Source organism: Otariodibacter sp., assembly GCF_029256985.1.
GTDB lineage: Bacteria > Pseudomonadota > Gammaproteobacteria > Enterobacterales > Pasteurellaceae > Otariodibacter.
Genome location: NZ_JARIDQ010000086.1, coordinates 1 through 41,553, shown reverse-complemented (window position 1 = coordinate 41,553; position 41,553 = coordinate 1). Strand labels below are relative to the sequence as shown.

The 41,553-nt window shown below is 34.1% G+C and carries 41 protein-coding genes, 2 tRNA genes and 2 pseudogenes; 23 read left to right on the top strand and 22 right to left on the bottom strand.

The annotated features are described in order from the left end of the window. The 8 genes and pseudogenes from dapD to Q1J40_RS09170 all read left to right on the top strand — a co-directional run. A pseudogene (dapD, locus tag Q1J40_RS08685) lies at positions 1-99 on the top strand (2,3,4,5-tetrahydropyridine-2,6-dicarboxylate N-succinyltransferase); the annotation flags it as partial. Positions 100-399: 300 nt separating this feature from the next. After that, positions 400-768 carry an HAD family hydrolase gene (locus Q1J40_RS08680; RefSeq protein WP_301099765.1) on the top strand — a complete coding sequence of 123 codons (369 nt, stop codon included), beginning with the start codon at positions 400-402 and terminating at the stop codon, positions 766-768. A 97-nt stretch (positions 769-865) separates the two neighbouring features. Beyond that, positions 866-2,179, top strand: coding sequence for a polyamine export protein PaeA (paeA, locus tag Q1J40_RS08675; protein WP_301099764.1), 1,314 nt, complete (start codon positions 866-868; stop codon positions 2,177-2,179). After that, entirely contained in the window at positions 2,179-2,523 is a 345-nt protein-coding gene (gene arsC, locus Q1J40_RS08670) for an arsenate reductase (glutaredoxin) (RefSeq protein ID WP_301099763.1), read from the top strand. Before paeA ends, arsC begins: the two co-directional genes overlap by 1 nt. An 8-nt stretch (positions 2,524-2,531) precedes the next feature. Further along, a complete protein-coding gene (gene aroQ / locus Q1J40_RS08665; RefSeq protein ID WP_301099762.1) occupies positions 2,532-2,975 on the top strand; it encodes a type II 3-dehydroquinate dehydratase in 444 nt (147 codons plus the stop codon). A 154-nt stretch (positions 2,976-3,129) separates the two neighbouring features. After that, the gene (gene accB, locus Q1J40_RS08660; RefSeq protein WP_301099761.1) at positions 3,130-3,603 is read left to right on the top strand and encodes an acetyl-CoA carboxylase biotin carboxyl carrier protein; all 474 of its coding nucleotides are present in this window, start codon (positions 3,130-3,132) and stop codon (positions 3,601-3,603) included. A 75-nt stretch (positions 3,604-3,678) separates the two neighbouring features. Then, positions 3,679-5,022, top strand: coding sequence for an acetyl-CoA carboxylase biotin carboxylase subunit (gene accC / locus Q1J40_RS08655; protein WP_301099759.1), 1,344 nt, complete (start codon positions 3,679-3,681; stop codon positions 5,020-5,022). Positions 5,023-5,473: 451 nt separating this feature from the next. Continuing rightward, positions 5,474-5,575, top strand: a complete 102-nt coding sequence (locus tag Q1J40_RS09170; RefSeq protein WP_363321866.1) for an IS3 family transposase — start codon at positions 5,474-5,476, stop codon at positions 5,573-5,575. A gap of 57 nt (positions 5,576-5,632) precedes the next feature. Here the strand turns inward: Q1J40_RS09170 and pfkA are convergent, their stop codons facing one another. The 3 genes from pfkA to Q1J40_RS08640 form a co-directional block, all read right to left on the bottom strand. Continuing rightward, the gene (gene pfkA, locus Q1J40_RS08650; protein ID WP_301099758.1) at positions 5,633-6,598 is read right to left on the bottom strand and encodes a 6-phosphofructokinase; all 966 of its coding nucleotides are present in this window, start codon (positions 6,596-6,598) and stop codon (positions 5,633-5,635) included. A gap of 121 nt (positions 6,599-6,719) precedes the next feature. Next, positions 6,720-7,916, bottom strand: coding sequence for an aminotransferase class V-fold PLP-dependent enzyme (locus tag Q1J40_RS08645; protein WP_301099757.1), 1,197 nt, complete (start codon positions 7,914-7,916; stop codon positions 6,720-6,722). Then, positions 7,913-8,608: a thermonuclease family protein gene (locus tag Q1J40_RS08640; RefSeq protein ID WP_301099756.1), complete on the bottom strand. Its 696-nt coding sequence runs from the start codon at positions 8,606-8,608 to the stop codon at positions 7,913-7,915. The genes Q1J40_RS08645 and Q1J40_RS08640 overlap by 4 nt, the downstream gene beginning before the upstream one ends. A 147-nt stretch (positions 8,609-8,755) precedes the next feature. Between Q1J40_RS08640 and Q1J40_RS08635 the strand changes: the two genes are divergently transcribed. The 7 genes and pseudogenes from Q1J40_RS08635 (at position 8,756) to Q1J40_RS08605 (ending at position 14,607) form a co-directional block, all read left to right on the top strand. After that, on the top strand, positions 8,756-10,015 hold the full coding sequence (locus tag Q1J40_RS08635) for an NRAMP family divalent metal transporter (protein ID WP_301099755.1): 1,260 nt from the start codon (positions 8,756-8,758) through the stop codon (positions 10,013-10,015). Between the two features lie 854 nt (positions 10,016-10,869). Continuing rightward, a complete protein-coding gene (locus tag Q1J40_RS08630; protein WP_502306667.1) occupies positions 10,870-12,126 on the top strand; it encodes an NRAMP family divalent metal transporter in 1,257 nt (418 codons plus the stop codon). 201 nt (positions 12,127-12,327) lie between these two features. Next, the gene (gene rpsF / locus Q1J40_RS08625; protein ID WP_301099753.1) at positions 12,328-12,705 is read left to right on the top strand and encodes a 30S ribosomal protein S6; all 378 of its coding nucleotides are present in this window, start codon (positions 12,328-12,330) and stop codon (positions 12,703-12,705) included. Beyond that, a pseudogene (gene priB, locus Q1J40_RS08620) lies at positions 12,680-13,055 on the top strand (primosomal replication protein N). The gene rpsF and the pseudogene priB overlap by 26 nt, the downstream one beginning before the upstream one ends. After that, positions 13,030-13,257, top strand: coding sequence for a 30S ribosomal protein S18 (gene rpsR / locus Q1J40_RS08615; RefSeq protein WP_005598105.1), 228 nt, complete (start codon positions 13,030-13,032; stop codon positions 13,255-13,257). The pseudogene priB and the gene rpsR overlap by 26 nt, the downstream one beginning before the upstream one ends. An 18-nt stretch (positions 13,258-13,275) precedes the next feature. Then, on the top strand, positions 13,276-13,725 hold the full coding sequence (gene rplI, locus Q1J40_RS08610; protein WP_301099737.1) for a 50S ribosomal protein L9: 450 nt from the start codon (positions 13,276-13,278) through the stop codon (positions 13,723-13,725). Positions 13,726-13,896: 171 nt separating this feature from the next. After that, entirely contained in the window at positions 13,897-14,607 is a 711-nt protein-coding gene (locus Q1J40_RS08605) for a pirin family protein (RefSeq protein ID WP_301099736.1), read from the top strand. A gap of 352 nt (positions 14,608-14,959) precedes the next feature. On the opposite strand, the gene plsB is transcribed toward Q1J40_RS08605, so the two are convergent. After that, positions 14,960-17,398 (bottom strand): glycerol-3-phosphate 1-O-acyltransferase PlsB, encoded by a 2,439-nt coding sequence (plsB, locus tag Q1J40_RS08600; protein WP_301099735.1) that lies wholly within the window; start codon positions 17,396-17,398, stop codon positions 14,960-14,962. A 151-nt stretch (positions 17,399-17,549) separates the two neighbouring features. On the opposite strand from plsB, the gene lexA reads away from it, so the two are divergent. The 3 genes from lexA (at position 17,550) to recQ (ending at position 20,381) form a co-directional block, all read left to right on the top strand. After that, a complete protein-coding gene (lexA, locus tag Q1J40_RS08595; RefSeq protein WP_301099734.1) occupies positions 17,550-18,176 on the top strand; it encodes a transcriptional repressor LexA in 627 nt (208 codons plus the stop codon). 70 nt (positions 18,177-18,246) lie between these two features. After that, on the top strand, positions 18,247-18,558 hold the full coding sequence (cyaY, locus tag Q1J40_RS08590; RefSeq protein ID WP_301099733.1) for an iron donor protein CyaY: 312 nt from the start codon (positions 18,247-18,249) through the stop codon (positions 18,556-18,558). After that, positions 18,558-20,381: an ATP-dependent DNA helicase RecQ gene (gene recQ, locus Q1J40_RS08585; protein ID WP_301099732.1), complete on the top strand. Its 1,824-nt coding sequence runs from the start codon at positions 18,558-18,560 to the stop codon at positions 20,379-20,381. Before cyaY ends, recQ begins: the two co-directional genes overlap by 1 nt. A 265-nt stretch (positions 20,382-20,646) precedes the next feature. On the opposite strand, the gene Q1J40_RS08580 is transcribed toward recQ, so the two are convergent. Together Q1J40_RS08580 and eno are read right to left on the bottom strand one after the other, a co-directional pair. Continuing rightward, positions 20,647-23,088 (bottom strand): class I adenylate cyclase, encoded by a 2,442-nt coding sequence (locus Q1J40_RS08580; protein ID WP_301099730.1) that lies wholly within the window; start codon positions 23,086-23,088, stop codon positions 20,647-20,649. A gap of 121 nt (positions 23,089-23,209) precedes the next feature. Beyond that, positions 23,210-24,511, bottom strand: a complete 1,302-nt coding sequence (gene eno / locus Q1J40_RS08575) for a phosphopyruvate hydratase (RefSeq protein ID WP_301099728.1) — start codon at positions 24,509-24,511, stop codon at positions 23,210-23,212. A gap of 188 nt (positions 24,512-24,699) precedes the next feature. Between eno and lolD the strand changes: the two genes are divergently transcribed. Both lolD and lolE read left to right on the top strand, forming a co-directional pair. Continuing rightward, a complete protein-coding gene (lolD, locus tag Q1J40_RS08570) occupies positions 24,700-25,386 on the top strand; it encodes a lipoprotein-releasing ABC transporter ATP-binding protein LolD (protein ID WP_301099726.1) in 687 nt (228 codons plus the stop codon). After that, positions 25,386-26,636 (top strand): lipoprotein-releasing ABC transporter permease subunit LolE, encoded by a 1,251-nt coding sequence (gene lolE, locus Q1J40_RS08565; protein ID WP_301099724.1) that lies wholly within the window; start codon positions 25,386-25,388, stop codon positions 26,634-26,636. Before lolD ends, lolE begins: the two co-directional genes overlap by 1 nt. A gap of 127 nt (positions 26,637-26,763) precedes the next feature. Here the strand turns inward: lolE and Q1J40_RS08560 are convergent, their stop codons facing one another. The 8 genes from Q1J40_RS08560 to serB form a co-directional block, all read right to left on the bottom strand. Next, on the bottom strand, positions 26,764-27,741 hold the full coding sequence (locus Q1J40_RS08560; protein ID WP_301099722.1) for an ArsA family ATPase: 978 nt from the start codon (positions 27,739-27,741) through the stop codon (positions 26,764-26,766). Between the two features lie 11 nt (positions 27,742-27,752). Continuing rightward, entirely contained in the window at positions 27,753-28,019 is a 267-nt protein-coding gene (locus tag Q1J40_RS08555) for a cory-CC-star protein (protein WP_301099721.1), read from the bottom strand. 53 nt (positions 28,020-28,072) lie between these two features. Next, positions 28,073-29,758 carry a carbon starvation CstA family protein gene (locus Q1J40_RS08550; protein WP_301099720.1) on the bottom strand — a complete coding sequence of 562 codons (1,686 nt, stop codon included), beginning with the start codon at positions 29,756-29,758 and terminating at the stop codon, positions 28,073-28,075. Positions 29,759-30,542: 784 nt separating this feature from the next. Then, complete coding sequence (locus Q1J40_RS08545; protein WP_301099719.1) at positions 30,543-31,841, bottom strand: NAD(P)/FAD-dependent oxidoreductase; 1,299 nt, start codon at positions 31,839-31,841, stop codon at positions 30,543-30,545. A gap of 65 nt (positions 31,842-31,906) precedes the next feature. Further along, positions 31,907-31,983, bottom strand: a tRNA-Arg gene (locus Q1J40_RS08540). 15 nt (positions 31,984-31,998) lie between these two features. Then, positions 31,999-32,091 (bottom strand) — tRNA-Ser (locus Q1J40_RS08535). Positions 32,092-32,264: 173 nt separating this feature from the next. Then, the gene (locus Q1J40_RS08530; RefSeq protein WP_301099718.1) at positions 32,265-32,756 is read right to left on the bottom strand and encodes a YajQ family cyclic di-GMP-binding protein; all 492 of its coding nucleotides are present in this window, start codon (positions 32,754-32,756) and stop codon (positions 32,265-32,267) included. Further along, complete coding sequence (gene serB / locus Q1J40_RS08525) at positions 32,743-33,630, bottom strand: phosphoserine phosphatase SerB (protein ID WP_301099717.1); 888 nt, start codon at positions 33,628-33,630, stop codon at positions 32,743-32,745. Before serB ends, Q1J40_RS08530 begins: the two co-directional genes overlap by 14 nt. A gap of 130 nt (positions 33,631-33,760) precedes the next feature. Here serB and Q1J40_RS08520 point away from each other — a divergent pair, with 130 nt between their 5' ends. Next, complete coding sequence (locus tag Q1J40_RS08520) at positions 33,761-34,411, top strand: YtjB family periplasmic protein (protein WP_301099716.1); 651 nt, start codon at positions 33,761-33,763, stop codon at positions 34,409-34,411. A gap of 109 nt (positions 34,412-34,520) precedes the next feature. After that, on the top strand, positions 34,521-34,739 hold the full coding sequence (infA, locus tag Q1J40_RS08515; protein WP_025217878.1) for a translation initiation factor IF-1: 219 nt from the start codon (positions 34,521-34,523) through the stop codon (positions 34,737-34,739). A gap of 44 nt (positions 34,740-34,783) precedes the next feature. Here infA and Q1J40_RS08510 read toward each other — a convergent pair whose 3' ends face one another. The 4 genes from Q1J40_RS08510 to clpP form a co-directional block, all read right to left on the bottom strand. Next, entirely contained in the window at positions 34,784-34,948 is a 165-nt protein-coding gene (locus Q1J40_RS08510) for a Trm112 family protein (protein ID WP_301099713.1), read from the bottom strand. Beyond that, complete coding sequence (gene lpxK / locus Q1J40_RS08505) at positions 34,941-35,930, bottom strand: tetraacyldisaccharide 4'-kinase (RefSeq protein WP_301099766.1); 990 nt, start codon at positions 35,928-35,930, stop codon at positions 34,941-34,943. Before lpxK ends, Q1J40_RS08510 begins: the two co-directional genes overlap by 8 nt. A 64-nt stretch (positions 35,931-35,994) precedes the next feature. Then, on the bottom strand, positions 35,995-37,245 hold the full coding sequence (gene clpX / locus Q1J40_RS08500; RefSeq protein WP_301099711.1) for an ATP-dependent protease ATP-binding subunit ClpX: 1,251 nt from the start codon (positions 37,243-37,245) through the stop codon (positions 35,995-35,997). Then, on the bottom strand, positions 37,245-37,835 hold the full coding sequence (clpP, locus tag Q1J40_RS08495) for an ATP-dependent Clp endopeptidase proteolytic subunit ClpP (protein ID WP_301099709.1): 591 nt from the start codon (positions 37,833-37,835) through the stop codon (positions 37,245-37,247). Before clpP ends, clpX begins: the two co-directional genes overlap by 1 nt. Before the next feature lie 127 nt (positions 37,836-37,962). Here clpP and Q1J40_RS08490 point away from each other — a divergent pair, with 127 nt between their 5' ends. Further along, positions 37,963-38,346: a SufE family protein gene (locus Q1J40_RS08490; RefSeq protein ID WP_301099707.1), complete on the top strand. Its 384-nt coding sequence runs from the start codon at positions 37,963-37,965 to the stop codon at positions 38,344-38,346. Here Q1J40_RS08490 and pilW read toward each other — a convergent pair. From pilW to Q1J40_RS08470, 4 genes are all read right to left on the bottom strand, one after another. Further along, positions 38,339-38,917 (bottom strand): type IV pilus biogenesis/stability protein PilW, encoded by a 579-nt coding sequence (gene pilW / locus Q1J40_RS08485; RefSeq protein ID WP_301099705.1) that lies wholly within the window; start codon positions 38,915-38,917, stop codon positions 38,339-38,341. The two genes, Q1J40_RS08490 and pilW, sit on opposite strands and share 8 nt — an antisense overlap. A gap of 76 nt (positions 38,918-38,993) precedes the next feature. Further along, a complete protein-coding gene (gene rlmN, locus Q1J40_RS08480; RefSeq protein WP_301099704.1) occupies positions 38,994-40,154 on the bottom strand; it encodes a dual-specificity RNA methyltransferase RlmN in 1,161 nt (386 codons plus the stop codon). 254 nt (positions 40,155-40,408) lie between these two features. After that, positions 40,409-41,353 carry an AEC family transporter gene (locus tag Q1J40_RS08475; RefSeq protein WP_301099703.1) on the bottom strand — a complete coding sequence of 315 codons (945 nt, stop codon included), beginning with the start codon at positions 41,351-41,353 and terminating at the stop codon, positions 40,409-40,411. 16 nt (positions 41,354-41,369) lie between these two features. After that, on the bottom strand, positions 41,370-41,553 hold a 184-nt coding region (locus Q1J40_RS08470; protein ID WP_301099702.1), incomplete at its 5' end, for a thiamine pyrophosphate-dependent enzyme.

Below are 41,553 nucleotides of genomic sequence, written 5' to 3'. Positions count from 1 at the left end.
GAATATAGTCTATATTGTGCAGTAATTGTGAAGAAAGTTGATGAGAAAACACGTGGTAAAGTTGGAATCAACGAATTACTACGTTCTATCGAGGAATAAGTAAAATTAGAAATGGAATGTTTGACATTCCATTTTTAGTTTTAAAGGTAGAAGAAGAATGAAATATGTCTTTTTTGATATCGATGGAACTCTGCATAAAGAAGATATTTTTACAGCATTTATCTACTATCTAATTAGAAAAAGCTATTGCAACGCTTGTGTATTTTTTCCATTTATTTTGATTGGATTTTTGCTACATAAAATGTCACCTACTGGAAAATTGGAATAAACCTAGTTTTCTTCTTTCTTGGTGTCGGTAGTTCAGTACAAAAACGATTTGAGTATGCGGAAAATTTTTCCATGACTTTTACTTACCATCCTTTTTCTAATGTAGTGGCAAAATTTTCTGAATATCTAAATATGGGATATCATGTCGTGCTTATTTCAGGTAGCCCTAAAATACTTATTCAAAAAATTTATAAAGGATGGTTAGAACATAACAATATTACTCTTATTGCATCAGAGTTATCTTTAAATGATTTTAAATTACATACACGTTGTATGGCTCATCATAAGTTGTATATGTTAGATGAGCATTTTCAACAAACTATTTATTTTGAAGCAGGATATTCGGATAGTTTATCTGATAAGCTTGTTTTTACACGTTGTAAATCCTGTTTTCAAGTGACAGAAAAAGGAATTATTGAGTCACTATCAATTCTTCATTAATGAATTTACAAAATAATATAACAATCTAACCGCTTGTATTTTAATTAGTTATATCCTTAATTATAATTTTACGAGCTTATTAATATAACGAGATATTATGGGATTATTTACATCTATTTTTATCATTTTTGCACTCATTGTAATGAGTTCAATAATTTCTTCTGCCGAGATTTCGCTAGCAGGAGCGAGGAAGCTTAAGTTACAAAATTTAGCTAATGAGGGTAATATAAAAGCTCAAAGAATTTTGGATCTACAAGAACATCCCGGCCAATTTATTACCGTTGTACAAATTGGATTAAATATGGTCGCTATTTTAGGTGGGATGGTTGGCGAAGCTTCTATTACCCCTTACATTTACCGATTTTTAACTGAATATAGTCAAGCAGATTGGCTACAAAGTGCCGCATCATGGATCTCTTTTACATTAGTGACTGTCGCTTTTATTTTATTTGCTGATCTTATGCCTAAGCGCATGGCAATGGCTGATCCCGAAAAGGTTGGATTACGATTAGTGAATATTATTATATTTATTATTATCGTGTTTAAGCCTTTTGTTATACTCTTTGATAGTATCGCAAATCTATTGTTTAAATTGTTGGGTATTTCAACTATTAGACAAGATAATATGACCTCAGATGATATTCTTGCAATGATGGATGCAGGAGCAGAAGCAGGTGTTTTAAAAACCCAAGAGCATTACTTGATTGAAAATATTTTAGATATGCAACAAAGAACAGTTACTTCAACAATGACTACTCGGGAGCATATTATCTTTTTAGATCGCTCTTTTACTCGTCAAGAAGTATTAGAAACCTTACAAAAAGATTCACATTCAAAAGTACTCATTTCGGATGGTGGTATTGATAAAATATTAGGCTATGTTGAGTCTCACACGTTGCTTACTCTCTATCTTCAATCAGAAACAGTATCACTAACTGATAATCGTATATTACGCAAAGTACTTTATATTCCTGATACTCTAACTCTTTATGAAGTATTGGAATTATTTAAATCTTCTGGTGAAGATTTTGCTGTCATTATTAATGAATACGCTATCGTTGTAGGTATTGTTACATTAAATGATGTGATGAGTATTGTTATGGGAGAACTCGTTTCAAATGAAGAAGAACAGATTATTCGACGTGATGAAAAATCTTGGTTGATTGAAGGCTCAACACCATTAGCTGACGTTATGCGAGCGTTAGATATTGAAGAATTTCCTCACCAAGAAAATTATGAAACGATCGGAGGATTTATGATGTATATGTTACGTAAAATCCCGAAGAAAACTGATTCTGTTTTATATGGCAAATATAAGTTTGAAATTATTGATACTGAAAATTTTAAAATTGACCAATTAATGGTGTCTTATCGTAAAGATATAGATGTAGATATCAATGTGGAGGAATAATGTCTATTACTATTTATCATAATCCTAAATGTAGTAAATCTCGAGAAACATTAGCATTAATTCGAGAAGCTGGAATTGAGCCAACTATTGTGGAATATTTGAAAACACCAGTAGAACCAGAAACGATTAAACACTTAATTAAAGAAAGTGGTATTAGCATTGATAAAGCCTTAAGAACCGAAGTTGATGCCTATCATCAATATATTGAAGGTCAGGATTTGGCTGAAGATGAAATTATTCAATTAATGTCTGAACATGCTACTTTAATTAACCGTCCTTTTGTCACGAGCGATAAAGGTACTCGTTTTTGCCGTCCGCCAGAGTTAGTGAAAGAATTATTATAGGAAATAGAATGAAAAAGATTTTATTACTTAATGGTCCTAATCTAAATATGCTTGGTAAGCGTGAACCCCATATTTATGGTTCAGATACATTATCTGATATAGAAACTCGCTTACAAAAGCTAGCTTTACAAAAGAATATTGAGTTATCTTATTTTCAAGCGAATGGTGAAGAGCCTATTATTAATCGTATTCATCAGGCTTTTAATGAAGTTGATTTTATCATTATTAATCCAGCAGCATTTACTCATACAAGTGTTGCATTGAGAGATGCAATGCTTGCAGTTTCAATTCCTTTTGTAGAAGTCCATATTTCCAATGTATACGCAAGAGAGCCTTTTCGTCATCATTCGTATTTAAGTGATATTGCTCAAGGGATTATTTGTGGTTTAGGCGTATGTGGATATGAGTATGCCCTAGATTATGCAATCTCATTTTTATCAGAGAAATCATAAACTGATACGATCAGTTGTATAAATTACTTAATTTCGACGAAATTATAAGAATTTCGTCGCATTTTCATTGAAATTCAGGTAACCTTACGCACAGTTTTATCCCTGATGTTTTATGTGGGATATTTATTATTTTAACTTTCAAACGGATCTCATTATGGATATTCGAAAAATCAAAAAACTTATTGAGCTTGTGGAAGAGTCAGGTATTACTGAGTTAGAAGTTTCAGAAGAAGAAGGTACAGTACGAATTAGTCGTTCAGTCCCGGTTTCTTCTGCTACACAATATATTCCAGTTCCTCAAGTCACTCAACCTGTTGCTTTACCAGCTTCTGACCAGATGACTTCTATTGATACCACCACTCAACAAGATGATAGTAAATCAGTTGAGATAAGTGGACATACGGTTTTATCGCCAATGGTAGGTACATTTTATCGTAGCCCTAGCCCAGATGCTTCAGCATTTGTGGAAGTAGGACAAAGCGTAAGTGTAGGTGATACATTGTGTATTGTTGAAGCGATGAAAATGATGAATCGTATTGAATCTGATAAAGCAGGTGTAATTAAAGCGATTTTAGTGCAAGATGGTGAAGCGGTTGAATTTGACCAAAAACTTTTCATTATTGAATAATTTATTTCTTTCATGTGGTCTTTTAGTAAATAATAAGAACGAAGTGACCGCTTGATCAATTAAGGACAGACATTAATGTTAAAAAAAGTTGTCATTGCAAATCGCGGTGAAATTGCATTGCGTATTTTACGTGCTTGTAAAGAGCTTGGTATCACGACAGTAGCAGTTCATTCAACAGCAGATCGTGAGTTAAAACATGTATTGCTTGCCGATGAAACTATTTGTATTGGTCCAGCACCTTCTACAAAAAGTTATTTAAATATTCCTGCCATCATTGCAGCAGCGGAAGTCACCGATGCGGATGCTATCCATCCGGGATATGGCTTTCTTTCAGAAAATGCGAATTTTGCAGAACAAGTAGAAATGTCAGGCTTTACATTTATCGGACCAACTGCCGATGTCATTCGTTTAATGGGAGATAAAGTTTCTGCAATAAATGCAATGAAAAAAGCGGGCGTACCTTGTGTACCGGGTTCTGATGGACCAGTAGGCAGTGATTCTGAAAAAAATAAAGAAATTGCAAATAATATTGGTTACCCTGTTATTATCAAAGCATCGGGTGGTGGCGGTGGTCGTGGTATGCGAGTGGTTCACAAAGAATCGGATCTGGAAGAATCTATTGCAATGACTAAAGCTGAAGCTAAAGCTGCATTTAATAATGATATGGTTTATATGGAAAAATACCTTGAAAATCCTCGCCATATTGAAATTCAAGTGATGGCAGATACGCATGGTAATGCGGTATATCTTGCAGAGCGTGATTGTTCTATGCAACGTCGTCATCAAAAAGTAATTGAAGAAGCGCCAGCACCAGGTATTACCGAAGAGTTACGTAAATTTATTGGTGAACGTTGTGCAAAAGCATGTATTGAAATTGGGTATAGAGGTGCAGGTACTTTTGAGTTCTTATATGAAAATGGTGAATTTTATTTCATTGAAATGAATACCCGTATCCAGGTAGAACACCCTGTTACAGAAATGATCACTGGTGTTGATTTAGTAAAAGAACAACTACGTGTTGCAGCAGGTTTACCACTATCTATTAAACAAGAAGATATTAAAGTACGTGGTCATGCGATAGAATGTAGGATTAATGCAGAAGATCCAGTAAGTTTCTTACCTTCTCCAGGTAAAATCACTCGATTGCATGTACCTGGTGGGTTAGGTGTGCGTTGGGATTCCCATATTTACTCAGGTTACACTGTACCACCGTATTATGATTCAATGATTGCGAAATTGATCACTTATGGTGAGAATCGTGAAATTGCAATTAGACGTATGGAAAATGCGTTATCTGAGACTATTATTGATGGAATAAAAACTAACATTCCACTGCATGAACAGATCTTAGGGGATAAAAATTTCCGTAGAGGAGGTACGAATATCCATTACTTAGAACATAAGCTAGATCTTAAATGACGATAGAGTTTATATGGAGGAAAATAAAAGTCTATCATTGAACTGCACCCCATAAATTAGACCATAATTTATGGGGTATTTTTATGTGTTACGATCTAGCTTTTAAGATTAAAGTTATAGCATATTATAGATAAGGACATACTGGCATTGCCACTGGTAAGAAGTGTAATGTAGATCCAAGCGCATAGCTAAATGGATAAACCAATACCAAAGTGGTGGTATAGACGCAATTGAATTATTTAAAACGTCGCTGCTATGCAAGTGAACACAATAAACGCTAGTTCAAATGAGGCCTTTTAGAAAGACGTTTAAAAAGTATAAAATACGATAAAGTATGAGTAGAAAAGGTAACTGCCTAGATGATGCGTTAATAGAAGGTTTCTTCGCTACAATGAAGTGCGAGACTATCTATATTGAAAAACCTAAAACTATTGAAGCACTGGAAAAGTAAATTTGTAAGTACATTTATTATTACAATTATGAGTGTATTCAATTTAAATTTAAAGGACTGAGTTCTGTGAAGTACAGAATTCAGTCCTTAAGATCAACTTAAGCTATCCAAGATTTTGAGGGCAGTTCATATTTGATAGCTTTTTTGTTTATTCGTTAATTAAAATAACTTACTAGATGTATCGAATAATGTTTGGCAGAATGGACGACGAAGGGTTGTGATTGCTTCAATAATATCATGATGAACTAAATCTCCATTTTGAATACCTACACAACGGCCTTTGTAACCATTAATCAATAATTCAACCGCATAAACCCCCATACGTGAAGCAAGAATGCGGTCGAATGCACATGGTGAACCTCCACGTTGTGTATGACCTAACACTGTTGCACGAGTTTCATGGCCAAAACGTTTTTCGATTTCTCTTGCAAGAGCATGAACATCAGTGATCATTTCAGTAATTGCTATAATCGCATGACGTTTACCTTTCTGTAATCCTTCTTCGATGCTTACCATTAATGCATCTTTATCGAATTCTTTTTCTGGTACAATGATATATTCACATCCGCCAGCTAATGCTGCATTTACGGTTAAATCACCACAGTGACGTCCCATAATTTCAACAATAGAAATACGTTGGTGAGATGTTGAAGTATCTCTTAAACGGTCAATAGCTTCAAGCGCAGTGCCTAAGGCTGTTTGGAATCCGATGGTATAGTCGGTTCCTGCTACATCATTATCGATAGTTCCTGGTAAGCCAATACATGCAATACCATGTTCTTCTGTGAGAAGTTTAGCTCCCATATAAGATCCATCACCACCTATAACAACAAGTCCATCGATTTCGTATTTTCTTAATGTTTCAATAGATTTTTTACGAACTTCAGGATCTTTAAATTCGGGAAAACGTGCAGAACCAAGAAATGTTCCTCCACGATTGATTATGTCAGAGACTGAGCGGCGTTCCAATTTGATTAAGTTATCGTGGTATAAACCGTAATACCCATCTTTAATGCCATAGACTTCCAATCCTTCACTTAAAGCAGCTCTCACTACACCACGAATAGCAGCATTCATACCTGGTGCGTCACCACCACTTGTTAAAACAGCGATTTTTTTTACCATACAAACACCCCAAATAATTAAATTTTTAAAATAAATTGAAAACGCCCCAAAGGTTACAGTATTCTACTTTTTCGTTCTAGCAGAAATTAAGATAATTTCACTATTTTTTGATCTGAATGAATTAATCTTGTAACAACTGTAATGCGAAATTTAACGCATTGAAAAAGCGGTTAATATCATCTTCTGTATTATAATGAGCAAGAGAAATACGTAGTGTACCCGTTTTGTCTAAATATCGCAGATAAGGTTTTGCACAATGCATTCCTGTTCGTAAAGCAATTTTTTGTTCGGCTAGTATTGTTGCAATATCGGCATGATGATGATTACTAAAATTAAAACTTATTGTTGGAGTAATATTGCTGGGTTTCAATATCTGTATATTGGTATATTGTTGTAGCTGATTTTGGAATTTTTCCGCTAATTGGTAGAGTGATTTATTCAAACTATTGAAATTCCATTTATCCAACCATGCCAACACTTTTCCAAAACCAATAATACCAGCAATATTAGGAGTGCCTGCTTCTAATCGGTATGGGAGGTCAGCTAATGTAAGGTTTTGCTCCGTAATATCTGTGAGCATTTTCCCTCCAAAGAATAGCGGTCGGATCGTAGCTAAACTTTGTAATTTCCCCATTAGCACACCAACTCCTGTTGGCCCATACATTTTATGTGCAGAGAAAGTGTAAAAATCTGCATCTAATTGTTGAATATCAATTTGCTCTGAATTTACTGCTTGAGCTATATCCAATAAAATTTTTGCAGAACTTTTGGCTCGGATAATTGGGATTAATTGTTCAACAGGTTGGCGGACTCCTGTTACATTCGAAACCAAATTAAAAGCAACAATCTTTGTTTTTGCAGACAAAGCTTCACTCAATACATTGGCATCAATGCAATAATTTTCATCAACAGGTAATACGATTAATTTTGCCTTTTTTCGTTCAGCTAATTGTTGCCAAGGAATAAAATTGGCGTGATGTTCTGCGATGGAAACAATGATCTCATCACCTGCTTGAATCTCATCAGATAATCCTTGTGCGACCAGATTAATGGAATGTGTTGTGCCACTGGTCCAAATTACAGCATCTCTAGATTCTACATTAAATCGTTTGGCAACAAGATCACGAGCCATTTCATAGGCATCCGTTTGTGCTAAATCATATTGGCTGCGATGTACAGAGCCTGCGGATTGATAAAATGCTATTGTCTCATCAATTAATACTTGAGGTTTGAGGGTTGTTGCTGCTGAGTCTAAATAGACCCAGTTTGATTCATTTTTAAAGAAAGGAAAATGTGAGCGAAAGTCTGAATTTATCATTTATTTTGTGCCTTACGATAGAGTTTGTTGCAAGGAATGCCATCGTTATTCCCATCGAGAGCTTTCCATCCACATTGTTTGAAATATTGCACTGCCAGTCCATAATCCCCAATTTTTTTGCAACTTAGTTGATGGGAACAATCAATATTTGAGTTGGTAAGCGGTCTGTTTGTTGAATTTTTTTGCAAATTTTTACTTGAATGTGACCGCTTGTTCTTACGCCAGTCTGCTGGATTGATCGGGTTTGGATCTTGCCATAATCCAATTCTTGCTAGACGTGCTTGTTGTTCCGCTTGTTGATATATCGGCTTGGTTTTGTAATAAGCCCAAGCCATTCCTTGTTCAACAAGTGCTAAGTTAATATTTCTTTGTTTTTCATCATAAATCACACCTAATAGACGATGGTATTGATCATATCCAGTACTGACAACATTCACTTCTTTTTTTAAGACTAGTTTTGCTAATACTTGTTTAGCCTTATTGCTAAAAGATTGTTTGTATTCAGGTGCATCAATATAAAGTAAGCGAACTCTAATTTCTGATTTTTGATATAAACAGATTAATGTATCGCCATCAATGACTCCAACTACTTTACACTGAATTCCTTGTTGTTTGGCAGATAATTGACTACTTAAAAAGATAAAAATAAAAAATAATGTTAAATTTTTGATGTTTTTTAGAATCAAATCCATATAAAAAACCAGTCGTATCTTAAAAAATAGAATTTTATTTTGTTAAATGGTGAGTTTACCTATTGCTATTATAAAAATCTTGTGATTAAAATCATAACGTCTAAGTTTATATCAACTATTTTAGTTTAAGCACTTTAGGAAGCTATTATGACACAACAAATAGAATACGTATCAAATTGGAAGTCAAAAATTTCAGCTATGGGCCCCGGTATCTTGCTAGCATCAGCCGCAATTGGTGGCTCACATCTTGTTGCCTCTACTCAAGCGGGGGCAATTTATGGATGGCAACTAGCTATAATTATTATTCTCGCTAACCTCTTTAAGTATCCTTTTTTCCGTTTTGGTGCACAATATACTTTAGCATCAAATAAAACATTATTAGCAGGATATAAGGAAAAAGGAAGATTGTATCTTTGGATCTTCTTTATTTTGAATGTGTTTGCAACAGTAGTAAATGTCGCTGGTGTAGGAATTGTTACTGCTGCTATTTTAAGCTTTATTTTACCTCAAGAACTAAGGTTAGGGATTTCTTTATTGAGTATTATTGTGATTGCTATTACGTGGGGGATTTTGTTGTTAGGCAAATACCGTTTTTTGGATAAGCTTTCTAAATGGATTATGACAGCTTTAACTATTTCTACTTTGATTGCCGTTGTTATTGCGGCGTTTAAAACAAGAGAATATATACCTGATTTTATTGAACCATCGCCTTGGAATTTAGCTTCTTTAGCTTTTATTGTAGCTTTAATGGGATGGATGCCTGCACCGATCGAGTTTTCCGCAATTAATTCAATGTGGGTAATTGCGAAAAAACGTTTCACTAAAATAGCATATCGTGATGGATTGTTTGATTTTAATATTGGATATATTAGCTCTGCTGTGTTGGCTTTAGTCTTTCTTGCATTAGGAGCATTGGTGCAGTATGGCTCTGGTGAGGTGGTTGAGCAAGCAGGAGTTAAATATATTGCTCAATTAATCAAAATGTATGCTTTTGCAATTGGCGATTGGGCTAGATTGCTTATTGCCCTTATTGCGTTTATGTGCATGTTTGGTACTACAATTACGGCTGTTGATGGCTATTCTCGTGCAAATGCAGAGACATTTCGGCTACTTAGAAATAAAGTAGATAGCTCACAGCATTCATTAAATATTTGGATCACTATTGCTTCTATTGTGGGAATTATTATTACGACTATGTTTATGGGAAATGTGGCGAGTTTATTGAGTTTTGCAATGATTGCCTCTTTTGTTTCAACCCCTATTTTCGCATGGTTAAATCTTTCGCTTGTGTTGAAAGGTGAACATAAGGTAAGTGGTGGATTATTTTGGTTATCGATTATTGGCCTAGTTTATCTTTCTGCTTTTGCTATTTTCTTTATTATTTATCAGCTTGGATTACTAAATTAATTTATGTTTTTGTGCTAGGAGAGCTAGGAGTAACGGATCGTTTAGCCACAAATATATTAATAAGCTAATCTAGCAATATTTTTTATTATAAAATTCATCAGGTTATTGTCTACTATTGAGTGATTGAACCTGATGAAATTTTTAGAAGAAATATAGTTCGATAAAAGTTATTGCTAGACTTAGATTAGAAAGGGTAAATAGTGTCATAAATTAGTAAGAAAAGTCACTATTCTAGTATTCTATAAAAATAAGGAAAGCTTTTTACTTGTGTTGGAGCTAAAAAAGCTTTTATGAAAAATAAAATGATATTAAAAGAATCCAAAATTTTTGGAGTGGAATAATCAAGCCTACAACTCAGTTATACAAATATTGATTCTTAGCACATTTAACTCATGCCTTTTTGATTCATCTCATTTAATTAAATCCACCATTACCTCTTGAGTCTTTTTGTATACTATTGTACTATTCAAATAGTTTAATAATACAATTAAACTAAAATAGATTAGCCAATATGCTAGTTTAGAAAAATAAAGATAACTCATTGTAATTAAAAATTTTCATAGAAAACTCATTAGATTTCTGCGTTAGAAGTAACAGCATGTTCTGATGTAGATATATGCAAAGTTCAAACTAATTTGGTGATTGAATGTGATGAAGTTTTGATGAAAAGTAGAACTCGATGAAAGTTATTTTGGAGACCTGAAAAAGGCAAATGAAGTCATGGAATAGCAGGAAAATTCGCTATTTTTGGTATTCTAAAAAGACAAGGTAAAGGCTTTACTGTTGTCATAGGAAATGCAGAGATAGAAATATGACTTCCAGCTATAAAAAGGAAAATTAAGGAAGTTATTATGATGCAACAAAATAAACCTGTATCAACTTGGAAAACAAAATATTCAGCTATGGGACCCGGCATATTAATGGCATCAGCAGCTGTTGGCGGTTCACATCTTATTGCTTCAACTCAAGCAGGAGCAATTTATGGTTGGCAATTAGCTATAATTATCCTTCTTGTTAATATCTTTAAATATCCTTTTTTACGTTTTGGAGCACAATACACTTTATCGTCCAAAAAAACGTTATTAGAAGGCTATAAAGAAAAAGGAAAATTATATTTGTGGGTTTTCTTCCTTTTAAATGTATTTTCAGCAGTAGTAAGCACTGCAGGAGTAGGAATTGTTACTGCTGCTATTTTGAGTTTTATTTTACCTTCTGATATAGGATTAAGCATAACTTCATTAAGTATCATGGTGATTGTTATTACATGGGGGATGTTATTACTAGGGAAATATCGCTTCTTAGATAAGTTTTCTAAATGGATTATGGGCGCATTAACTATTTCTACTGTTATTGCTGTGGTAGTCGCCTTGTTTAAAACAAGGGAGTATGCGCCTGATTTTATTGAACCATCACCTTGGAATTTGGCTTCGCTAGCTTTTATTGTAGCTTTAATGGGATGGATGCCTGCACCAATTGAAGTTTCAGTCATAAATTCAATGTGGATTACTGCAAAAAAGCGTTTTACAAAGATTTCTTATCAAGATGGGGTGTTTGATTTCAATATTGGATATATCTGTTCTACTGTTTTAGCCTTAGTTTTTCTTGCATTGGGAGCTTTGGTACAATATGGTTCTGGAGAGGTTGTTGAACAAGCTGGCGTTAAATATATTGCACAATTAATCAAAATGTATGCATTCGCAATTGGTGATTGGTCTAAATTACTTATCGCTTTTATTGCTTTGATGTGTATGTTTGGCACAACGATTACTGTCATTGATGGTTATTCTCGAGCAAATGCGGAGGCTTTCCGTTTACTTCGTAATAAAGTTGATAGCTCACAAACGTTACTTAATATCTGGGTGACTATCGCCTCTATTATTGGGATTATAATCATTACTATGTTTATGGGAAATGTGGCTAATTTATTACGTTTTGCCATGATTGTATCTTTTGTGTCTACACCTATCTTTGCATGGCTAAATTTCTCACTTGTGCTGAAAGGCGAACATAAGGTTCGTGGCGGATTATTTTGGTTATCTATTGTGGGGGTAATCTATCTTTCAGCATTTGCGATTTTCTTTATTGTTTATCAATTCGGATTATTAAATTAGAACATTTTGTTAAGCGGTTAATTAAGCGGTTAGTTAGTTGCAAAAATTTGTAAATAACTAACCATTTATTTTTTCTAATACTTGAAAAACTAGCATTTCTGAGTATAATTCGTCCGTTCAGTCACATTCTTTTTTTAATCCTTGCTTCCACAAGTTGGTGACTGGCTGCAGTTGGAAGCTGTTAACCCGTAAGGATCAGTAATGCGTCACTACGAAATCGTTTTTATGGTTCATCCGGACCAAAGCGAACAAGTACCTGGTATGATCGAACGTTATACCGCTTCAGTTAAAGAAGCAGGCGGTCAAGTTCATCGTTTAGAAGATTGGGGTCGTCGTCAATTAGCATACCCAATCAACAAACTTCACAAAGCACACTATGTGTTAATGAATGTAGAAGCACCTCAAAGTGTAATCGACGAGCTAGAAACTAACTTCCGTTACAACGATGCAGTTCTTCGTAACTTAATCGTTCACACTAAAAATGCTGTAACTGAAGCCTCACCAATGGCGAAAGCTAAAGATGAGCGTAAAGCTCCTGAAGTTGTTGCTGAAGTTGAAGCAGAGGATGCAGGCGAATAATTCGTCTATTGATAATTGTTTAATATTAACTGGCAGTATTGCAAGTGTAATTAAACAAAGCCGAAGCCCAATTGGTATTCCAAATTATCGCTTTTGGTTAGAACATAGTTCAAAACAAAAAGAAGTCAATTTAGAACGTCAAGCATGGTGCAAAATCCCAGTGATTTTAGCCGGCGATCAATTTAGTATAATAGCCCAACAAATAAAGGTCGGTATGAGAGTGAGAGTAAAAGGATTCCTACATTCTCACAAAGATTATAATGGTTTACATCAGTTAGTATTGCATACCGAACAGATTGAATTTATAGATTAGGAGAAGCCAAAATGGCACGTTATTTCCGTCGTCGTAAGTTCTGCCGTTTCACAGCGGAAAATGTTGTTGAAATCGATTACAAAGATATCGCTACATTAAAGAACTACATTTCAGAAAGCGGCAAGATTGTTCCAAGCCGTATCACAGGTACTCGTGCGAAGTATCAACGTCAATTAGCTCGTGCAATTAAGCGTGCACGCTACCTTGCGTTACTTCCATACACTGACAATCATCAGTAATAAGAGAGGAAGAGTACAATGCAAGTTATTTTATTAGACAAAGTAGCGCATCTTGGTACAGTTGGTGACCAAGTTAGCGTAAAATCAGGTTTTGCTCGTAACTACTTAATCCCTCAAGGTAAAGCAGTAATGGCAACTCCAGCAAATATTGCTCATTTTGAAGCACGCCGTGCAGAATTAGAAGCTAAAGCTGCTGAAGTATTAAGTGTAGCTCAAGCCCGTGCAGAATCAGTTGCAAATTTAGCAACAATTATTATCACTTCAAAAGCTGGTGATGATGGTCGTTTATTTGGTTCTGTTGGTGCTCGTGATATTGCTGATGCAGTATCTAATGCAGGAGTTGAAGTAGCTAAAAGTGAAGTTCGCCTTTCTGAAGGTGCTTTGCGTGCAGTAGGTGAATATGAAATCAAACTTCATTTACACCCAGAAGTAAACGCAGTAGTTACTATTAACATTGTTGCAGAATAAGCAAAATTATTAAGTTAAATACCTAGTAGAATATTACTAGGTATTTTTTTATCTTAATTATCTCCTATTGGTTGATAGTTTGTGTATATTTTTATTATTTATTTTTATATTTTTAAGAACTATAATACAGAAAATACATTAACGTATTGATATATTCAATTAGGAGAGGTTATGAAAAGTATCTATCATGCAGCAGATTCTCGCGGTAAAGCGAATCATGGTTGGTTGAAGAGTAATCATACATTTAGTTTTGCAAACTATTATGATCCAGATCGTTTAGGTTTTGGTGCATTACGTGTAATTAATGATGATCATGTAATTGCGGGTGAAGGATTTGGAACGCATCCGCATAACAATATGGAAATTATTTCTATTCCTCTTGAAGGCGATCTTGCTCATAAAGATAGCATGGGTAATGGAACAACTATTCGTAATGGTGATATTCAAGTAATGTCTGCAGGTACGGGTGTTGTTCATAGTGAAATGAACGCTAATCAAGATAGAGATGTTAAATTTTTACAAATTTGGGTATTCCCAAATAAACGTAATGTTCAGCCTCGTTATCAACAAATGAAAATTGCTGATCAAGCGAAGCCAAATGATTTCCAACAAATATTATCTCCAAATCCTGATGATGATGGTGTATGGATTTATCAAGATGCGTGGTTCTCATTAGCTAAGTTTGATAAGGATGTAAGTAAAACATATAACTTGCATAAAGATAACACAGGCGTGTATGTTTTCGTGATCAAAGGAAAAGCAAAAATAGGTGACAAAGAATTAAATGAACGTGATGGTTTAGGTGTTTGGGATGTGAAAAATCTAGATGTAACAGCCTTAACTGATGCAGAAATTCTTTTGATTGAAGTACCAATTGTCTAGTAAACAAGTTATAGAATATATCAGAATTAATTTGATAAATTATATCAAAGAGTATATCAGGTAAAAATGATTGGTAGTACTTATATTATGTAAGTATCCACCAACTACATTTAAAGATGATCGCTTAAGCGATTAGTAAGTTTGATTTACATTTAATTTTTAGTTACTGAAGATATTTTATTATAGACTGGGTATTTATAACGTCGAATATTATTTTTGTATTCGTATTTATGAATTTTTAACTTATGACAAAATAGACAATTTTTCATATATAAATTAAAAAAGTGGGTTAAAACCTTGTGTTATAAGGATTTAGCCCACTTTTTGCTATGTTTTTGTTTATTATGTTATTTTAGTTCTTTTTAGTTTTTTCTATTTCGTCTAATTTCACTATAGCACCTTGAACTGTTTGCTGTATTTCTAAAGAAATAAGCCCTTGTATAAGCAGTTTGGTATCTTCAACTTTAGATAAGATAACATTTCCTTCATTATTAAAATAGTCTTGTTCTCTTAGTGTTTTACTGAAGGTAGTAAATAATGCTTTATCAAAGAATTCGGGAGCATTAATACCATGTAAAACAGACATACGCTGAGCGACTGAACGACTTTCTTTTTCTAAATCATTTCGGCTAATTTCAGGTTGTTCTAGTAGAATGCTAAGACTGATATAATAACGTTGCAGTAGTTCTCTAATACCAGCCGCATGCAATTGCAATGCTCGTAATCTATGTCGATTAATTAAAAACATTTCACTTTCATTTTGAATTAAATTTTGTCTAATAAATTCAGTTAAAATTGCTTCAATATATTCATATATTTGTTTTTTTTCAAAATGTAGGAATAATTCAGCTTTTAAGAAAGGATAAATATATTTTACACTCTGCATAATAAGATCTTTAGAAACGACTTCATGATGCAATATGATACTAGCAACTAATGATGGTAATACAAACAAATGTTGAATGTTATTACGATAATAAGTCATTAAAATTGCAGATTGACGATCAAGACGAATAATTTCACCAAAATTATCTGTCTCTGAAATAACGCCAGAGCGAGGTAATGTGAGTACATGTTCTAGTAATTCTTCAGGCGGTTCTGTTGGTAGCGTGACATATTGCGTATAAGGTACAGCCTTGAATAGATCTATATAACTAGATATTTGTTCAATTAATTGTTCCTTAGTAACAGAACGCTGACGAGTAGCAAGTAAAATTGAACCGATTAAATTTTTCGCATTTACTGCTGCTGCATTATTAATATTTACCATTACTTGATGAGATAGAGATTCAACTGCATCGCTGAGCCATTTAGGACGATCTAGATCAAGTGGCGATTTCCAATCAGGAAAATGCAAATTCAGATAATTATTTAGTTGAATTGGTTCCCCAAAATTCACAAATCCTTGTCCTAAATTACGTAGTTTTTTGATAACACGTAATACAAGACCTGCATTTTCTTTTTCTTTTGCTGCACCACGTAATTCTTTCGCATAAGTGTCAACTTCTAAAACATGTTCATATCCAATATAAACAGGTACAATACTGATAGGGCGGGTTAGACCACGTTGTAAAGCTTGAATTGTCATGGACATCATTCCAGTTTTTGGTTCAAGTAATCGACCTGTACGAGATCGTCCACCTTCAATAAAATATTCAACAGAATACCCTCGATAAAAAAGTTCTGCTAAATATTCACGAAATACAGTGGCATAAAGACGATTACCTTTAAAAGTTCTGCGAATAAAAAAGGCTCCCCAGCTACGAAATAATGGTCCAGCAGGCCAGAAATTAAGATTTATTCCTGCTGCAATATGAGGTGGTACTAATCCTTGATGATAAAGAATATATGAGAGAAGCAAATAATCCATATGGCTACGGTGGCTAGGAACATAAACGAGTTCATGTCCTTCTAATGCTAATTTTCGAACTCTTTCTGCGTATTGTACATTAATACCTTGATATAGTTTATTCCAAAGCCAACCTAATACTCTATCTATGGTACGTAAGCTTTCATGCCTTACATGTGCAGCAATTTCATTGAGCATTTTTTCGGCTTCTTTTTGTGCTTTTTCTAAAGAATTTTTAGGTTTTTTTGATTCTTCTTCAATAGCATCCAAAATGATAGGAGATTGTAATATTTTATTAAACATTGCTTGCCGATCAGGAAGTCTGGGACCTGTGGCTGAGTAACGTTGTTTGGCAAAATGAATTTTTGCAACACGAGATAATTTCTGAGCAATCGCTTCATCGGTTCCGTGATTTTCTTTCATGTCTCGCAGTGATACTGCTTGTGAGAAACGAACAAAATTATCTCGGCCAAACCAGAGCATAGTAATAATACGTTGGAATGGTCCTAATAGACGTAATACTGGTAGGCCTTTTTCCTTTCCTGGTGCTCGTCCCCATAGTACAGATACAGGGACGACCTGTACGTTTAAATTAGGGCTTGAACTATGTAAATCGAGATAACGATAGAAGAGTGATTCTGTCTCACTTTTAATTTTCTTTGATTTAAAAAATCGCCGGCCTTCATCTAAGAATGCGTAGCGAGGTAATGAATGTTCACCAATTTGGTTATTTTCTAATGGATCGGGTAGATTTAATGTCAAACAGTTCTTTTGCAAGATTAATAAATCTGTCTGAGAAGTGTAAGGTAAGATATAAATAATAGGTTGTTGTAAATTTAGTTCTAATTCAATAGTTGGCTCTGTCGGAATAGGATGTGACTTCACTAATACCGAGAGTGGCAAATTAAGGAGTTTACGATAAAGCTTCATGAAGCTAGACATATTAGTATCCTTTTAAAATGATTGTTTGAGGTTAAATTATTTCCGATTTTATCACAAATTTTATGAATAACATGGATTTTGTTAGTTACAAGCTACTTATTACTGTATATAATGACACTATTTCTGTATATAAAAACAGTGAGGGATTATCATGGCTCGTCAACACTTAACAGCACGACAACAAGAGATATTTGATTTTTTAAAGCAATATATCGAAATGACAGGAATGCCTCCGACTCGTGTTGAAATCGCACGTGAAATTGGATTCAAATCTCCAAATGCGGCAGAAGAACATTTGAAAGCATTAGCAAAAAAAGGCTATATTGAGATTTTATCTGGAACCTCTCGTGGAATAAGAATTCTAGTAGAAGATAATGTAACAAATGATGATGGATTACCTTTGATTGGTAAAGTGGCAGCAGGTGTACCTATTATGGCAATGGAACATATTGAAAATTACTACCCAATCAATGGCTCATTTTTTTCACCTTCTGCTGATTATCTTTTAAAAGTACATGGCAATTCAATGGAAAAAATAGGAATATTGGATGGTGATTTACTTGCAGTTCATCGTACAAGTTCAGCACGCAATGGACAAGTTGTTGTAGCTCGAGTAAATGATGAAGTAACGGTAAAACGCTTAGAAAAAAAATCTAATATGATTTATTTACATCCCGAAAACGATGAGTTAGAACCAATAGTTGTGAACCCTAAAGAGTCTTCTATTGAAATAGAAGGTATTGCGGTTGGGATTATCAGAAATAATACTTGGATGTAAATATTATTGAAAAGCTGTTAAGATCAATCCAAAATGGTCACTCACAAAGAAATATTTTAAGAGATAATCAATGAATTTAATCACATTTCATGAAGAAATTGACAAGGTATGGAACCATATTGAAGAGCAATTAGACGCACAAGATTCTGATATTGATACTGAAAGACAAGGTGCGGTATTTACGTTATCTTTTGATGATGGAACGCAAATTGTTATAAATAAACAAGAAGCGATGTTAGAACTTTGGCTTGCAAGTAAATTAGGTGGATTCCATTTTGCTTACCATGATGGAGATTGGATAAGTTCAGAGGGGCGCTCTTTTTGGACTCATCTAGAAGAAGCTATTGCTAATCATGGTGAAAAAATCTCATTTCATAAGTAATGCCAACCTCAAATCCAAATATCGCTGATGCTCAAAATATCTTACAAACGGTATTTGGGTATCAATCTTTTCGGCAAGGGCAATCAGAAGTTATTGATGCTATTCTTTCTGGTAAGGATTGTTTAGTCATAATGACTACTGGTGGCGGGAAATCACTCTGCTATCAAGTCCCTGCACTGTGTCTAGACGGGATAACATTAGTAATATCTCCTTTAATATCTTTAATGAAAGATCAGGTGGATCAGTTACAAGCATCTGGAGTTGAAGCCGCTTATCTAAATTCAACTCAAACAATAGAAGAACAACAGCAAGTTGAACAGAAGGCATTGTCGGGGCAATTAAAATTACTTTATCTGTCACCAGAAAAGGTAATGACATCAAGTTTTTTCCACTTTATTTCACATTGTAAAATTAGTTTATTGGCGGTGGATGAAGCTCATTGCGTTTCACAATGGGGGCATGATTTTCGCCCAGAATATACTCTATTGGGTGGTTTGCGAAAAACTTTCTCGAACATACCGCTTGTAGCACTAACAGCAACTGCAGATCCGACAACGCGTGTTGATATTATTCAGCATTTGAAATTGGATAACCCTCACACTTATTTAGGAAGCTTTGATCGACCGAATATTCGATATACGGTACAAGAAAAATTTAAACCCATTGAGCAATTGGTTAAGTTTGTTCTCAGCCAAAAAGGTAAAAGTGGCATTGTTTATTGCAATAGTCGTAAAAAAGTTGAAGATATTACACAAAAATTAGCGAGCCGAAATGTGAGTGTGATGGGGTATCATGCAGGAATGAGCGTGGAAGAACGAGAAACCGTTCAAAACGCATTTCAGCGAGATAATATTCAGATAGTTGTTGCCACTGTTGCATTTGGGATGGGAATCAATAAATCGAATGTGAGGTTTGTCGTGCATTTTGATTTGCCAAGAAGTATTGAATCTTACTATCAAGAAACGGGGCGAGCAGGGCGAGATGATCTACCCGCTGAAGCAGTGCTTTTTTATGATCCCGCAGACTATGCGTGGCTTAACAAGATCTTGTTGGAAAAACCTGAGAATGATCAGCGTCAAATTGAACAGCATAAGCTACAAGCAATTGGTGCATTTGCAGAGTCACAAACTTGTCGTCGGCTGGTTTTGCTTAATTATTTCGGTGAGTCACGTCAGCACCAGTGTAATAACTGTGATATTTGTCTGGATCCTCCCAAAAAATATGATGGGTTACTCGATGCCCAAAAAGTGATGTCTGTCATTTATAGAACAGGGCAAACTTTTGGATTACATCATGTCATTGCGGTTTTAAGAGGGTTAAATCATCAAAGAATTAGAGAGCTAGGTCAAGATCAGCTCTCAGTTTATGGGATTGGAAAAGATAAATCTCAAGAATATTGGATTAGTGTCACTCGTCAGCTTATTCATTTGGGTTTTATCCGACAAAATATTGTTAATCATTCAGCTTTACAATTGACGGAAGAGGCTCGTCCTATATTACGTTCAGAAATTGATTTACAGTTAGCAATGCCTCGCTTAAGTTTTTCAGCCACTTCTTATATCCAAAAACAAACAGCAGCATCCCGTCGATATGATAAAGATTTGTTTGCACGCTTACGATTTCTACGAAAACAATTGGCGGATCAGGCGAATATTCCTCCTTATGCAGTTTTTAATGATGCAACTTTACAAGAAATGGCAGAATTTATGCCAACAACAGATTGTGAATTATTATCTATTAATGGTGTTGGTGAACGGAAACTAGAACGATTCGGTGGAGTATTTTTAAACTTAATTAAAGAGCATAAGCGTAATCGTCAATGATTTATTAGCATTCTCTCTATTTTGCTTTTTTTACTTTGGAATAATTGGAGTTGAGATATAATTGAAAAGAGTCAACCTCAAAAGAAAATATCAAAAGAAAAAGTATTACATACTCTTTAAATATTATAGTTTTTTATGGATAAAAACTATAATTAACAATATAAATATTATTAGTAATTCTATTAAATTAACTAAACTTAAGGAAATAAGATTAAATTCTTGAACAGATTATTATATTATGACAATGTATAGAAAGAATTATGATCTAATTCAATTTATTTAAATAGTCTCTATGTTGTTTACTTTGAAATGGAACAATAGATATTATATTATTATACTTTAAAAGTTGATAAAATTGAGGATAGTTAAAACTTTCATTTTCTCCAAAATGTTCCAATTTATCTTGATCATGTAACCGGATAATTTGTTTGATTTTATCTTCTTTTCGACCTAAGCAATCAGGATAGACTTCAACATTATTATCTTTATCAAGAATGAAAACATTAAAGCTACCATTATCGTTATCTTCAAAGAAAAATTGTAAAAAACCAGCGCTGGCAAAATTATAAATTTCACTTGGTGCTTTCATTTGTTCTTGTTCGGGCAGATATTCTTTCAATTCTACCTGTTTACCAAAAACTAACTGCCATTTTTTACCTGCTAATTTGAAAGTATTAGTATGTTGTTTTTCTGAAATTTTACCTGTTTGTACAATGATACAACGTTCAACTAACCCCATAACAAATTTTTGTAAAGGCTCACATAATTGAGCACTGTAACAAAATACATTAACAGATTGTGGTGGAGCAGAACTACGGTAGATATTATTTGCAATCAATTTTAAAGCTTTCAAAATAGCATCATTACCCTCTATATGCTGAGTAATAATTTCATTCCACATATTGCGATAAATAAAACAGACACTACCAATAAATCCTTTATTTGAAGAATTTAAATTAAACAGATCTATTTGGGATAAATCTGACTGGGTAGGCATTTTTCTGGTAGGATCGTTAGTCAGATTGATCGCCACAATCAAATTTCTAATTTCATTTGGATGGTAAAAATCGTTGCGATTCATTAATGGTGGTTTCGCAGGAAAAGATAAGCGAAGATCACTAATGAAATTTCTTAATCTGGCTAATGATACAGTTTGACTTACGATATTTAGCTGAGTATTAACCGTTACTACTCCATTAAAATAAGCCCAAGCAACAAGCTGAATTAGATTTTTTTGATACTCAACATAACGAGTGGTTGAGTCATAGAGTGCTAAAGGTGCCTGATTTATTAAATACCAACCTTGTTTAGTTGCTCCATTTTCCGACACTTCTACGAAAGTAACTTCTTTCTCTTCTAAATTTTTTGCGATTTTTTGATTTATTAGTGCAACTTTACCTGGTAATACTTCAAATACCGAATAAAGTTTACGCATCAGCAAATCAGTATCTTGAGGCATTATGCTTGGATCAATGTGAAATCTTCGAGCAAAATTAATTAAATTTCGATAGCTTTTTAACAATTGTTCTACCAACATTTTTTGGGTTCGAACCGCTTGTTTTATCTTCCAATTATCTTTATTTTCTAACTCAATAAACTCTTTTTCTTTCCATCTCCACGATAGGGCTAATTTTCTTAACTCATTTTTCTTCCAATTATCAATTTGTCCCTCAGTCGCTTTTATATAGAAACATCGTCTTACACAATCCAAACGAACGAGTTCATTACGTCCCTCTAGATATTTAGTTACCTTTTCTAGCATTGCTAAATACGGATCAAAGTGATATTGCACTTTTTCCTTAGAAAGTAACCGCTTGAATTTTTTCGAAATTAAAAAGGTTTTAGGATAAATTGCTGTATAGCTCTCTAATAATAAAATTTTAATCGCTGATTTATAAGGGTGGTCAATACCTTTGTAAAGTTGCCATAAACTTGCTCCAAAATATTCTCCAAGCTCTAAAGAGGAAAAATCTCCAAAATCAAGCCAATCGTCTAAATCAATAATATTTTCATTAACAGCTTGTTCAACAGTTTCTTGGTAAGAAAGACGTTTTTCCCAGATGTGTAGCCATAGAATACGTTTCCCAGCTAAACGAATAGCAGAGCGGTAGAATTCATCAAGTAAAAAATAATGTTGAGCTGAACCACTATTTTCTGAAGAAATATCATCATAATATTTTTGAGTTCTAAATTTATCTGGGTTCATTAGGTAGAAATTAACATCAACTCCTAGATTTTTAGCCCATTGTACTATTAATGTTAATTTTTTATTGAGTAAAAATAGCTCATTCTCAGTAAATGTTTTTGTATGACAAAGCCAAATATCAATATCAGAAAGGGTTGTTTGAGTGATTGAACCTAAGCTTCCCATAACATAAAGTGCATCAAACTGGTAATTTTGATTTTCACTGATTATTTCTGGAATATAGTTGGAAAAATATTTATTTTGAATCTTATCTTGCTCAAATTGATAAATTCCTTCCGGAGCACCTTCAACGTATCCAATTAAATTGGGATGGTTATAATGAACAAAGGATGGAATCAGCGAGAATACCTTATGGAATTCTTCTGTATTATTATTTAAGACTCGTTGAATTCGAAGTTTATCCAACTGATCAATGCGAATTTGGGCGTTATAAATTGAATCAGCTAAATGAGATACTTCTGAGCCTTTAGTCTCAAATTGTGTAAAAACGAGCTCTCTCATTTATGGCCTATCTTGATAAGAATGTAGTTTATTCTCAATTTGTTTGATGAAAAGTAAATATAGCATAACCTAAATAAAAACCACTAAGGGAGGCCTTAGTGGTTTATTTATCAAGTAATGATTATGCTTGGCCTTTAACTGCTTTTAATCCTAAGAATGGTGCTTTATCACCTAATGCTTCTTCGATACGGATTAACTGGTTATATTTAGCAATACGATCTGAACGACTCATTGAACCAGTTTTGATTTGACCCGCTGCTGTACCTACTGCTAAATCTGCAATAGTTGCATCTTCAGTTTCACCAGAACGGTGAGAAATTACTGCTGTGTAACCTGCATCTTTAGCCATTTTGATTGCAGCTAATGTTTCAGTTAATGAACCAATTTGATTGAATTTGATTAAGATTGAGTTAGCGATACCTTTTTCAATACCTTCTTTTAAGATCTTAGTATTAGTTACGAATAAGTCATCGCCCACTAATTGGATCTTATCACCTAATACTTTAGTTTGGTAAGCGAAGCCATCCCAGTCAGATTCATCTTGACCATCTTCGATTGATTTAATTGGGTATTCTTCACATAATTTTTCTAAATAGTGTGTAAATTCTTGAGAAGTGAATGATTTACCTTCACCTTTCATTTCATACATACCAGTTTCTTTGTTGTAGAATTCAGATGATGCACAATCCATAGCTAAAGTTACATCTTTACCTAATACATAACCTGCTTTTTCAACAGCTTCTTTAATACAAGCTAGAGCGGCTGCATTTGATTCTAAGTTAGGTGCAAAACCACCTTCATCACCAACTGCTGTACTTAAACCTTTGCCTTTTAATACTTTTGCAAGATTGTGGAAAACTTCAGAACCAATACGAAGTGCTTCTTTTAATGTTTTAGCACCAACTGGTTGAATCATAAATTCTTGGATATCAACGTTGTTATCTGCGTGTTCACCACCATTGATGATATTCATCATTGGTAACGGCATAGAGTAAACACCTGGAGTGCCATTCAATTCTGCGATGTGAGCGTAAAGTGGTAAACCTTTTGATGCTGCTGCTGCTTTTGCATTTGCTAAAGACACTGCAAGAATTGCATTTGCACCAAATTTAGATTTATTTTCTGTGCCGTCTAAATCAATCATAATTTGATCAATTTCAGCCTGGTTAGACGCATCTTTACCTAAGATTGCTTGTGCAAGTTCATTATTTACCGCACTTACTGCTTTTAACACACCTTTACCAAGGAAACGTGCTTTATCACCATCACGTAATTCTAACGCTTCACGTGAACCTGTTGACGCACCTGATGGAGCAGCTGCTAAACCAACGAAACCACCTTCTAAATGCACTTCTGCCTCAACAGTTGGGTTACCACGAGAGTCGATGATTTCACGACCAATTACTTTAACGATTTTTGCCATTGTTAATATCCTCAATGTAAGAGTTAATATAAAATAAAAAACTACTGTATATAGTAATGTGATTTTGTTATTTTGTCTTGCAAAAAAGTGACATACTTCACAAAAAATAACGGTAATTTGATCCTAATCGGTTATTTTACTAAAACTAAGCTATCATTATTCAATGTATTAAAACGAAACACTAAATTATGAATTCAGAAATATTGCTCAGTTGTAAAAATATCACAAAATTTTATCAAGAAGGCGACAACAAAACCCAAGTCTTACGGGATGTCTCTTTTTCTATGTCAAAAGGCGAATTAGTTGCGATTGTTGGTAGCTCTGGTTCAGGTAAAAGCACCCTTTTGCACACATTAGGTGGATTAGATCAACCTAGTAGTGGTGAGGTTTTTATTCAAAATCAATCCCTACAACAACTTAGTAATAATGCCTTGGCGAAATTACGCAACCAGTATCTTGGCTTTGTTTACCAATTTCATCATTTAATGGCTGATTTTAGTGCCTTAGAAAATGTAATGATGCCAATGTTAATTGGACAACAAAATAAAACCGAAGCAAAAGATCGTGCTGAAAAAATGTTACAAGCGGTCGGATTATCCCATCGAATTACACATCGACCATCAGCTCTTTCTGGTGGTGAAAGACAACGTGTCGCTATTGCTCGTGCCTTGGTGAATAAACCAGCGTTAGTGTTGGCGGATGAACCAACCGGTAATCTTGATCACAAAACAACAGAAAGTATTTTTGAATTGATTAAACAACTCAACCAAGAACAACATATTGCATTTTTACTGGTTACTCACGATCTCAATTTAGCACAAAAACTCAATCGCCGCCTAACAATGCGCGATGGCTTATTACAAGAGGAAAACTAATGAATACTCCTTTTTTTATTAGTTGGCGTTACCAGCGAGGTAAACAAAAAAATCGCCTTGTATCCCTTATCTCTCTCTTTTCTAGCATTGGGATTGCTTTAGGTGTGGCAGTGCTAATTATTGGGTTGAGTGCAATGAATGGTTTTGAGCGAGAACTTAATCAACGTGTATTATCCGTTGTGCCTCACGTGGAAATTAAAGCATATAGTGAAGATGGACAAGGCATAGTACAAAATCGGGATTATTTAACCGAAATTGCAAAAAATATCCCGGAAGTAACCGCTATTTCACCTTTTGTGAGTTTCACTGGGCTAATCGAAAATGGTTCAACTTTAAAAATTACACAAGTTAAAGGGGTTGAAGCCATCGAACAAGATAAAGTCAGTGCATTAAGTCAATTTATCCCTGCTGAACAATGGCAAAACTTTCAAAAAATGGGTGGACTAATTGTAGGTGCTGGGATTGCTAGAGATTTAGATGTAACTGTCGGCGATGATGTAACCTTACTTCTTCCTCAAAACACTAATGATGGAAAAATGGCACAACCTCTTCGCTTTAATTTACCGATAACAGGTATTTTGCGTTTAGACGGGCAATTAGATCACACTTACACCCTATTACCGTTAAGGAAAGCACAGGAATTGTTAGGCTACCAAGCTAATCAAATTTCAGGAATAGAGTTATCCGTTACCTCACCATTTAAAGTAAGAGAAATGGATTTTTCTTCGTTAAATACTTATCCACAAATGCTTTCAGTGCAAACGTGGATAAACCAATTTGGTTATATGTATAACGATATCCAGCTTATCCGAACTGTTATGTATATTGCGATGGTGCTTGTAATTGGCGTAGCCTGTTTTAATATCATTTCTACGCTCGTAATGGCTGTTAAGGATAAACAAGGTGACATTGCGATCCAACGTACGCTAGGGGCAAATAATCATTTTATTCGTCAAATATTCCTATGGTATGGATTAATTTCTGGGATGAAAGGTGCGCTATTTGGCATTATCCTCGGTGTAATTGTTTCTCTTAATCTAACTGGAATAATTAAAGGAATTGAGCAATTTTTCAATATTAAACTGCTTTCTGATGGGATTTACTTTATTGATTTTTTACCAAGTGAAATTCACTGGTTAGATATTGTATGGGTATTGCTTGCCACGGTGATACTTAGTTTGATTGCAAGTTTATATCCAGCGATACGAGCCTCAAAATTAGAGCCTGCAAAAGTATTGAGTGGTTATTAAAAATACTATAAGAGGTCTTGAATAATAATTAAGGCTTTTATTTTTAGATATAATAGACCATAACTCTCTCCTAAAACAGTACAACATATATAGAAATTTATAGGGCTAATCTACTTAGCTCTATATTTTATTCGATAATAGAGTCAAGCACACTCTTACCAAAAACCTCAAGACTCTCTTTTGTTATGATATCTCGTTTAAAGAGTGGAATCTTTGCATAATGATAACGACTAAACATCTTATCACTCTGAGATACATACTCTGCTTCCTGTGCAATTCTAGAACTTAAGAATTCATCCTCTGAATCTGTTGGTAACACTTTATTTAATACAATTGCATAAGGCTTTAAGCCTTTTTTATCCAAGCTTTGAATTGCTCTTTCTGTTTCTGCAATAGCTAATTTTGAAGCATTTAATACGAGAATAATGCCACACTTTTTAGGATCTTTAACTAAATTTGAAAATGCGCTATATCGGAGATATCTTTCGTCAAGAACTTCTATTAATTGTCCTCGAATAAAGCCATCTGGATCGCTGAATCTATTTTTATCCCCGCCCTCCAAATGACCTAAAACTTTCTCACTCATACCACCACGTTCTTGCATACTAAGTAATGTTTTGCTCCAGTCTTTTAATTCCTTAGGCATGAAGAATAATCTTAAGGTATGACCTGTCGGTGCTGTATCAATGATAACATAATCATATTCATCAGCTTCTTTGGTCAAAATTGTTGTTAACCTTTCAAACAATGCTGCTTCCAAAGTTGAAGAGCTATCCGCTACTTTGGTAAAATAATCGTCTATGCGATCATAGCTTGTGGCACTAACAAAGCCTCTCATATTTTTTGCAACATGGTTTACATAAGTTTTTGCTTCAAGAGCTGAATCAATCTCAATGATATTCAAATTCTCATTTATCTTTGTTGTTGTATTTTTTAATTTAACATCAAAGATATCACTTAAATTATGAGCAGGATCCGTAGATACTAATAGAACTTTATTATGTGCATTAGATAATGCAACAGCTATAGCACTTGAAGTTGTACTTTTCCCAACACCACCTTTCCCTCCGACAAATAACACTTTAGGAAGTTGTTTACTATTCATATCAGATCCTTTTAGCAACAGCAACTACATGGAAAATTTTCAAAGAAGGAATGTCTTAACCCAACTTTCTGATGCCAACGATGGAATCGTGGCATAAGTGCTGGTAACATTTCTAATGTATAAAGAGAATATGGATTTTCTATACCGTAAATTTCACTAAAAGCAATAATCATGAAGAAATCATCAATCTCTGTATTTTCTTTTAGAATTGCACTTTTATGCATGCCTACATAAAACTGCTCAAGATCTTTTGTAAATCGAATAATTCTTTTTATCATACCAAATCCTTAAAAATACATTGCCTTGCGTAAAGCAAGGCAATGTAAGATATTTAAGCAGATGTTTTTCTGTCAGCCAATACTTTGCTTATCACTTTAAGTGAAGATAGTACAACAAGTAAAGTTACAATAATAACAATGGCATTTAAGACTGTAAGTAGATAATTCTCAGCCATGTAATAATCACCAAGTTTAATAATGGCACCCCAGAAGCTCATGATCAGAATAAAGCTCATAGGAATAAGAACAATTAAGCTACCGCTAAATTTGTTAGACTTAAGCAAGATAACTGCTGTTACCATAAGTGTAAGGCTAGCTAATAATTGGTTGGTTGCACCAAATAAAGGCCAAATAGCAACTTGACCATCGCTCACTCCATTCATTGAAATAGCGAAAGAAGTTGCTACAGCAACAATAGTCGCAACGCCTTTACCTCTTAAGAAGCTAATATCATACATATCCCCCCATTCTTGGATAATATATCTTTGAAGACGAATACCTGCATCCATCGTTGTCGCAGCAAAGAGGATAACCATAAGAGAAAGTAAGGTTGAACTTGCGCCTTGCGGAATACCAAGTCCTTCGAAGATAATAGCACCACCGCCAGATACAAAGCTTGCAGTACCTCCTTTATATAAGTCTGCCCAGCTATCAAGATTGAGATCTGCATTTACTAAGCTTAATCCAGCAACACAAGCAATTATTGTCGCTAAAGCTAAAGATCCTTCACCCATAGATCCTAAGTATCCAACAAAACGTACATCTTGCATTTTATTAACTTGTTTTGATGTTGTACCAGAACTTACTATTCCATGGAAACCACTTATTGCACCACAAGCAACAGTAATGAATAGCACAGGAATTACCATTTGCCATCCACCTGGATTATCTGTCACGGCAGGAATAATGCTCGGTGCAGAAATACTTGGATGAACAATAATGATACTTGCGTATAGTAAGATTAAACCAACAAATAATTGAATGCCATTAACGTAGTCTCTAGGTTGAAGTAATGCCCATACAGGAAGAATGGAGGCAATACCTGCATAGATATAAAGTAACACAACCCATTGAGAATCTTGATTTAATCCAAAGAATGAATCTGGTAAGCTCACAGGAAAGGCTACTCCAATTGGAACAAGAACATAAAGTGCAATAACTGCTACAATAGTAACTGGAACAAGTTTCATCTTAAATCTATACATAGCTTGTCCCATCAAGAGAGCAATTACAACAGCCCCCCAAGCTGGGATAATGGTACTAGTATGCTCTACACTCTCTTTAGCAATAATAACGCCAAATGCCCCATTTACCATTAATAAAACTAAGAAAATAACAACCATAAATAGTTGACCAACTTTGTTACCAACAAAGCGAGTACATATAGTTCCTATACTCTTACCTTCATTTTTTACACTCGCCCATAGTGCTGACATATCATGAATACCAGCAAATGCAACGGTTCCAATGACAACCCACAGAAATGCAGGTAACCATCCCCATTGGACAGCGATAGCAGGGCCAACGATAGGAGCTGCTCCTGCAATAGCAGTAAAGTGATGTCCCCAAAGCACAAATTTGTTTGCTGGAACAAAGTCTACATTATCTCGATATTCATGTGCTGGAGTAACGAAATTATCATCAAGTTCTAATACTTTTGATGAATATAAGCGGGAATAAACAAACCAGCCAAATGCAAAAGTAATAAAGCCAATCAGCATAAGCCATACGGCATTCATAAAAGCTCCTTTATAATTAATATTTTTATATCTACGTATATTTATTTATAGATAAATACCAAAAACTTATCTTAAAATCTTACCAATTTTACAAAATTAATATTGCTACTTTTGGTGTCGCAAAATTACACCTAAAATCATATTTTTTCAATAAAATTGAATAATTTTTACTCAAAAATTAAATAACAAAAAGGTAATAAACCTATTATTTAAATTTCAGTTGAACTATTTGTAACAGAGCTAAAAATAAGAGATACTCATAGATAATGACTGAACTATAAATAATCTCGATGCTAAAATAAGCTAAAGTAAATGCATCAACTCAAGAATTGTGCCTGTAAATATGACATTATCAAATCAACTTATTTGTAAATAAAAAGTGAAATATGGTGGTATGGAAGCTTCGTATATTAACCACTTAAGAGAACTTAAAGAAGAGAGCTGCAGATATCAAACAAATGTATGCCGATTTAAACCTACAATCATAGATGTAAGAAGAAATCACAAAAAGACTCTAGTGTCTATTTGCGAGTGTAAAGTGTGAGTACAAGAATTACAAACATATCATTCTATTAGTATTACAGTAAACTGTCAGATTGTTTGTTTAAGCCAAACAATTTATTACCATAAATCTAATGATGTTCAGTCGGTATAGTAACTCAAAGATTTACATTTATTTTTTAAAACAACTAGTTAAAATAGTTTAGTCTAGTTATTATCTAGACTAAACTCAAAAATAATGTAAAAGAAAGAGAAGTCCAATATCATTGGATCTTTAAAAAGATTATCTATACTTATCTAAAAATCGGTAATAAGGTATACCTATTTTGAGTGCAAGTTTTTTGACACAATTTCCCCCCCAAATAGTCGGCACTTTTAATTTCTCAAAAACTCTTAAGCGTTCATCATTACCATCAATTGCTTCAGCAATAATTCTTCCTGCTAATCCTGTTAAGGCAACACCATGTCCAGAAAAACCTTGAGCAAAGTAAATATTCGACTGTATTCGACCAAAGTGAGGAGAAGCATTTAAAGTCATATCAATAGGTCCTGCCCATCCATAATCAATTTTTATTGATTCTAATTGAGGGAAGATATCTAACATATTACGACGCATTTTTTCGATCATATTAGTATTACTACTAGAATCACTACCAAATAGTAATCGGTTATCTGCACTTAAACGATAATAATCTAGTAAAATATTATTATCACATACTGACATACCGTTATTGATTACACTATTAGCCATATCCTCATCCAAAGGTTCTGTTGCAATAATAAAGCTTTCAACAGGTAAGATCTTACGAGCAAGGGTAGATCCAAATTTTTTATTGGTTTTACTGTCAATATAAGCATTAGTTGCTAATACAACATGATTTGCTTTAACCATTCCTTCGGGTGTAGATACCTCAATATAAGAATCTTTAGATTTAATATCTATAGCAGGTGAATGCTCAAAAATAGAAACTTGAGAATCTATTGCAGCTTTAGCTAAGCCCAAGCAATAATTCAATGGATGCAAATGACCTGATTGAGAGTCGTATAAACCTCCACAATAAACCTCACTACCAACATGGTTGGATAGCTTCTTTTTATCCCATAATTCCATATTGGTGTAACCAAATGCATCATGTGCAGCTTTCTCAATACGGATAAGATCATCTAAACGTCGCTCATTCAAAGCAAGAGTTGCATATCCCTTTTTCCAATCACATTGAATATTATATTTTTTGATACGCTCATCGATAATTTGAATTGCTTCAAGAGACATATCCCATAATTTTTTAGCTTGTTCAAATCCTTGTTGTTCAATATATTCGTCTATGCCTTCTTCAAATCCATTTATTGCTTGTCCTCCACTACGACCAGAAGCACCAAAGCCAACTCTTGCTCCTTCTAGCACAATGACGTGTTTCCCTTTTTCTGCGAGTTCCAGTGCGGTAGATAATCCTAAAAAGCCAGCACCAATTACACATACATCAGCGAATACTTGTTTAGAGAGAGAAGTAAATTGTAAATGTATATTTCGAGAATCTGAATAGTAAGTACGGATATGTTCTTGGTATGAAAAATTCAGCATAAAAAACCAGTAAAAATGGTACCTATTAATTATATCTAGGAATAAAGAAAGAATATATGTGGAAATGGCGCACCCGAGAGGATTCGAACCTCTGACCGCTCGGTTCGTAGCCGAGTACTCTATCCAGCTGAGCTACGGGTGCCCAATAAAGAGTAAATGGCGGTGAGAGAGGGATTCGAACCCTCGATGGAGTTTTTGACCCCATACTCCCTTAGCAGGGGAGCGCCTTCAGCCTCTCGGCCATCTCACCACACACTGTGTCTGTGGATGCGCATATTACTAGTTTCTAAAAATATGTCAAACGCTTTTTTGAAAAAATGGAACGCTTGTCTATATCATAGTCAAAATGATATTTTTTTGTCTAGTTATTGATAAATAAACTAAATATCATAACGTTAAGTAAATCTTATATTCAGCATTCAATTAATCTCTAAAATTATTAAATTGAAATGGTTGACCTAATTCTGCACCTTTTACCAGCTGAATAACGGATTGTAAATCATCTCTAGATTTTCCTGTTACCCGTACTTGCTCACCTTGAATTTGAGTTTGTACTTTAATTTTTGCATCTTTAATTAGTTTAGTAATTTTCTTCGCCATTTCAGTTTCAATACCTTGTTTAAGCTTTATTTCTTTACTGTAAAGTTTACCATGGTGTTCACTTTCAGTAGGAATATCCAAAGAGCTGTGTTCAATACCTCGTTTAATACAAGCACCAATTAAAATTTCGACTAATTGTTCTAGTTGGAAATCAGATTCAGTGGTTAATTTTACAGTCTCGTTTTTTTCATTTAATTCAATAACTGATTCTACGCCACGAAAATCATAACGAGTACTTAATACTCTATTAGCATTTTCAACGGCATTACGCACTTCGTGCATAGTAATTTCAGATACAATATCAAAGGATGGCATATTCTTTTTCTCCTAATTGATTCAATAAATTTTTTGCATTTAATAATAAGGTTAATGCACTTAAATCACCAAAATTAATTTTAAATTTAGCTTGTTCTTGTACTTTTGGTTTTGCATGAATAGCAACGCCTAGACTTGCACTATTAAGCATTAATAAATCATTTGCTCCATCACCAATCGCAACCCATTGTGATTTAGGAATATTAAAATCTTTCCCTAATCGTAACAAGGTATCAGATTTATATTGAGCGTCTACCACTCTTCCCAGAACATTTCCAGTTAGTTTACCTGATGAAATTTCTAGTTTATTTGAAACAGCTTCATCTAGCCCATATTTTTGTTTTAAATAATCGGCAAAATAATCAAATCCACCAGAGGCAATGGCAATTTTCCAATTATATTGCTTAAGTATTGAAATTAATTGTTCAAAACCTTCCATAAGCGGTAAGTTATCCCGTACTTTTTGCAAAATACTTTCTGGTGCATTTTTTAGTGTTCCTACACGCTCACGCAAACTTTGTTCAAAATCGAGTTCTCCTCGCATTGCTCTTGCGGTAATATCTGACACTTTTTCACCTGTACCAGCCAATTTAGCAATTTCATCAATACATTCAATTTTTATTGCCGTTGAGTCCATATCCATTACAAGCAATCCAGTTTGTGTCAAATCAGGAATGATAGATAAATCACTATAATCAAATGACATCAAATTAGCCTTTTCACGAATATACTCATTCAATTTCCCTTTAAAAAAGGCGATTTGGTAATCTAAATATTGACTCGCACCTAATAAAATAGCACAGTTGTCAGACGCAATTTTTTCTATCTTTTGCGTATCTAGAGTTCTTGAATAAATAAAAAAAGTGTTTTTCATACCAAAATCTTCTGCAATAAGTATTTGAATGATCATAAGAAAATAATCACGTCCTGTCTATAATCCCTTTTAAATTGTCCATTTATTATTTACAGGCTAGAATACGATAAGGAATAAAATGGGAGTATCTATGAGAATAACAAAGAAAAATATATTAAGGGTAGGCATACTTTCAGGGGTTGCAATGTTGTGTATTGTAGTTGTTGCAATAATCTTCGCAGGCATTAGTCAATTCAAAGTAGGTTCTCAACTTGCTACAATTAATCAAGTTTCAAATTTGTCACATCTGATCGTCCGTCAACAAGCAAAGTTATTTTCATTATTACTTGTGCAAAATGCAGAAAATGAAGAGTTAGTCGATGCATTAGATACATTTTCTAAAGAAGAATTTGTGATTGATGCAACACTCTACTCAACATCAGGCGTATTAATTGCACAAAGTAATAATGCTCATCAATTTCAAACCAAAAAAGAAAGTGAACAAAATACAAATACACAACAAATTGTTGAACCCATATTATCTCAACAAGAACTTATTGGTTTTTTAAGAGTTACTCTAAATACTCAATATGGACAGACTACACAAAATAAAATTAATGATCTTTTTCATTTATTATATGGAGAATTAATTATTTTGTTTCTTGCTGGAGGTTTATTTATAAGCTGTTTCTTCTATTTTAAACGAAGAAATCCAATTATGCATAGTCATGTTAAAATTACACCTCGATATAATCCAGCTCAACGATTCCATTCAAAACGAAGAGCTTTTGTACGTAAATGATTGTAATTCGAGTAAGGGATAGTATAATATCCAGCGCTTTGTCTTTAACTGACACTTAAATTAACAAAAGTTACTCACGAATTAACAAAAATAGGAATAAGAGGAATAAATGGCTAAAGAAGATTCCATAGAAATGCAAGGTACGATTCTAGAAACCTTACCTAATACAATGTTCCGTGTAGAACTCGAAAATGGACACGTTGTTACGGCTCATATTTCAGGGAAAATGCGTAAAAATTATATCCGAATCTTAACAGGTGATAAAGTTACCGTTGAGATGACACCTTACGATTTAAGTAAAGCTCGTATTATTTTTAGAGCAAGATAATTTAGTTGCGGTGGAAAAAATGGAAGCATTGTGCTTCCATTTTTTTATGCTAATTTTTCTGCTTTCTCTGGTAATAAAATTAAAATACCATTCTCTATTGGGTAAAATAGATTGGCTTCACGAGAAATTAAACGATTATTTTCTCTATCCCATTCCAATTTCGTATGAGAAACAGGGCAGGCAATTATATTTAATAATGTTTCATTCATATTGTTTTCCTAATAATTTTAAAATTGGATCAAGTAAGTAAACGGTAGATTCGTTAGATAGTTTTGCAGATACTGGAATATACCACCAATTATCTTGAGCAAATGCCAAACATTTTACGGCATCTTTTTCTGTCATCAGCAATGGGATATTTGGTTGAGAAATTTCCTGAATACTTTCTGCTGTATAAGATTGATGATCCGCAAAACTATGACTTTCGTTCAATTTAATCCCTAAATCATGCAACATATTGAAAAATCGAGGTGGATAGCCTATCCCAGCAAAAGCAATACAAGGTTTGCCATAAAATTGTGTAAGTGGTTTTTTTTCCCTCGTTTTCAAATTAATGGCATCATCTGGCTGTAAAGTCATTAACTGCTCATTATTTTTTGCAATTCCACCATTACAAATCACTGCCTGTACAGAATTTAAACGATTTGGTAACTCACGCAATCCACCAGCAGGTAATAAAAATCCATTACCAAAGCGACGTTCACCATCAATGACTACCCATTCCATATCACGTTCTAACGCATAATGTTGCAAGCCATCATCAGTGATGATTAGATCTAAATCATACTGAGAAAGTAATAACTCAATACTTTGCTGACGATTAGGTGAAATAGCAACAGGAGCTTGAGTACGTTGTGCAATCAATACGGGTTCATCTCCCATTTCAACTGGCAGGCTTTTAGCAGTAACAAGCTGAGGAAAGATTTTATTTGTACCGCCATAACCTCGAGAAATTACGCCTACTTTAATCCCTCGCTGTTGTAACTGCTCAACAAGCCATATTACTGTTGGCGTTTTACCATTCCCACCAACAGAAATATTTCCGACTACTAAAACAGGTACTGGAGAGCGATAAGTTTTAATAATTCTTTTACTATATAACCATTTTCTCAAAGCACTTATCAGAAAAAAAAGCAGAGATAAGGGAGAAAGTAGGATAGTGAAAAGGTTAATTGATTGCCAAATTTTCATCATCAGCCTTATATAAAAAGAATGGATAATATCCATCATCTATTCTTTTTTTAATTTCTATTGGTTAGTCAATTTTAGGTTTATCACTTTTTTCAACAACAGCTTTGCCTACAGTAACCTTCTTTGCATTAAGTGAAGGAAGATCGTACATTGTATCCAGTAATAATTCTTCAACAATTGAACGTAATCCACGAGCGCCTGTTTTACGTGAAATTGCTTTTTGAGCTATTGCAAGTAAAGCATCTTTAGTAAATTTTAATTCTACTCCTTCCATATTAAATAAAGCTTGGTATTGCTTAATAATAGCATTTTTAGGCTCAGTAAGAATTTTCACTAATGCTTGTTCATCTAATTCTTCTAAAGGTGTGATTATTGGTAAACGGCCAATCAATTCTGGTATCAACCCAAATTTTACTAAATCCTCTGGCTCAACCTGTTTAAATAATTCAGAAAGAGCTTCACGCTCTTTATCTTTCTTTAATTCAGCACCAAAACCAATTCCACCTTGCTTATTTGTTCTCGCTCCAACAATTCTATCTAATCCAGCAAAAGCTCCACCGCAAATAAATAGAATTTTAGATGTATCGACTGGAATTGTTTCTTGTTTAGGATGTTTACGTCCACCTTGTGGGTTAATATTCGCTACAGTACCTTCTACAAGTTTTAACAACGCTTGTTGTACACCTTCGCCAGAAACATCACGAGTTAATGATGGATTTTCTGATTTACGAGTGATCTTATCGATTTCATCGATAAAAATGATCCCTCTTTCAGCTTGTTCTGGATCATAATCACATTTCATTAATAATTTTTGGATCACATTTTCAACATCTTCGCCCACGTAGCCTGCTTGGGTTAATGTAGTTGCATCTGCGACAGCAAAAGGAACGTTTAAACGACGAGCTAAACTTTCTGCTAATAATGTTTTTCCGCTTCCTGTTGGTCCAATTAATAAAATATTACTTTTACCTAACTCAACCTCTTCACTTTCTTTATTATCAGCCAAAGTATTACGTAATCTCTTATAATGGTTATAAACTGCAACAGACAAAACCTTTTTCGCATGAGATTGCCCAATTACATATTCGTCTAAATGCGCATGAATTTCATGAGGAGTTGGGACTTTATCAAAGACTTCCCCGTCTTGTTTTTTATCAGTCTCACTTAATAAATCTTCATCGGAATTTAATAACGTATAAGATTCCTCAATACATTCATTACAAATATAACCTTCAGTACCTTCAATTAAAGCATCGACTTCTGAACGTTGTTTTCCACAGAAACTACAGTGTGGCTCTTTCTCAAAATTACTCATTATTTACCATCTCTATGTGTCATTACTGCATCAATTAAACCATAAGCTCTTGCTTCCTCAGCAGACATAAAGTTATCACGATCAGTATCTTTTTCTACCTTTTCTAAAGGTTGACCAGAATGCTCTGCCATACGTTGATTTAAAGTTTGTTTAATTTTTAAAATTTCTTGCGCATGTATTTGAATATCTGAAGCTTGTCCACGGAACCCACCTAATGGTTGGTGAATCATTACTCGTGCATGTGGTAACGCAAAACGTTTACCTTTAGCTCCTGCTGAAAGTAAAAAAGCCCCCATTGAACACGCTTGTCCAATACAAACAGTGCTAACATCAGGTTTAATAAAATTCATTGTATCAAAAATTGCCATGCCGGCTGTAACAGAGCCACCCGGTGAGTTAATATAAATACTAATATCTTTTTCTGGATCTTCTGATTCAAGGAAAAGTAATTGTGCCACGATCAAATTTGCCATGTTATCTTCTACTTCACCATTCAAGAAGATAATTCGTTCTTTTAATAAACGAGAGTAGATATCATAAGCTCGTTCACCTTTTGAACTTTGCTCAACTACCATTGGAATAACTGCCATTCTGTGTTCCTTATATAAAAAACCGTTAACTTGGTGAATTCTAGCAAAAATTGCCCACTGTATAAATAAAGAGATTAACAAATAGCGGTGAGATCGTTACAATCTTTTGCAAATTACAGGAGAACATATGTCCATTGATGAAATTTATATTCAGTTCGCGAATTGCAAATCTTGGGAAGAAAGATACCGCTTGCTCATTCAATTAAGTAAAAAACTCCCTAAACCAACGGAAGAAGAACTAGCGCAATGGACTGAAATTCATGGTTGCGAAAGTCGATTGTGGTTTGAATTTCAGTTAGAACCAAGAATAATCAAAGCGTATAGTGATGCTCGCTTAATGCAAGGGTTGTTAGTTATAGTTACTGCCTCATTGTCTACACAATCGAGAGAAGAACTTAAATTATTTAATATTCAAAAATTATTTGATGACTTGGGGATTACTCGTCACTTAACCAGTACCCGTCTAAATGGACTAAACCAAATAGAAACAAGAGTTAAACAAGTTATTTAATTAATTTATTCAATTGTTCTGCTCGATTAGTATCCAATTTAATTAATTGTGTTAAAGCGTTTTTCTTAAGGGTATTATTTCCAGCCTCATAAGCACATAGAGCTAAATTCTCAAGAGTATCTGCTTGATGATAATAAGGTCTTTCACTATTTAACACTAAATTAAATTGGGTATAAGCCTGTTCAAACTTCCCCTGCTTACATAAAAATGTACCATAATTATTCAATACATCAGGAGAAGCTTGATCATTATTATTTTGTTTTTGGCTTAATTGAATGGCAGATTGATATGCTTTTTCAGCATTAGTTGTATTACCAATTTGTTGGTAATAATAAGCGAGTATAGAGTAGGGTAGATAGTCATTACTATCATGTTTCATTGCTGTATCTATATTCTGCTTTGCTTTTGGAAAATCATTTTGCTCTAAATAAGCTAGAGCTAATTTTACTCTTGCTTCTACAGCTTCAGAGCGTTTAAATTTAACAGATTGATTAGATTGGATTGTACAGCCAGCAAGCCATAGAATAGCTAAACAAGCGGTAATATTCTGAGAATATTTTGCAAATTTCATAATAACCTCTACGACTCACTTAAAAATAAAGATGGTAAATATGGCTAATCTATTCACCATTAAAGTAAATAAAATATTAATGTGTTGAAATAGATATATTTTGACCAAACTTACGTTTTTCCATTGTACGTTTGGTTCTATCTATTACATCTCCAGCAAGCTGGCCACAAGCTGCATCAATATCATCACCACGTGTTTTTCTGACAGTTACAGTAAAACCATATTCCATTAATGTTTTTTGAAAACGATCAATACGGGTATTTGAACTTTTTGCATAAGGTGCTTCTGGGAACGGATTCCATGGTATTAAATTGATTTTACTTGGGGTGTTTTTTAATACCTTAGCTAATTGATGAGCATGTTCTACTCCATCATTTACTTGATTTAGCATCACATACTCAATAGTGACTTTACCATGATTGGCATTAGATACTTTTAAATACTCATTCACTGAATCAATTAACATTTTAATGTTATATTTCTTGTTAATTGGTACTATCTCATTACGTAACTCATCATTAGGCGCATGAAGTGAAATTGCTAAAGCTACATCAACTTGATCTCGCATTTTATCCAATGCAGGAACTACACCTGAAGTTGAAAGCGTAACACGGCGTTTTGATAGGCCATAGGCAAAATCATCTAGCATAATTTCCATTGCTGGAATAACATTACTCATATTAAGTAACGGCTCCCCCATTCCCATCATTACCACATTAGTAATAGGACGAATACCTGTTACACCAAAATTCCCCACAATTTTAGAGGCTCGCCACACTTGTCCAATAATTTCTGAAACAGATAAATTACGGTTAAACCCTTGTTGTGCTGTTGAACAGAATGTACAAGCTAACGCACAGCCAACTTGTGAAGATACACATAATGTTGCACGATCATCTTCTGGAATATAAACCGTTTCAATTTGTTGATCACCTACTTGCATTGCCCATTTTATTGTACCATCTGAAGAACGTTGTTCGACAGCAACTTCAGGTGCTTTAATTTCAGCGATTTGTTTTAATTTTTCACGTAATACTTTGTTAATATTCGTCATATTATCAAAGTTATCTTCACCAAAATGGTAAATCCATTTCATTAACTGATCTGCACGAAAAGGCTTTTCTCCCATTTCTGCGAATAGCTCTCGCATTTGTTGGCGGTTTAAATCTAATAAATTAATTTTTTCTTGTTTAGTCGTTGTACAACTAATATTTGTTGCTTGAATTGTTTCAGACATTGATAATAGCCTCGTTATTACACGAATTATGGCAAAAGGTTAGTTTTGCAAGAATTAAAGGTTGCAGATTTTACTTGTGTCTTTCTTATTAGGCTAGTGGTTTTTATAACATTTTCAAAATAGAAAAATTGTATTATTCGATATAGATCGTAAAATTTGTTTACAAGCGGTCAGTTTAAATGAATATTTTACGTATATTACAAAGTCATCTCACAAGTTAATCTCATGAGATGACTAATTTATAAATCACAATTTTACACTAGCCAACCTAAGAAAATTGCAAGTGTAAAGATACCTCCTATTGAAGATAATAGTAGTGTTGCACCAGCTACGGCTGGACGAGAATTCACTAATGCGCCAAATACTAAGCCAAAGAATGCGGATGGAATAGCCATTAAAATTGCTGCACGTGCGGCTGTTACATAATCAATTCCTATCAATAGGCCAATACCCAGACCAACTAAAGGTTGAATCATATTCGCTAATATAGCACTCAACGTTACATTAACATTTAATTGTATCTTTTGGGCAGAAAGTAATAAGCCCGTAATGAATAATCCAACCCCACCAGTTGCAAGAGTAATTGGTCCAAATAAAGTAGGAACAAAACTTGGCATTGGGATACCTAATATTGACCATATCAAACCTAAAATGGGGAAGAAAAATACAGGCGTTCTCACTGCGCCAGAAAGCGCTTTAAAGAACTCTTTAGTAACAGAAACTTCAGCTCCAGAGTCAATTGCACTTCCCATTCTCAACAATGATAATGCAATAGGTGTCACAAAAATTGAACCTGACACAATCCCTGTTGCTGCGAGTAATGCAGCCTGATCACCGTACAAAGGTAATAAGAGTGGGATACCAAGAGAGGCAAAGTTAGGGAATGCAACGATTAATGCTTGTACAACCCCATCAGTCAATCCAAATCCAAAGAATTTACGTTGGATAAGTAAAGTTCCAAAGAACATTACGAGCATGGATAATCCTATTACCAAAATAAGAGGTAAATTAGGAAGAATCAACTCTCTCGGAGTACGTGCAATGGCAATAAACATGGTTAAAGGCACCATAAATGTCATCAACATCATGTTGATTGATTTCACATTCTGATTATCAACTATCCCACGCTTCCCTGCGAAAAAACCTAACGCAATACCAACGTAGATAGGTAATAATGCACTAATAATAGTATCGAACATTATTTGACCTCAAATATTAATACACTTGACCTTTACCTGGATCTACATGTACATCAATCAAGTGTACATGTGGGTCGCTTAAGGCTTTTTTGATCGCTTCATCTAACTCTGCCACGCTATTCACTCGAGATGAATTACATCCATAACCTTTCGCTATTTCTGTCATATCAATACCTGGTAATTCTATTCCAGGGACATTT

What these genes read in the sequence shown, in the direction of transcription:
- Q1J40_RS08680 (WP_301099765.1), top strand. Translation starts at nt 400, where the DNA reads ATGACTTTTACTTACCATCCTTTTTCTAATGTAGTGGCAAAATTTTCT.
- paeA (WP_301099764.1), top strand. Translation starts at nt 866, where the DNA reads ATGGGATTATTTACATCTATTTTTATCATTTTTGCACTCATTGTAATG.
- arsC (WP_301099763.1), top strand. Translation starts at nt 2,179, where the DNA reads ATGTCTATTACTATTTATCATAATCCTAAATGTAGTAAATCTCGAGAA.
- aroQ (WP_301099762.1), top strand. Translation starts at nt 2,532, where the DNA reads ATGAAAAAGATTTTATTACTTAATGGTCCTAATCTAAATATGCTTGGT.
- accB (WP_301099761.1), top strand. Translation starts at nt 3,130, where the DNA reads ATGGATATTCGAAAAATCAAAAAACTTATTGAGCTTGTGGAAGAGTCA.
- accC (WP_301099759.1), top strand. Translation starts at nt 3,679, where the DNA reads ATGTTAAAAAAAGTTGTCATTGCAAATCGCGGTGAAATTGCATTGCGT.
- pfkA (WP_301099758.1), bottom strand. Translation starts at nt 6,598, where the DNA reads ATGGTAAAAAAAATCGCTGTTTTAACAAGTGGTGGTGACGCACCAGGT.
- Q1J40_RS08645 (WP_301099757.1), bottom strand. Translation starts at nt 7,916, where the DNA reads ATGATAAATTCAGACTTTCGCTCACATTTTCCTTTCTTTAAAAATGAA.
- Q1J40_RS08640 (WP_301099756.1), bottom strand. Translation starts at nt 8,608, where the DNA reads ATGGATTTGATTCTAAAAAACATCAAAAATTTAACATTATTTTTTATT.
- Q1J40_RS08635 (WP_301099755.1), top strand. Translation starts at nt 8,756, where the DNA reads ATGACACAACAAATAGAATACGTATCAAATTGGAAGTCAAAAATTTCA.
- Q1J40_RS08630 (WP_502306667.1), top strand. Translation starts at nt 10,870, where the DNA reads ATGCAACAAAATAAACCTGTATCAACTTGGAAAACAAAATATTCAGCT.
- rpsF (WP_301099753.1), top strand. Translation starts at nt 12,328, where the DNA reads ATGCGTCACTACGAAATCGTTTTTATGGTTCATCCGGACCAAAGCGAA.
- rpsR (WP_005598105.1), top strand. Translation starts at nt 13,030, where the DNA reads ATGGCACGTTATTTCCGTCGTCGTAAGTTCTGCCGTTTCACAGCGGAA.
- rplI (WP_301099737.1), top strand. Translation starts at nt 13,276, where the DNA reads ATGCAAGTTATTTTATTAGACAAAGTAGCGCATCTTGGTACAGTTGGT.
- Q1J40_RS08605 (WP_301099736.1), top strand. Translation starts at nt 13,897, where the DNA reads ATGAAAAGTATCTATCATGCAGCAGATTCTCGCGGTAAAGCGAATCAT.
- plsB (WP_301099735.1), bottom strand. Translation starts at nt 17,398, where the DNA reads ATGTCTAGCTTCATGAAGCTTTATCGTAAACTCCTTAATTTGCCACTC.
- lexA (WP_301099734.1), top strand. Translation starts at nt 17,550, where the DNA reads ATGGCTCGTCAACACTTAACAGCACGACAACAAGAGATATTTGATTTT.
- cyaY (WP_301099733.1), top strand. Translation starts at nt 18,247, where the DNA reads ATGAATTTAATCACATTTCATGAAGAAATTGACAAGGTATGGAACCAT.
- recQ (WP_301099732.1), top strand. Translation starts at nt 18,558, where the DNA reads ATGCCAACCTCAAATCCAAATATCGCTGATGCTCAAAATATCTTACAA.
- Q1J40_RS08580 (WP_301099730.1), bottom strand. Translation starts at nt 23,088, where the DNA reads ATGAGAGAGCTCGTTTTTACACAATTTGAGACTAAAGGCTCAGAAGTA.
- eno (WP_301099728.1), bottom strand. Translation starts at nt 24,511, where the DNA reads ATGGCAAAAATCGTTAAAGTAATTGGTCGTGAAATCATCGACTCTCGT.
- lolD (WP_301099726.1), top strand. Translation starts at nt 24,700, where the DNA reads ATGAATTCAGAAATATTGCTCAGTTGTAAAAATATCACAAAATTTTAT.
- lolE (WP_301099724.1), top strand. Translation starts at nt 25,386, where the DNA reads ATGAATACTCCTTTTTTTATTAGTTGGCGTTACCAGCGAGGTAAACAA.
- Q1J40_RS08560 (WP_301099722.1), bottom strand. Translation starts at nt 27,741, where the DNA reads ATGAATAGTAAACAACTTCCTAAAGTGTTATTTGTCGGAGGGAAAGGT.
- Q1J40_RS08555 (WP_301099721.1), bottom strand. Translation starts at nt 28,019, where the DNA reads ATGATAAAAAGAATTATTCGATTTACAAAAGATCTTGAGCAGTTTTAT.
- Q1J40_RS08550 (WP_301099720.1), bottom strand. Translation starts at nt 29,758, where the DNA reads ATGAATGCCGTATGGCTTATGCTGATTGGCTTTATTACTTTTGCATTT.
- Q1J40_RS08545 (WP_301099719.1), bottom strand. Translation starts at nt 31,841, where the DNA reads ATGCTGAATTTTTCATACCAAGAACATATCCGTACTTACTATTCAGAT.
- Q1J40_RS08530 (WP_301099718.1), bottom strand. Translation starts at nt 32,756, where the DNA reads ATGCCATCCTTTGATATTGTATCTGAAATTACTATGCACGAAGTGCGT.
- serB (WP_301099717.1), bottom strand. Translation starts at nt 33,630, where the DNA reads ATGAAAAACACTTTTTTTATTTATTCAAGAACTCTAGATACGCAAAAG.
- Q1J40_RS08520 (WP_301099716.1), top strand. Translation starts at nt 33,761, where the DNA reads ATGAGAATAACAAAGAAAAATATATTAAGGGTAGGCATACTTTCAGGG.
- infA (WP_025217878.1), top strand. Translation starts at nt 34,521, where the DNA reads ATGGCTAAAGAAGATTCCATAGAAATGCAAGGTACGATTCTAGAAACC.
- Q1J40_RS08510 (WP_301099713.1), bottom strand. Translation starts at nt 34,948, where the DNA reads ATGAATGAAACATTATTAAATATAATTGCCTGCCCTGTTTCTCATACG.
- lpxK (WP_301099766.1), bottom strand. Translation starts at nt 35,930, where the DNA reads ATGAAAATTTGGCAATCAATTAACCTTTTCACTATCCTACTTTCTCCC.
- clpX (WP_301099711.1), bottom strand. Translation starts at nt 37,245, where the DNA reads ATGAGTAATTTTGAGAAAGAGCCACACTGTAGTTTCTGTGGAAAACAA.
- clpP (WP_301099709.1), bottom strand. Translation starts at nt 37,835, where the DNA reads ATGGCAGTTATTCCAATGGTAGTTGAGCAAAGTTCAAAAGGTGAACGA.
- Q1J40_RS08490 (WP_301099707.1), top strand. Translation starts at nt 37,963, where the DNA reads ATGTCCATTGATGAAATTTATATTCAGTTCGCGAATTGCAAATCTTGG.
- pilW (WP_301099705.1), bottom strand. Translation starts at nt 38,917, where the DNA reads ATGAAATTTGCAAAATATTCTCAGAATATTACCGCTTGTTTAGCTATT.
- rlmN (WP_301099704.1), bottom strand. Translation starts at nt 40,154, where the DNA reads ATGTCTGAAACAATTCAAGCAACAAATATTAGTTGTACAACGACTAAA.
- Q1J40_RS08475 (WP_301099703.1), bottom strand. Translation starts at nt 41,353, where the DNA reads ATGTTCGATACTATTATTAGTGCATTATTACCTATCTACGTTGGTATT.